The following is a 52125-nucleotide window of genomic DNA, read 5'->3' on the forward strand; positions in this document are numbered from 1 at the left end:
CCTTCGTGACGCTGGCGAAGCAACTCAAGCTGATCCTGGTAGTCCTGCTCGATGGCAAGCATTTCCAAAACACGACGCTTCACTTCGTCGGTGTCGTAGGCATTCAGAAAGGTTGAATCCAGCCCGCGCTGATCGATTGTCAGCTGCTGATCGACGCTGTACTGGAACTCGCGTACGTCTTTGTCGTCCTTGTTCGCCTGCTGCAGTTTCGTCCGTTTATCAAGCTCTTCGGCCAGGCCCTTTAGGCGCTCTTTCTGCTGGTCATTGAGGCCAGCAAGTTTCCCTGACTCGAACTCGAACTGCAGTTTTGTAACCTCAGTAGCATTTTTACGGGCATCGGTTGTGGTGTTGATCAGTTCGATTTGGCGCTTGAGGTCGGTTTCCGTTGAGTCGAAAGAGTCTTGGATTTTCTTCGCAGCGGCGGCCGCGTCCGAAGCCGCTTTCTTGGCCGCTGCAGGATCAACGTTGCTCCCCGTACCAGGCGTTGTTGTCTGGGTTGTTTTGGCCAACTCAGCCGCGGCTTTCTTGGCATTGGCCACGTACTCTTTGAATCGATCTCCAGAGAGAGGGGTTTCTAACTCCTTGCGATTGTCTTCAGCTGCCTCTCTGGCGATTCCGAAGCTCAGCTCGGCGGCCGCAGCCATCTGGTTCGCGTTGGCAGCGAATTCCTTACTGGTGTCACCGAACGAAAGCTGCGACAGCGCTGCGTTTGCGCTGGAGTCCAGCTTTTGGATATAGCCGACCGCAGTCGAGAAAGTGCCCACCAACGTGTTGGCGACAATCTTGAAAACACGCGCGACACCATCTCCAGCGTTGACGACAAACGCAGTGGCCGTGACCATCTTTTCGCCAAGTTCGCCGACCTGCCCTTTGAGGCCACCGGCATCCTTCGCACTCTGGTTCACGTCCTTCGAGAACTGCGCCAGCACCGGGAGGAACTCGGCGGCCAGCATGGTCTTCGCCGAGGTCAGGTATTTGCCCAGGCCAGAGAGCTCGGTGCCGAACTGCTTTGCGGCAGCAATGGTCGATTCATCCATGACCACGCCGGCATCTAGCGCCGCCTGGCCAAGCTCATCAAACGCCTTGCCATTGTTCCGCAACAGAGGAACCAAGGCGGTAGAGTCGTTGGCAATGGCCTCCATGTAGAAGGTCATTTCCTGCTGGTTGACGTTGGCCTTCTCCAGGCTCGTGACGTACAGGGCCAGCGCTTCCTTGCTGTTCAGCTTTTTGAACTGATCGGCCGTCACCCCGACTTTCGGGGCAATATTGGTAAAGAAGTCCTGGAGCTCGCCACCCCCAGTAGAAAGGAAGTCGCCGACCTTGTCGTTAACGTCCTTGAGGATGTCAGACAGCTTGTCCTGCTCAACCCCAACGCTTCGCGCGCCGGCTGCATACTTCTGGAATTCAGTGGTGCCCAGACCAGCCAGCGCTGCCTGGTTGGAAATCTCTTTTGCGACATTGGCAGAAGAGACAACCATTGCGGTGAGCACGGCCGGAATGGCGCCGATGGCTACCCCAACGCCTTTCGCCAGATTGTCGAATGACTTGGCAATTTCGGCATTGCGCTTCTTGGCCTCCTGGCTTGCCTTGTCCAGAGGGCCGGTGAATGCACCAATCTTGGCAATAAGGTCGAGAGTAAGCGTGCCCAGTGATTTCGAGGCCATTCATTTTCTCCGGGCGGTTAAGACGTCAAGCCCACGACTCCATGGCTTGATCCAAGCTGATAGGCGCCTCGACCTCATGGGGCATGAAGTCGTAGATCTTGTAGCCGCCGTCCTTGCTGTGGGTGTTGGCATACAGAGTTGCGAGCAAGGCAGACCCCCGCTCGACTCGCATGCCGACATTCAGTGAGCCGCGCAGCGCGCGGTACTTCGCCCAAGACCTGAACTCATTCAGACTGAGTCGCTCCCGGGCCTCTGCGATTGTTCTTCCGCCGACGCCGGAGAGGACGAGTTCGTGCCAGAGCTCGTCGACATCGGAGAGCTGATCGTCTTTCCCAGGTTGTTGACCTCGGCGATCACCATCATCAATGCGACCGTCAAATTGCCGTCCAGGGCGCCCCGATTGGGATCAGCGTCGCCGGTGATGTCCGCAACGGCAAAGACTGGACGGCCCTCCTCGTCGCAGATACTGGCCGCGATCCGGCCGGCATAGGTCTCAACCTTGCCAGTGGCGGACAACACATCGTTGACTGCCGTTTGGTAACCCAGCGGCCGCACGAACACAGTGGCCACGATCTCTTGGCCGCCCTGCAACCACTTAATTTCACGCTCGACCGGGCGGCCCGTGAACGCACCGATGCTCGACAGAGTTTCGATATTCAGCTTCATGGACATCCTCACACGGTTTTGCGGATCCAGGCGGAGCCGCCCGATCGCTGAATGGTTGCGGAAGTGACGACGACGGTGTTGGCTGCGAAGTCGAACGGGAAGTCGCTGACATAGCCGTCGAACAGGAACCAGGTGCGGGTGGTCGGCAGGCTGAAGTCGTAGTCGCCCAGCGCGGCAGTACCGGCCGCGCCAGTGCCGGCGCCGGCGAAGGTGGCAGTCGGGGCGGTCACATAGCCGGAACCCGGATTGGTGATGACGACGCCAGTGATGACGCCGGCATTCACGGTCACGGTGCCGGTTGCGGTGGTGCCGCCAGCCGGAGGCGCGGAGAAGGTAACGGTCGGGGTGCCGGTGTAGCCAGTGCCGCCATTGCTGACGGTGACGGACGAAACGCCGCGGCCAATGCCAGGCGCTGCGGCGCCATCGGACCAGCCCACCACCCAACTCACATTGTCGATGGTGTCGTCTTCCGACAGCTGATGCAGCCGCACGTGGGAGGCGTTGCGTGGGTCAGCGTTCAGCGTCAGGGTGGCCTGACCCGGAGTACGCAAGCCGCGAAGGTACTTGCGAACCTTGTCACTGAGGCAAGTATCTTCAATCTGGTCAGCAGGGTTGCCGCCCGGGTTGAACGCTGTCGCGCACTGGATCTCGATCACTTCGAGCGCAGAGGGATCGGCAGCAGTTGGCACCAGCGCGTAGATCTGCGTGCCTTGGGTCAAAATCGACATGGCTTTCTCCAAGTGTCGGGCAAAAGAAAGCCCGCACATGGCGGGCTGGGTACATCAGCGCTGGACTATCCAGTCAACGTCGAAGCTGTATCGATACAAACCGGTTTCGGAGTCGCGGGTTTCGCCGTTGTAGCTGGTGATGTGGGCGGTCAGCTCAATCGCGTACTCAATGGCATGGCCCGCTGCTCGAGCGGCCGCCGCGGTCGAGGCGTACACGTCGACCTGCAGGCCGTAAGCCTCGGTGTCAGGACGGCCAGCCAGGTAGTTTTCAGGCGAGCCGTTGATGACCTGCCACACGCAATAGGTGCCGACAGGCTTTTCAGGGGCCAGGCCGAAAAGGTATAGCCGCACAGGGCTCGACCCGAGCAGCGCGGTCACCGCCGGGGCAGCGGCAGCAACTTGAAAGATTGGTGGATACTTCATTTGGCGGCCTTCTTCGCTGCGCGCTTGATGGCCCGATCAATGGCCTTTTCATATTCGGTGATGAATATGTTGGTGGCCTCCGCGATATTGTCTGCGAGAGCTTTGCGCATGAACGGAGTGGCGGCCATCTTGGCGGTACCGAATTCCAGGAGTCGCCAATGAGGTGTTGGCGCGCGTTCCGAAAGGTCGACGCTCTCCCCTTTCTTCGCCAGCACCGCCCCGTGCAGAACGCCAACCCGAAAGCCGAGATCACCGGTGGATTTGAATAGCTTGCCACTCCAGCGCAGCGCGATGTTGTCCGCTATCGATCGGCCGGTCTCGGTGTCGTCTAGGGCCTGAGCTCCCTCCTTCGCTTTATCAGCAATCAGCTGTGCCGCGCGTCGCAGGGCTGAACGGCCACCCTTGCGCTTCATGTCGTACGTCACGGCTTCCAGCTTGCCCAGCAGGGAATCCAGGCCAGTCAAGCTGAATTCAACGGCTTCAACCATCGTTGACCCCTTCGCTTACCGGAAGCGTCACATAATCGCGGCCACTGTCCTTGTCGGCCAGCACGCCTTCGATGTTGTAGATCTTGCCCCGATGCAGGATACGCATTGTTGCGTCGATATCATCTCGGTAACGGATGACGATGCGAGCCGATACCTTGGTCTGGGTTGTCGCCGCTGCTATGAACTCTCGAGCTGACAGTGGCTCGATGGCAGCCCAAGTTTTGGCTACCTCCATCCAGGCAACCATTGTCATCTCGCCGGTTACAGAATCCTGCACGTAATCAGGGCGTTGAATCACGATGGGGTGACGCAGCACACCTGCCTTCATGGCGTCACCTCGTCAGCAGGACCATGCCAATTCCGCGAAGACCAAAGAAGCGACTCGACAGCAAAGGGCAGCTCGGTCGCAATCGTGCCCGTTACAACCGCCTCGCGGCTTGCGTAGGAGTGCCCGAGAAGCAATAGCAGCGCTGCCTTGAAGCTGGCAGGAAAATCCTCAGCCGCCATCAACTTCGGGTTGTCGCAGAACCACAGAGCCCAGGCCAAAGCCGATTCAGCGTACAGCTCGATCAAATCGTCTTCGTCCTGATGATCAACACGCAGATGCTTGCGCATCAGATCAATCGATATCAGATCCGTGACGATTACGGTCATTTTTACTTCCTGGCTTCTTGGAGGTGGTTGTGGTTGGCTCTGGTATTGGAGGGCCTGCAACGGCTTCTGCCAATTCCATTCCGATCAATGCTTTAGCGTATTCGTCTGGCACATTGCGGACCTCGAATTGATCGAAGTTGCCGGCGTGATAGTGAGAGAACTGCCGCAGGGCCCGAATTTTCTTCATCTTCAAACGGGGTAGTTTCCTACCCCGACCCTATGGTTATGGGGCTGGAACTGTGAAGGCGCCCTTGATGATCGCGGTCGGACGGTAATGAGTCACCGCCAGACGCTCTTCGCAAAGGATGGTCAGCATGTTCTTCACGAAGTTGTCGCGATCCTGGTTGCTGATCTCAATGGTCGCGTCCATGCGGTCCCATATCTGGGAAGCCAGGTCGAACCCGCCGACGGTGAAGGTGCCTTGGGCTTGGGCCTTGGTGGCCACTACCGGAAGCCCCCACATGACCTTGGCAGCAAATGCCGCCGGCCCACCGAAGATGTAGCGCCCATCAGCGTCTTTCAGGAGCGCGATGGCGTGCCAGTCGCTCGGGTTGAGAATCAAGCCAGAGGCTTCGAACTCCGACTCACTGGTCTGGAAAATGGCGTGAGCAATCTGATCTGCCCGAGTGTCGCCAGCGGCATTGAGCGCAACATCATAGGCAGTGGCAACACTGTTCAAGCCGATCAGATTGTCGCCGGTACCGTCACCATTGAGGAGCTGCCCTTCTTCCACCAGATCCAGGCCAAATAGCAGACGACCATTCACATAGGACTCCAGCATCGGCGCATCGTCCATGATCTGCCGCGAGGCCTGGATCCAGTGAGCGATGGTTTTGACGTTGGCAGTTTCCTTGGTGAAGGTCAGCTGCGACTCAGGCTTCAGTGCGCCTTCAGCAACGGGAGCAGCGCTGTTGGTGAATACGTTCTCGCGGACGTACTCAATGGCGTTGGAAGTGGTTCGGCCTTGAGCCAAAAGATCTCGGATGGTCAAGCGACGCAGGCCAGGCATCAGAATGCCGGGATTCACCTGCGGCTGAACCAAAGTGCCGGCAGATGCGGCACCGGAGCCCAGTGCTTTGCTGAAGCTCTTCACATCCACCTTGCCGGTGGAAGAGCCATTCCAGCCCTTTTTCAGATCTTCAGCGGCCTGCGCTGCAAAAGATTTCTTGCTTTGCGGGTTGTCGAGGCTGCCGGCCGCAAGCTTCGACTCCAGATCAAACAGACGAGTACCGGCGGTCTTGAGCTCGTCCTGCACGGCTTGCAGATCACCCTGAAGCTTTTTGCTGATTTCGCCAGTGGAGGCGATTTCTTTCTTTTGCGCGTCGAACAGATCGGTCATGTTCTTCTGCGCGTCTTCAATTGCCTTTTGGATTTGGGCCAATTCGGACATTTTTACTTTCCTACAGTTGGGAAGGACTTGAGGCGATCCAAGATCGCGGTGATTTCGCCACCTTCGGACTCGCTCCGAACTGCGGACTTGATGCGGGCGATCAACGCCTGCGCTTCGGACTTGGAGAGGCCAGCGGAATCTCTCAGCCAACTCTCCGCATCGCGGATGCTTTCGATGGTGTCCATGCTTTTGAGCGTGGAGACGGTGGCCTCTTCGTTGGCCGGAAACGTGCACACGCTGATCTCGCTCAAGCGCGCGACATTGCGAAATGAGTAGCCGGTGGCGATGGATGTGATATCGCCTTTCGCGGCACTGAAGCCGACCGACATCCCACCGACCGTGCCGTGAATCATCGCCGCCTTCAGTGCTTCCGACTGAGGATTGCCGGGAGTCAGCTCGCCACGCACGTGCAGCCCTTTGCTGTCCTCGGCCAGATCCAGCCACTTGCCGACGGGGATCTCGTTGCGTCGGTGATTGAAGAACATTGCCACAGCGCGAGATTGGGTCTTGAGCGCTTGGGCAAAGGCGCCTGGCTCGATAATGTCGCCGTCGCCATCAATGACGCCGAACACGCTCGCATAGCCTTCGAAAATGCCTTGCGCGCCGCCGTCGGCGAATTTGATCGAGGCCTGTTCAAAGGCCAGGGTTTTACAGATGCTCGGCATTTCAGCCTCCAGAAAAACTAAACCCCGCTGGGTGCGGGGTTCGTTTGGCCAAGTTGGGTAAGCGGCACGTTCTGCGACTGCCGGGTTGCGACATCGCCGCCGGGCAGCGGCGGCCTGTTATCGAGACGTCTGCCCTCGTTGACGGTCAGAAGGCCAGCGTCGACGTTGGTCTTCAGGTAGTTGGCACGGGCAGTGGAGTCGCCACGCAGCAGGCCTTCAAGATTGTGTTCCGCATGGAACCTGCCCAATTCGCCGGGCTTCAAGAGCCAGCGCTCAATGGCGTATTCCCAGCGATTGAGGTACGGCGACAAGGTGTACTGGAGGAATCCCAGGTTCTGCTGCTCGATGCCGGTGCCCCAGCTGGTCGACTTTTCCACGTCGCCCACCAGGTGCGGCGGCACGCCGAAGAACCGGGCTAGCTCACTGACCTGAAACTTTCGCGCAGCCATGGTTTCAGCATCCTGCGGGCTGACGCCAATGGCTTGCGTGGTAAAACCACCCTCCAGAATCCATAGCCGTTTCTTGACCGGCCCACCGGAGATCTCCTTGAAGTTCTCTTCGACCTGGGCGCGCTGATCTTTATTGAGCACCTTCCCTTCGCCCGTCATCAGCAGCTGGGGAGACTTTGCGCCATTGGCATAGAAGTCGCGTTGCTGATCTTCCATCGCCACCGCGACGCCGGCTGTCTTCGCTGCAAATGCGATGGGTGAAAGGCCGACCAGGCCGTTGAATCCGAAACCCTTGAGGTGAAAGATTTCCGTCGGCTTAAAGTCCGCGTACTCGCTGTCCCGTCGATACCGGTACACCACGCGCTTGTTTTCGAGCCGAACATCCATATTGACGGACATGAGCGGCATCAAGCTGATGACGTCGCCAACACTGTTTCGCTCGATCAGCGCGTAGGCGTTGCCGTAGTAGCAGAGCTGCATGGTCATCGCCTCGCGAAACTCGACAGCGGTCATGTACTGATTCGGGCTGTAGCGCAGAAGTCGGGCCAGCGGATTGGTCATATCGACCTTCATCCGGTCATCGCCCTTGGTTTCAAAAACATCAAGGGGAAGCCCGGCGGTGACCGTTGAAATCAGGCGTACGCAGGCGAAAACGGTCGAGATCTGCAGGGATCGCTCGTCGCTGACGACAGAATCACCTACCACTCCAGAGGCGGAAACAGGGCCAGTTTGCGAGCCCTTATCCGGCGATACCAGACGGCCGCCGACAAAGAAGCTCGCCATGCGCGCCCAGAAGGGACTGCGGGTGCGCAGATCAATGCTGTAGTCGGTGTCTGCCATTACATGCTCATAGGTCTGGAGAGGAAGTCATCGACAGAGCCCTGTACCTCAGCGTTCGCGAGGATCCGGCCTATCGTCATGATCAGCGCTACCGCGCCGTCAATTTTGTTGTCGTCGCCCTGCTTAATCGGGCGAACGACGTCATCGTTGCCAGGCAGGTTCTTGCCGATCACGTTGCCGATACACCAGGTCATGATGGGGTTGCCGTCGTGATGGAACCGGCCGGCCTCAATGGCAGCCTCCAGTTCCTTCATGGGGTCCGACATGTTCGTGTAGTTCTGGGTAATGGTGATTGGGTTGAACCCTTCATCATCTAGGTCGTGACTCAGGCCCGTGGCCCCGTGTGGGTCGATAGGGCTCTCTCGAATCGGCGCTAGGCGATTGGCTTCCTTGGTGTCTTCGAGGATCTCGCGATAATCGATCTCCGCACCATCGGTTACGTCCAGGTGCTTGGAGTTAATCCACGCCTGAAAGCGCTCGGACATCCGCTTGTTGTCGGTGTTGAAAGCGGTGTCATAGGGAACCCAGAATTTCGGGGCAACGCTGTAGTAGTGGTTCTTTCCATCAATGACTCGCCAGAACAGGCGAGCCCTGGAGTTCATGTCGAGCTTCCGCGCCAGATCGAACCCCGCGTTCCATTCCTGACCCTCGAACTGATCCAGGGTCAATGTGGTGTCTTCGCAAGACTTCCATCTCTCCATGTTGAAGAAGCCAGATTTCGCGCTCACCCACAGGTTGAGATGCTTGGTTTTGAACTTGTTGGTAAAGCGCGCCGACCGAATTGCCCGGGCCTGCTGGCTTTCGAGATACTCCTGAAACACCGATATCCCGTGATTGGGGTTGGCCTTGGCCAACATCTTGGGGTCGGTCCAATCATCACCTTCATCGAGCGTCCAGATCCAGCCGAACAATTCCTCGTCCGGCACAGTGCCCTCCAGCATTTCAATAACCTGGCGGCGCTTGTCGTAGCAGGGGCCTTCGATATCATCGCCGGCCGTGGTGATGATGAACATCAGCGGCTGGCGTCGAGCGCCCATGCCGGTGATCATGGTGTCGTACTGAGCTGAAGTGGGATGCTCGTGATATTCGTCGACAATGGCGCAGCTCGGCGATGCGCCGTCACCGGGGTTGCCGATCAGCGGCTCAAAGCGACTGAAGTCCGAAGGGATATTCATGTTCGAGGCGTTGACCTCGATACCCGCGGCCTGAATGAGCATCGGTGACTTGCTCACCATCAACTTTGCGGGGCGGAAAACCTCCCAGGCTTGCTTCTCAGTGGTGGCTCCCGAGTAGACCTCGGCACCGTATTCGCCGTCCGCCACAAACATGCTGATGCCGACGCCACCAGCAACAACGGACTTGCCGTTCTTGCGGGGCACCTCCCAATAGCTTTCGCGAAACCGACGGTGGCCACCCTTCTTCTTGACCCAGCCGAATGTCACGGCAATGCCGAAAAGCTGCCATCCCTCCAGCGTGATCAGCTGCCGCTTGAACGCCCATTCGCCTTTCGTGTGTGGCAGCAGCTGGATCAGCCTCAGCTTCTTCTCGGCCTTGGCCGGGTCGAACTTGTAGCGATACCCGCGCTTGCGGCTGGCTGCCAGGTCGTCGAAATGGCGCTGAATAGCCTGGTGGACATATCGGCAGGCCGGGAATTTTCCACGGAGCACGGACCTTGCCCACGCCATCGCCTTGTCGACGTTGGGGTAAAGGGCCTTGGTCATTTATGAGCTCAGTAGTTGGGCGAATTCGTTGGTGGCTTTTTCCTTGTTACCCCCGATCAACCGGGTTCGGCTTGAAGGATCCAGGCCCAGCAGCGACCCGAAGGTCACCATCTGGCGCATGGTTTCGTTGGCAGCGGTGAGCGCGGGATTCTTCACCGGCCCGCCGGTCGCACCCGCAACGACGATGCCATGCTCGACGATGGATGCCTGGGCCATCCGCCAGTTGTCGTACGCAACACAGAATGCCTCGACGTTGTGCAAGTCGGTCAGTGCCACAACGTTTTCGCGCAACAGCTCGGGCACGATCATCTTCCACATGGCGGCCGCGCGCTCGCTCAGCCAGTCCGGCGGATCGACGTCGGTGATCTTGGAAAACTGCGGCTCGGCGGTGTTCAGTGCCCGCTTTCCGGGGTTGCCGGCGAGCTGTTTCTTGGCCGTCGGCTTGGGTTTGCGACCACGGCCGGCGACCGTGGCGGTGCCTCCCATCGCGCAACTCCTGAATTTTTAATTTCGCGGGTGTGAAAAATCGATTGAGGGCGCGGTCTAGAAGCGAAAAGGCCTGAACTTTCGACCCTCCCCCTCCCCTCAAACGCGAAATCCTCTCATTTGCACCATTTTCGACCCATTTTGGTGCATTTTCGTGGCTTCACCGCCGCGCATTGCCAAACCCACCATCCTCGGCTGCCGTTTTGACCGAATGGCACGGGCCGCACAGGCTCTGCCAGTTGGTGCTGTCCCAGAACAGGCTCATGTCGCCCTTGTGGGGCGTGATGTGATCGACGTCTGTAGCCTGAGTTACCCGGTCACGGGCCGCACAGTGAACGCAGAGCGGATGCTTGCGCAGGTAGCCCTTGCGTGCCTGCTGCCACTTGTAGTTGTAGCCACGGCTTGAACTGCTCTCTCGCGGCTTCTCCCGGTGCACACTGTTGAGCAGGTGCAGGTGGTCGTCGCAGTACCGGGCATTGCGGGTCAGCGCCTTGCAGCCTTGGGCATTGCATGGCTTCTGTGGCCTCAGCGGCATGGCGTGCCATCCATGTACGTGAGCGGCTGAGCTTCTGGATCCTCAGGCTCGCTCTCGGCTAGAGCCTGGATCAGCAGCACCTGGTTGCTCGCGATCTGCTGGAGCAGCTCGGTCTGCTTCACCTGCTCTGCCAACATGCTTTCCAGTAAAGAGTTCGCGTGCTCGTTCATGCGCCACCTGCACCCACTTGATCATTCGTTCACGCCTTGCGGCGCACCCAGCGCAGGCCATCAGCCGGACTGCTTGGTGGTCCCGGGCAGCTTCGGCTGCAGGATCACTCGCGCGATCATCACGACCACACCCAGGACGGCGTAGGCCGCCGGCGGCAGCACCGCCTGCAGCTGGGGCATCAGCTGCTCTGCCACACCAAGGGCCACAACCGCGCCGCCTACCTGGACGCTGCTCATCTTCCAGGCTTCTTTCCAGTTATCGATTAATTGCATGGTCACTCCTGCCGCTTGGGCAATTTGAAGTCGGTGAATCGATCAGCCAGGGAGGCAACCTTCTTCACGCCGAGAGTGCCAATGCAGGCACCCAGCGCAGCCGCAAGGCTCGATGGCAGGTTGAAGTACTCGAGCAGCGGGAAGGCGCCGGCTGTGAACGCTCCGCACAGGCAGGCCTCAAGAAACGCCTGGCGCCGCCCACCTCCACCGTAGATAACTCGAAGAAACGCGATCCAGCAGGACAAGGCGGCGGCACACAAAAGCGGCGAATGCTGACTGAGCCAGGCGAGCGCAATCGCCCAAGTTTCTGGTTTGTCTGGCATCTGGGGCATCTCATATCCTCCCGCGCAGGGAGTCGGGAAAGAAGGCCCGCGCCGGGCTGATTGGGTCGGCTGCAACAGCACTCCCAGCTCGGAGCGATGGGTGTGGTTGAGCCGAAAAACGAAAAAGCCCCGCACATTGGCGAGGCTCATAATCGAAAAGCCCAGCGCTAAGGCTGGGCTCAAGAAGTCTTGAATCTTACGCCCTGGCTTCGCAGCCCGGACGCGAGGTGTCGAGGATCAGATCTCCCTCAACTCGGAATCCGATCATGCCGAACAAAAAAGAGTGGTTCAGCTGGCTCATGACCACATCGGTGAGGCCTACAGCGCACTTATCCTGCTGAATGGCGTGGTCCATCGCTGTTTTCATGTTCGGAATACCGGTAGGGAAAATGATTACCGGATAGTTGTCCTCACCGGTGACACGAGGACCTTTCACGAACTTCGAGGAATTGATGTTGTAGTTCTTGGTGCTGGCGACGGTCATGTCAGCGACACGGACTGTACAGCCCGAAACAACTGCGGCGGTAGCGATTACTGCGAGCAGAGCTTTCTTCATGGATCCCTCCTAAGTGAGGGCCCGGAATATAGCAAAACGCCATCTCATAAACAAAAAACCCGGCACTTAGGCCGGGATTTTTGCGGTCACTCCTCAACACGCGCAGGAATGACAGGATGGGGAAATAATCGGCCATGCGGCCATTTGATGTCAAGCAGCACTTTGCAAAGAAAGCCCCTCGAACTCAAGTAACTGTCCAGCATGGCGCAGCGCCTCACCCACCATCTCCTCCAGGGTGTCATCTATGCCCTTCTTCCAGCGGCGGCGCGTGCGCTCCGGACGCGCTTCGGGGTCCCAGCGGTTGACGTCGTAGAACTCGGCGGGCAACACAATCATGTCGGTGGAGCGCTTACCATCCGCTCCCTTCAGCCGCGGGATGGCCCAGGCTGTCACCGCATTGATAATGAACAGCTTCGGAGCGTGCGAGGCAATCAGCGGATGAAGCCCGGCTACTGCCTGGACCTTGCTGACGCGGTGCGTGCTGTACTTGGCGACCAGGGCATGCCAATGGCGCGGGCTCAATTGACTGTGCAGGCGCGCATACACCCAGCAGTCGGCATCCATGCGGCTGATTTCGCCTTGAGACACTGAACGGCCGAGCGTGGCCAGGTCATGGCCGTCCTCACTGCCGGGCTCGTAAAGTTTCTGCCAGGCCTGCTTGCTGGTGTTGTCGATTGCCTCGGCAGCCAAAGCCGAAACGACTGCGCTCAATACGCTGCTGTAGATCATGTCCTTCCCCTCAATCCCCGGTGTAGTTCGAACCGCCTGCTCCGAGGCGGTTGTTCCGTTCGTAGTGCTGCTCGATGCCGGTGGCCGGCGCCGGGCGCTTCAATGCATCAATTTGCCGCTGTGCTGCCTGCAACATGAGGCTCAGCTGGGTCACCAGTTCACGCTCCTCCAGCGCTTCTCCGGTACCCGCCGCGACCCACCCCGAGGCGTTGCACTGGACACATTCCAACTCGTGAAACACCCCTTTGATGACCGCCTTGCCACGACATGCCGGGCACTGGGCCAGGTTGATCTGCTGCTTGCTGAAGGCGGGGCCGTGACTCTTTTTCACCCTTTCAAATCCTCGCCTATGGTTGTTTCGTCAGTAGTCTTACAGCCCATGTCCTGCGCGGCCTCCAGCCCATTTACCGAATCTTTGTTTCCACCCTCCTCCAACCCGTGAATGACGACAAAACCCTTGCCGTCGAGATGGGCATGCCATTGCTCCAGGGCAATGCGCTTGCGCTCCTCCACGGTGGTGTGGATGTAGGCCTGCACGTTGTGACCCATCGCGTGGTTGATCAGCATCTCGCCAATCAGGAAGTCGATACCCAGGTCAGCCCAGCCGGTGCGGGCCAGCTTGCGCAAGTCATGGCTGGTCCACTCGCCCTGCCCTAGCCGGGTGAACACGGCGCTGGCCTGGCCTTCGCTGAGGGGCTTGCCCTTGTGGGAGCGAAACACCTGATTTCCGTCGTAGCCGTCGGCCTTCTGCGCCTCGCGGTACCGGATTAACAGGGCGCACACCTGATCGGTCAGTGGGAGCGAGTGCTCGACGCGGGTCTTGGTGTGCTCGGCCGGGATGTACCAGGTGCGCTCTGCAATGCTGATGTGCGACCACAGCGCCATGCGGGTCTCGCCGACCCGAGTGCCGTGGCACAGCATCAGCAGCGCCAGCATCGCGTCGGCCGGCGCTTCACGGTGCACCTCGGCGAGCTGGGCCAGCAGGCTGTCGATCTGCACGCCGCGCAGCCTGGCCGCCTTGGCCTTGATCTTGGTCTTCGAGAAGTCGCTGAACTTGATCCCGGCCATGGGGTTGCTCGGGATCATTCCAAGGGTGTACGCCTGACGGCAGGACACCACCAGCAGGCCAAAGATCAGCCGCACGAACTCCAGCGACAAGGTCTCCTGAAGCGGCCACATCAGCTGGGTATCCAAGGTGCCGTGGCGAACCTCCGTCAATGCCAAGCCACCCACGCGCGGGATCAGGTGGCAGGCGATCGCCGACTTGGCCGTGGCCTTGCGCTTGGCCGACAGATTGCGGTCACGGCTCATGCGGTCGGAGTACCAGACCAGCAGCTCGCCCAGCGTGGCCCACGGCGACACCGAGGCGCTGGCCTGGTGATCAGCCGAGAGCCGCTGACGGAGATCGGGCAGCGCGGCGAGCACCGCCTTGGCGGACAGGTCGGGATAGGCACCGATGCGGTTCCACTTCTTGCGCACCACCAAGCTCCAGGTCCCACGCGGACGGGCCTCGGTGAAGCGGAAGTACAGGCCAGGGTGTCGAGGGTCACGCATCAGCACGGCAGCTGGATCATCGGCCCGCCGGCGAATCTCGGCATCAGAAAAGGAAGTGACAACGGTCATGCGGCCACCACTGTCGGCGTGAGTCGCAGGTAGGCGCGGAGCTGCTCCATGGCGTCGAAGTGCCCACGGCACACCACCGCCAGATAGCCCTGCTCGTTGAGTCGGCGCAGGCAAGCCGATTGGCTGGGCGATACCGGCGCCGGCTCGACGGTCGCCTTGAACTCGATGTACAGGCCGAAATACCCGCCACGGGCCATCGGCAGCACCAAGTCAGGAATCCCGGCCTTGACGCCCTGGGCTTTGAGCTTGCTCGCCACGGCCTTCACCCGGTGCCCGCCGTTGGGAACGTGGTAGATCAGGTCGAACACCGCCGGATAGCGCAGTTCGATTTCTTTCATCAGCACGGCCTGCTCCTGGCCTTCGCGATCCTCGCGTTTTGCTCGGGGCTGCTTCTCTCCGAGCGGCTTCACCTTGAATGGTTTCATGCGGCAACAACCCCCTCACTGATCAGAATGGCCTGGGTGCGCATGACACCCTCGGCATGGTGTTGGCGAGCATCGTCGCGGGTGACGACCTTGCTGCGGCCGTCGCAGGCGTCGTGACAGGCGCTGCACGCCCAAGCACCCTGCAGGTCGTGCGGCTTCATGCCGACTCCGCACGTCCCGGCCATGCGGTAATGGGCCAGCACCGTGGTTTCCGGATTGCCGTTGCAAACGCCCGGGATACGCACCTGGCATTCACGGCCGCGAGCCGCTTTGGTCAACTTGGATTGCCTCATGGTTGATCGTCTCCAGCGAGGTCAACAACGGTGAAAGTGGATGGCCACATGCGCACGCCGTGCAGCTCGGCTGAGCGCTTGTCGCGGTAAAGGGACACCGGCGGCTGTGGTGGACCGGGGAGGTCCATCAAGTGGCTGCGGCAGTACAGCGCGTATCGGAATTCCGCCAGGTCAGGCTTGAGCAGCATCGGGTCGGTCATGATTTCGATCCCCGCGCAGCACGCAACGCGGCCAGGGCGCTGCGGCCGACCTCAGGGGTTGAATGGGACGGCACGCTCGATGGCAATGCCTTCGGCATACGGCGCAGCTCAGCGCCCTCCATCACCGCGCGGATGGCCATGGTGTAGTTGCGGTCGAACAGCTTGCGCACGGCATCGGCGGGCAGGCTGCGCAGATTGCCAAACCCCGATTCGGCCGCAGCGTGGTACACGGCCTGATGCGACCATTGCGCGCCATCCAGCATTGCCGGGTGAGCATTGCGGGTCGCCTCCTGCAGCGCAGCATCCAGCGACGGCAGACCGAACATTTCCGGAGTGGGCACGCACAGGTCCAGGAAGTCCTTCAGCGATGGAATCCGCTTGAAGCGAATGCCGATCAGCTTCACGGCATGTTCGAACACAGCCACCGGCACGCGCGCCAGATCAATTCGCAGCCAGGCCTTCTTGGCCATTTTCAGCTTGCCCTCGTCCGCCGCTGGGAAGTCCCAATCGAACTGGTTCACGAAGCACACCTGGAAGGTTGCGAACAGAACGGCCACCCGGCGGCCCAACTCATCCTTCTCAGGTTGGCTCAACGCCGTCGGCGAAACTGGTGTCAGACAGGTTTTGTTCGAGCGTAATGCCGCCTGGACGACGGACAGAACTGGTTTTGGCGCTGGCTGCATTGGCTTGTCCTTGAACGAGGCTGCGGTGAATCCATTCGACGAGGCGGTAGGCCCAGCCGGCTTGGGTGTCGGAGTTGTTGGTTTTGCTGACCTGGTAAGCGATGAACTTGGCCACCCGCTCCGGGGTGACTTCAGTGGTGGCAACGCCGCGGATGAAGGTTTGGGTGCGGATGTCTTTGTCGGCAGGCTGCCAGCCGGCGAACATGTCGAAGCGCTGGCGTTCGTCCTCGGGGATCTGCCCGGCCTCATCGAAGCTCGCGAGCGCCTTTTCCTGCTCTTCGGTTACTTGATGGTTAAGTGACGGATTGGGTGCAATGGCTGCACCCCGTTCTGTCGTAGGTTGCACCCCGTTCGGTTGCTCATTGCACCCCGTTACTGCCTCTTCTGACCTCTCGGCACGGGGTGCAGCTGCTGCACCTCGCTTGATGAGGAGGTCATAGACAACGGGGCGGCGGTCATGACGATCGATGTACACAGCGGCCAAGGCCTGGTTACCGCGAACGATGAGCCCAAGCTTTTCGAGCACGTCCAGTTTTGAGCGCACCGTGCGCTCGGACAGGCCGGTGTCTTCTGTCAGGGTCTTGGCAGAGGGAAACGCTCCACGCCCATCGGTACCGGCGTAGTTGGCCAAGCACAGCAGCACATGGCGTGCGCTCGAATCTTTTCCGAGGTCTCGGCGAGAGAGCGCCCAGGACATCGCTTGAACACTCACAGTGAAGCTCCAATTTTTTCAGCGAGCACAACCAGGCCGCGACGGGTAACCATCACCTGCTCGACGACCTTGAGCTCTTCGGTTTCGTTGTTTTTGAGGCGGACCAGCTTGTGCTCGAGCACTCCGCTCGACAGGCGAGGCTGGAAGGCCGACCAGTTGGCAAACGAGCTGCGGCGGTAGATCCAACGATTGCTGGCCAGCCAGCCGAACAGCTTCAGAGGGGATACACCAAGATGCTTCGCCGCCTCGGTGATGCAGATCGACCCCGATGTATTGGCCAAGCGATTGAGCGCTTCAACCTTCGGGGCCTGCTGCTGGATGACCTGCTGCAGTTGCTGGTTTTGCTCGACCTGCTCGGCCGCCAAGCGCAGAGCCTCGGCAAAATTGGTAGGCACCTGAAGGCGATCAACCACTCGACTTTCCAGTTCGCGCCATCGACGAATCACCTTCATGCGCAGGCCGGCGCTGTAGCCGGTCAGCAGGCAGTCAGTGTGCTCACGGTCAAGCAGGTACTCGGTTTGTTCGCGGTTTTGGCCGTCCAGATAGATGTGCTCAAAACTGAGTACATCTTTTTTGAGCTCGGCCAGCATGGCGATGGTGTCGCGCTTTACGTTGGCGTGACGCTTCCCGGTCAGCTCGGCGATTTCCCGAGACGACATCACCTGACGCGCTAGATTTGGCGCCGATTGAAATCCTGACGCGCTAGGGGTATTGATTGGGGGGGATGCTGTATGCATAATCGTCCCTGTTTTGATTGCTTTGAAGAAACCACCCTGTCCGGTGGTTTTTTTGTGTCTGCGATTCGGGTACTGGATGTATCAACAGCGGTAGCGGCCCACTACTGGCGCAATGCCAGTCAGTGGAGAATGGCCATCAATGCTTCGGGGTCGGCACCACTGGCGTTGCTTTGAGCTTTCCGCCGGTGAGCACCTGGATTTGAAATTGGCGCACCTCAGGGACGTCGTCGCCCCACATTGTGATGGCGCTAGGACTCACGCCCAATGCTTCCGCCAGCTTCCGTTTGCTGCCGAAAAATTCGGCGGCATCTTTGGTTTTCATGCTGCGAGTCCTGTTCTTGATCTCGCGTCAATTTCAGCATTCTGAAATTTAACAGTCAATGAAAACATTCAGCATGCTGCATGCTTAAATTCAGTCCGCTTAACATTGGGTGCATGGAAAGACACGAACGAATTGCTCGAGCCATTGCGCAGAGCGGAAAAAAAAAGGGCCAGATCGCCACCGAGTGCGGTGTTGCGAACTCGGCCGTGACCCAATGGATTTCAGGCGAAAGTAAAAGCCTGAAACCCGAAAACCTGTACGCATTGGCCAAGGCAACCGGCTATCGCGCAGAGTGGCTTGCTATTGGTGAGGGCCCGGAAACTGATGGTGCCGAAAAGAGCAATGTGAGCCCAATGGCTCAGCCCAAAATGTCATACCGCTACCCCGTCATCAGTTGGGTTGCAGCGGGGGCTTGGGCTGAGGCCGTAGAGCCCTTCCCTCCTGGGTTCTCCGATCGCTATGAGCTATCAGAATATGAGGCCAAGGGCCCTGCGTTCTGGCTGGAGGTAAAGGGCGACTCCATGACCTCGCCAATGGGGCAAAGCGTATCCGAGGGAACACTTATCCTGGTGGACACCGAGGCTGATGCTTACCCAGGCAAGCTGGTCATTGCGAAGCTCGCTAGCAGCAATGAGGCGACCTTCAAAAAGCTGGTTGAGGATGGTGGTCGGCGATATTTGAAGCCGCTGAACCCTGCCTACCCTACCGAGGTATGCGCGGAAGACTGCCGTATCGTTGGGGTCGTTGTGCGGGCCCTCATGAAGCTTTAGCCGCCGGCTAGAGTGCCACAGCCGTATCATGGAGAGATTGAATGGCTAAGGCTGGTCAAATGCCGTACGCAGATGCGCTGGCAGCCATAGCTGTCGAAAAGCGATGGTCTGGCGGGCGAAAAATCAAATGGCGTCCTCAGGGCAAAAATGGGTTCCCTGACTCCCATAAAGCGAGGGTCAACCTCTCTATAAACGGCGTGATTCAGGAAGGGTACTTCCTTGATCTATTCCATAAGGAAAGTACGCTGGACGGGGTTCCAGACAAAATTTCATTCGTATTTGTTGTAAGCGGGGCAAGGATCGTTGCGCTGGATGAAAATGGGCCGAGCGTGCACCTAAATGTTGCTGGCAAAGGCATGGAGCATTACCAAAAGCGTGTCGATCACCCTCACATCCACGTCCCAGTCGAGGAAAGCTCGTCTGGCTACGCGGAGCCAATCAGACGGGTGGAGATAGAGAGACTGTGGCGGGTATTCCTTGAGCGTGCCAACATCAAATCAGCGCCGCCATTCAATTTCCCATCAGAAAGCGGCCAAATGGAATTGCTATGAATTGCGCTCAACTTGCCCGGCAGCTTGGTTTCCAATGCAGCCCCATTAAGGAAGGGCTGATGTACATCCAGTCGCCTATCAGCCTTTCGTTTGACGGAATGCTTATTGGTGCTTTCTTGCAGGACATTGGACGTGGATTGGTGCGGATCACCGACAACTCCGACATTCTTTTCACTGCGATGACCCATGGCATAGCGCCCGACTCGCGCAAATCCAAAAAATTCGAAACGATCGCCAAGTCGAGCGGGATAAGCCTTTCTGAAAATGGCGAGCTTCATACGACCTGCCCAGATGATCAGGTGGGCTTCTATGTAGCTCGATTCATAGAGGCGGCGTCCAGGATCGGGGACGCTTGCGATGACATGCTTGTTGTGCACGTGCCCAAATTCGAGCTATCCATCGGTCGAGTATTGAGTAAGCGATTCCAGAAGAGTCTACGAAAAGGGTTTGCTCTTGTAGGGGCCAGTGGACATCAACTCGCCTTCCCTTTCGCTCTGAATGCTGGCACGGATAAGCAGATGGTTATCCAGACGATCTCCTCTGGCAGTCAGGGTAAGCCTAACTGGGGAAGCATATATGGGGCCGTCGGGAAAATGGGCGACCTGAAGAATTCTGGCGATCGAACGAAAAGAACCATTATCTTGCAGGACGGAGACCCGGAGTCCATTCACCAGGCCACGCTGGCACTGGCCGAGACTGCATCAATCATCATTTATTCTGGCGACGAAAACGCCCTAGTATCCGCACTCAGAGCAGCCTAAGAAGAATTCCTCCCTATCTGCCTTGAGCCCGCCACTGCGCGGGCTTTTTCATGCCTGCCTTCCAGGCGATACGCGCCGAAAGGCTACAGATGATCAGCCTTAGACTACCGGCCTATTGCCATTTTCCTACGACACAAATACTGTATATCCATACAGAAACCCCATGGAAGAGCAGTATGTTGGTACAACCAGACCTCACCAGATCGAGCCCTCAGTCCTACGAACAGATTGGCCACCGAATCCGCTCACTGGTGGCGGACCCCAAGGTGCAGCGGGTTATGGCCGTCACCGTCCGGCGGCGCAACGATGAAAACCTGAGCGATTGGCGGCGGCTGATAGATGAAATATCAGAAACGGCAGGCATTCACGTTAACGAACTGGAGGATGGCGCAGTTCGAATAGCTTGGAAGGATTACTGCGAAGCCTGACCGAAGCCCGCTCGATGCGGGCTTTTTTCCGACCAATGAATTAAGCAATCTTAAATATTTTATTCAGCATGCTTGAACTGTCTTTTTCAGTTTGCTTAAATTCGGACACGCCAACAGCAGCACGGCCCCGCTCTTTACACAACCTGACGTGACCACCGCGACGTACCCAGGCCATTACCTGGGTCGGGAAGAGCTAAACCGTCGCCCATGCCAGCTCTGGACACTGGCCGCGCTTCCACATGAAGCACGCGAAGTTGCACAGCCACCCGATGCGACGCCAGTTGCGGCAACGGGCAGTGGTGGGATACCCGGCAGACGTGCAGCGAGATCGAACTAGGGCATTTTTTGCACTAGTTCAGCCAAGCCTACCGTGGCCAGTAACGGAGGATAGGAATGCAGACGCATCGCTGAAGCACCTTCCCGAGAGGGTGCTTTGGGATGGAAAAACGAGGATAGGAAAATGAGCGAAGACATGATTGCAGGAATCGACCCAGCAACTCGCCGCTGTGTATCGATTGGCGAATTCAGCCAAGATTACATCTGCGAGCTTTGGGCTAGAGGGTTGATCCTGGTGCCCGTCTCGAACGAGACAGCACGAAGTTGCTACATGGAAAAACAACCCGATGTTTTCACTCTCAGCAGAACTGATCCAAATTCACCTGGAGCTTACAAGCTGCCAAGTGCTCATGAGCCAACCCTTCAAGGACGAATCGAAGCGGCCTGCCTGGCTTTGGCGTACCAAGGGAATATCGGCCTAACCACAAGAATGGCGCTGATGTATCCCAGCACCGATATCGATGCCGGGAGCTGCGCCAAGTACGGAGCCGTAGTGCTCAGTCGTCTAATGACTGCTGCAGTAGAATCCTTGCATCAGCCTCGGATTGATCAGATTTCGCAAGAATTAGCTGAATACCTGACTTCAAATTACGAATGTCCATGACGCCGTGCCACATGCCGTTGTCCAGCTCAATGATGTCACCGACATCGATCGGTCGCTCTGAACTGAAGGTCTTTGGAGCTCCATCGCCCTCTCCATAGTTGTATTTCAACTTATAAGTGCGCATTGCGCATCGCCCTCCTTTGCAGGCTGTGTTGTGTGAGAGCGCTCAGCCTAGCGCAAAGCCCGTCACCTGGGCAGTGGTGAGCTGGCCGCTGGCCACCCATTCGGAAAGCATCACTGAAGCACCTGGCCCCGCCGGGTGCTTTGGGATGACAACCAAGGAGCAGGACATGTTGATACTCACCCGCCGTCGTACCGAATCCATCCGAATCAACGACGACGTCACCGTGACGGTGCTCGAAGTGAACGGCAACCAGGTTCGCCTGGGCATCGCGGCGCCGAAGGATGTAACGGTACACCGGCAAGAAATTTACAAGCGCATCCAGGAGGAACAAGAGGCGAAGGAAGCAGCAGCCTGATTTCACTGGCTGGCCTTGGTAACAGGGCCAGACGGGAAATCAACAAACACATGGAGCAACGAGTTATGGAACAGACCCTGCAGCAACTCCTGACCGATCGCGTGACAGCATTCGCAATTGGTGATCGACCGGCGACCATCATCGATGAGCATGTCGAAAAGATGTTCAGCGAGGTCATCAAAGATGCCTTCCGTAGCTACGGCGACATGGGAAAGGCCGTGAGCGAGGCGGTAAAGGCAGCGCTTCCATCTAACCTGTCGAGCGTCTTCGAACTGACTCGCTACAACCACCTTATCGCCAAGGCGCTCCAGGACACCTGGGAGAACAGCGGCGTCGAGGCAGATATGGTCAGTCGCGCCAAGGATGCGATCAACAAGGTGCTGATCGAAGATCAAATGCCGGCAGAAATCAGCTTGCGCGCTCTCCTGGAAGCATTCATCGACGAGCACAAAGAGGAAGCAGCTGAGGATGGCTGGTACGCGCCGGATATTCGCTTTCAAACCTCCGAGTACGGCGGCCTGACCGTGTTCTTCGACAAGAAGCCGAAGGAGCGCGAATCACGCAGCTCATACAGCTATAGCAGCCACTCGGAAGAACTCAGTGCCTACAGCTTGAAAAACCGCATCGGCGTCAGTTTTGAGAAAGGCGGCGGTAAGGGACGAAACGAAAACGGCCACGAAATCGGAAAGGTTTTCCACGCCGCAATCGATGGGGACAACGTTGGCAAGAATCTGAGCTTCAGTTCCCCGTGGGAAAAAATGACCGCCGCTCTCTATTTCGGGCAGGCCTATTTGATTGTCGATTGCGACGAAGACGAAGGCTTCAGTTACGGCCTTTACGACTGAACAACCAGCGCCACGGCAGCCTGCCGTTAACTGCCCAATTACCTGGTACTCCCCAGCACCAGGCTGCATTGGCCGTGACGTTTGCCCTCCCCTGGTCCGGGTGCTTCACGGCTCGGGCGAGCGTCACGACCAATGCAGCCAACTCAGTGAGAACACCGCATGGCATCGATGATCAAGAACGGCAGCTGGACTGGCTATCTCGGCCGAGGCCTGGCGCCACGCGAACTGGAATGCACCCTCTTTGTTGCCCAAGGTCTGACCGCCAAGGAAATTGCCCGATTGATCGGCATCGCACCCGGCACCGTCGCCAAGCGACTGACCAGCGCCATGTTCAAGCTGCATGTAAATCGCCAGGCGGCGCTGGTGGCCGAGGCCATGCGCCGCCAGATCATCTCCCCGATGTGCATCCTGCTGGCCAGCCTCATCGCCATGCACGCTGTCATCGACGACACCGACCCGATGCGCCGCGATCGCCGCGCACCGGAGCGCCGCACCGCTCAAGTCCGAATCGTCCGCAAGGCCGAAGCGGTTGAGCTCCACGCATAGGTGCCACTGCCTTCCCAGTGGCCACGCCGGAGGATGCAACCATGTAAACGACAGCTACCGGCACCGCCCAATGCGCGGCCGGTCATGCTCGCATACGGAGGCGTTTGTGAGTTGAGAGCCCGGGTCACCGGGCTTTCTTTTGCCTGCTGTTATTCGCCAGCACCCTGCACCAGGGTCCTGACCAATGCCTTCAGACAAGGAGCAAGACATGCACCCACGAATCCAGGAGCGAGCCGAAGGCCTTCAGGCCCTGCGCGCTCGAGCAGCCCTCGCAACCATCGACTTCTATGCCGCCATCGGCCAGGAGGCCCCCGTGCAACCGATTCGCTATCAGGTCGTGACCAAGGGCGCGCGCGCCTTCCACATCATCGAACTGGCCACCGGAAAGACTCGCGGCTTCCGCTTCAAGTGGACGGACGCAGTCAACTTCGCCCAGTTGCTCGAATCGCGCGCCGACGGCGTGAAGGTCTCTATCGGGGGTCGGCAATGAACTTCCAGCCCCTGCCAGACCCACGCAACCAGGTGCTTCAAGACCTCAACGCCAAGATCGATAGCTTCTTCGCTTCTGGCAAGACCGCCTCCGAGATCCCGGCCGGCGTCAGCGGCGAGGGTTTCGGGCACGGCATGGATCGCCATCACGCCAAGCTGCGCGCCCAGCGGGACAAGGATGCTCCGACACTGAAATACCTGATCGAGCAGGGCTACGGCATCAAGCAAGCCGCCGACGCCATGGGCTGCGATCAGAAGCGCGTCAAGCTCATCGCCAGAGAGAACGGTCTGACCTTCGGCGGGCCGCTTTGAAACGGATTTCCCACCAAGTGCGACAGCGCCGCAAGCAATCCCAATTTCACCTCCCACCCAGCGGGCTGCCGCCCATGGAGACGTTGTCATGCCTACCCCAACCGACACCGCCGAATTCCTTGAAGAACTCAATGGTGGCGCTTTCGCCAGCCAAATTGGTCACGCCCTCTCCGAAGTAGCCGCAGGGGTTGTCGACCATGGCAAGGCCGGGAAACTGGTCATCACCCTGGACTTCAGCCAGATCGGCGAATCCAGCCAGGTGAAGATCAAGCACAAGCTCGATTACAAGGTGCCGACCAAGCGCGGCACCCGCAGCGAAAACACCAGCCTCGATACGCCGATGCACGTTGGCTCCGGCGGCAAGATCACGCTATTCCAGGAAAAGCACGACCAGTTGTTCAGTCGTGACGAAGCCCCAATCAAACCCCGCACTTGAAACCACCCTCCAGCAAGGACCTGAAGAATGTCTCTGACCAAAGAAGCCGTTCAGCTCATCACCGATACCGCGCTCCAGGCTGCTGGCAAGCAGCTTGCCACCAAGACCCCGACAGTGGTTCTGCCGGACGGCTGCCAAGTCGTCACCCTGGAGAAATGGCAGGCAGGCCGCAGCCGATTCCGTGGTATCTACTCCACTCACTCGCTGGCCGACTTCAGCGCCTACGTGGCCGGCCGGGCCATCCCGACTGCCAAAGGGTTCATCGACCAGGACGAGATGACTTGCACCCTGCTGTTCAACCTGGGGGACGATGTGAGCCCAGGCCACGCGGATGATCGCGCTGTACTGAAGCTGAAAGCGTCGGCCGGGTACAAAGCGGCCCAAGCCATTGGCGGTCGGGCGATGTCGCAGAAAGACCTGAGCGACTGGATTGAGGACTGGCATCAGTACCTGAACGCAACCGACGACGCCGGCAACACGATGACCATCGCCAAAGCAATCGCCGCGGTGCGCACCATCACCATCAAGGCCGCCAGCGAATCGGATCACACCGTCAGCGAGACCAGCGCTAGCCGCAGCACCCTGGACCAGATCGAGGCGCGCAGCAAGGAAACACTGCCAACTGCCCTGCTGTTCAACGTGATCCCATTTGAAGGCCTGACCGAACAGCAGATCAACCTGCGGGTTTCTGTCATCACCAGCGGCGCCCAGCCGGTGCTGAAGCTGCGCTGGGTCGGTGAAGAAGTTCAGCGCGAAGATATCGCGCAGGAGTTCAAGACGGTCCTGCAGGACAAGATCGGTAGCAACGCAGCGCTGTCTCTGGGTGCTTTCGATCCGAAGTGATACCAAGGCGGCGATCTTTCTGAACGCCGCCTGACCCGCCCTCACCTATTGCGCTGAATTCGTTGCCTGGAGAGGTGATCAGTGGATTAAGGCAAGGTGATATTGTTACTTGTACTGGTGCTGATGCCACTCTTCAGTTCGAACCTCATCGATAAATTTTTTAAACCCCCACTCAAACTCTTTTGTCATATCTATCGCCTGGGGGTATTTTTGATAAAATGCAAAGTTTGACAGCCTTAATAATACTTGCCCCATAACAGGCAGCACTAACTCATAATTCTCCAAGCATAGCCCTGACGGAATAGATCCACCAATATACAGCTGCCTGTTTTCAGGGGGGAAACATATATAATTCAAATCCCCTGCGAGCCACACATAGTCTACAGCCCACGTTTCTAACTCTAATTGCCCCGGCAAAGTTCTCCGACAAAACACCTCTACTAAACTGTCAAACGATGCATGCCATTCAAGTATCTTTTGGCTGCCTTTTTCAATAAAATCCTTTGCAGGATCACGATTGAAAGGAAAAATAACATCGTACAGTTCATGCCTACGAGAAAATTTTACGCCGAGGTCCGTCTCGATCCCGTCAAGCCACTCGTCAAATGACTCCTGATGCATTTTATGCATCTGCCATCTTATTGATCGGGAGCTATCAAAAGCCTGTCGTTGCGCAACACTTGCAGCCTGCCAAGCGGCAATCGCTGCAACAGCAGTAGCTGAAGAGGAAAGTACTGCAAACCAATCTACAATCTTTAGGCCTTCGCCGCTTTCAGGCGAGGGAAAAATATTAAAAAAAACGCCACCGGCTAAAAAAAGAAGTATGCATATTCCCCAGATCAATTTGTCTTTTCTCACCATTCCCTCCCCCCGAGCTCAGTGATTATGCTGAGCGCTCGGTTACTCGACGAGGTGTCACCATGACCACAACTCGGTGGATGGTCCATGGGAGCCCGAAGATCCACCGGATAATGAAGCGCATCACTTCAAAAATCGGTTCTGCTATTGACTGAAATAAATAGCCCACAAACTCACATCACGCCAGCCTGAAGGCCTGATGCCTGGTCGACGGTACGATCACTCATCTTCATCTAATCGGAACCTGCTCAAGACAGGGGATCCCGGCAGCTTGCTGGTCTCAACCTCAACATGCCTCCCGCCACAGTGCTCGCAATTGAAGACCTGGCCGTCGATGTCCTCGTCAAAGCAAAGCTCTACGGATGTATCTTGCTTGCATTTCTGGCAGTTGAGTTTTTTCGTCATGGCTGTAACCCCTGAGCATTTCACCGCCTGAGCTTAGCCAGCTTTTCCTATGACCACCGAGACACATCCCCATGCCCACAGAAAACCGATCCAGCAACACCGAACAGATGGTCAGCGTGCTCGAGGGCTACATGCTGGTTGAGCGCAATATCTGGACCGAACAGCAGGTTGAAGCTGCCGCTGCCTGCATCACCCGGCTGAAGGTCGTTCCCGGTATGAGTGATCGCGACCTGGCAATGGCGGCAATAGACGCCGCTCAGTGCAAGGCACCTGATGTAACCCTGGCCGACTTCCAGCCAGCCGCCCAGCACCAGGGCGATCCGTTGTGCTGGTCCTACAAGCTCGGCGGCGAACAGCGGTTTTATCCGACAGATCCGCGCAAGGCTGACTTCGGCGGTTATGCGGAACTGATGAGCGACATTGAACCGCTCTACCGCCACCCACCAACCTCCGACGGCTTCAGCGCCGGCGACATGGCCGACCAGGGTGCCAAGGCGTTTGCGGCGCGGGACGGAGAAGTTGAGGAGCTGCGCCGGGCACTGGGCGGCATGCTCTTCGCCTTCGACGATGGAGTCGGCCGGGACTGGTCGCGAGATCTGCTCGACTTCGCTCGCAAGATCGCCCCTGCCGCAGAGTTCAAGGCGGACGACAAATGACCCGCCTCACCTTCTCGCTCCTGCTGCTGGCCACCAGCACGGCCAATGCAGCACTACCCCAGGAAGTCACCGTCTGGCACGACGACGAACGAAACGTCACCTGCTGGTTGTTCTGGGGCTTTAAACGCGGCGGCATCAGCTGCATCCCTGACAGCCATCTCCAGGCCGGAAACGAGCGCCAACTCTCCCCGCACGAACAAGACACCCCTACCCCTGCAATGGCGCCAGTGCGCTGGAATGAAGAGAGGTATTCGCTGTGATCGAGATGGTCAGAGTTCAAGCTGCCGAGCTGACTGGGCCGGCACTGAGTTGGGTCATAGAACAAATCGAAGGTACATTGCCGAAGCCAGCTGGCCAGCTGCAACTGGCATTCTGCGCCGACGCATTCACACCCGAGGCAGTCGAGCGCCTTATCGAGAAGCACGGCGTCTGGATTGATCGCGGAGCGCATGTGTCATGGGTAGCAAGCATCAAGCTTGACCCGTTCGAGCGCGAGGCAGGAGACACCCGAGAGCATGCCGCTTGCCGGGCGATCGTCGCCGACAAACTCGGACGTGTCGTCCAGGTGCCGAAGGAGCTGATGCCATGATCGCCCTCGCCTACATGGCCTACCTGATCTACAGGGGGCCGCGATGACCAAACCGCGAGCACGAACTACGACAGGCGCCAAGGTCACCGTCACCCTGGAGCTTTCCAACCTGGGCAGCTGGGGCCCGGACTGCACCACCGGCCAGGTCCACGACCAAGCCCGTGAAGCAGCGATCGGCCGCCTCAATCGCCTGTTCAAGGACCACATCGACAGCACCAAGATTGTCGGCAAGGTGAAGGTCGAGGCCATCACTACCACGCTCGAGCAACGCTAACCCCCTCCCCTACAACAACTCAAGCCTGCCGGTAGGCGGGCGAGGATCAACTATGTCCGCAAACAAAACTATGTGCATCTATCACGGCAACTGCGCTGACGGCTTCGGAGCCGCATGGGTTATCCGCAAAGCGCTTGGCGAATCGGTCGAGTTCGTAGCCGGCGTCTACGGTCAGGAGCCGCCTGACGTCACCGGCATGGACGTGATTCTGGTCGACTTCAGCTACAAGTACGACGTGCTGGCCAACATGAGCTGGCGGGCGAACAGCATCATCATCCTCGACCACCACAAGTCTGCCGCCGAGGACCTGCAGCGATTCCCGCCATTCCACGCGGGCGTCAAGATTGACGGCCGCTACGCCGACGGCTCCGTCTCGCTGGGATGGGAAAGCGCTCATTCCTTCATGGCTTCGCAGAACGCCCCGGCCATTGCGTGCTGTTTCGACATGGAACGCAGCGGGGCAATGCTGGCCTGGGATCACTTCTTCCCCGGCCAAGAGCCACCGCAGTTGTTGCGTCACATCGAGGACCGGGATCTCTGGCTGTTCAAGTTGGACGGAACACGTGAGATCCAGGCGAACCTGTTCAGCTACCCCTACGACTTCGAAGTGTGGGATCAGTTGATGGCGGCCGACGTAGAGACCCTCCGGTCGGACGGCGCCGCCATTGAGAGGAAGCACCACAAGGATATTGCGGAGCTGGTGGTCGTAACTAAGCGCCGCCTGGTAATCGGTGGGCACGACGTACCAGCCGCCAGCCTGCCATACACCCTAACCAGCGATGCCGGCCACCTGATGGCGCAGGGCGAGCCGTTTGCAGCCTGCTATTGGGATACCCCGACCGGCCGGGTGTTCAGCCTGCGCAGCACAAATGAAGGGATGGATGTTTCTGCGATCGCCAGCCAGTACGGCGGCGGCGGGCACCGAAACGCCGCAGGTTTCCGAGTGCCTTTCGGGCACGAACTCACTCTGTAACCCCTCCCCACCTCTGCCGCCATGCGCGGCACGGAGACATTCATGAAGAAAGAACTGATCAAGATCAGCGAGTTTCAACGCCGCAAATGGGGCGCAAACGGAACACCGCTCTGCTCACAGGCAATCCGCAACTACCTGCGCGACCGTAAGCTGCCGGGGGAGCGCGTTGGAAATATCTGGTACGTTGACTGGGCCGCCTATCAACGCATGACCGGTAACGACTTGGTGAACATGGTATTGAAAGGAGCAGCTTGATGGTCCCCCGCCCCAGGAACAAAGCCAATAAAGGCTTGCCGATCAATCTGTACTTCGATCAGCGCCGGGGCACGTTCCGTTATCGGCGGCCCACGGATGGCAAGTGGTTTCAGTTCGGCGCTGATCGCGGGAAGGCGATTGACGCCGCTCACCAGCTGAACACGACATTCCTCCGGGGCTCCGATCTGGTCGCTCTGGTGCTGGATGAAAAGAGCGTCACACTATCCAGCTTCCTGGCCACCTATGAGCAGGACATCCTTCCGCCCCGGGAACTGGCCAAGGCCACGCTTGACCTCTATACCGTCCGCTTCAAGCAGATGCGGGCCACCCTCGGCGAGCACCCGCTGGAACAGATCACCATCCGCATGATCGCCGAATTCCTTGAGCCGCTGACAGCGCGGTCGAGCAACCAGGCCCGGGCCATTCTGATCGACGTGTTCAACCACGCCGCGGCCAAAGGCCTGTGCCCGGACAACCCGGCGGCCAACACCATCCCCAAAATCGAGAAGAAACAGCGCAAGCGACATACCGTCGAGGGGCTGAAGGCGATCCGGAGCAAGGCTCCGCTCTGGCTACAGAACGCAATAGACCTGGCCCTGATCACCGCCCAGCGGCGTGGCGACATCCTCAACATGCGGTTCGAGGACATCAAGGACGGCTTCCTGTACGTGGTGCAGAGCAAAACCGAAAAGGCTTCTGATGCCGGTTGGCTGAAGATCAAGATCACCGAGCAGCTGAACGCGGCGCTCGCCCGGTGCCGGGACGACATCCTGTCACCATACCTGGTGCACCGCCGGCCGGAGAGAAAGAAAGAACGGGAAGGGAAAGATCACTGGACCAAGGTCGACGAGCGATTCCTGACCAGGGCGTTCAAGGACGCCAGAGACGCAGCCGGTTGCTACAGCGGCTGGAAAGAGGAAGAGATGCCGGGCTTCCATGAGATCCGCGCAATGTCCCTGCACCTGTACAAACGGGCGGGCAAAGATGGCCAGCGCATCGCTGGGCACGCAACGGAAAACATGACCCGAAACTATCAGAAGGATCACGCAGAAGTGGTGTGGTCGGAGGTCGAAGCAGACCTCGATATTGGCGAATTCGCCGGATAGTTTTGCGCCAGTTTTGCGCATGTTTTGCGCGGGCACAAAAAAGCCGATCTCTAGAATCGGCTTAAGTGTCTGATTTTACTCAGGAATAATGGTCGGGACGGAGTGATTCGAACACTCGACCCCTTGCACCCCATGCAAGTGCGCTACCGGGCTGCGCTACGCCCCGACTGGGCTTGAAGCATGTTCTCAATGTTGCCGAGAACGTTGAAGAATTTACCTTAAGCTTTTGAATTTTGGAAGAATTATTTTTCAGAATTTCTTCCAGCCCTGGTCACTTCTTCAGCCCCCCCAGCACATCTTCCAACTCGACAATCATCTGCCGGATCAGTTGCTTGTACTGGGTGGTGTCATCTTTGGCTTCATCACCGGACAGGCGCAAGCGCGCTCCGCCGATGGTAAAGCCTTGATCATAGAGCAAGGCGCGGATTTGCCGGATCATCAGCACGTCCTGGCGCTGATAATACCGGCGGTTCCCGCGTCGCTTGACCGGGTTGAGCTGAGGAAACTCTTGCTCCCAGTAGCGCAGTACGTGCGGTTTTACCGCACAAAGCTCGCTCACTTCGCCAATGGTGAAGTAGCGTTTGCCTGGGATCGGCGGAAGCTCGTCGTTATGACTTGGTTCCAGCATAAGCCTCAACTCGGGCTTTCAACTTCTGCCCTGGACGAAAGGTGACGACACGGCGAGCCGTGATAGGAATTTCTTCCCCCGTTTTCGGGTTGCGGCCAGGCCGCTGGCGCTTGTCGCGCAGGTCGAAATTGCCGAAACCGGACAATTTGACCTGCTCGTTGTCTTCAAGAGCGTGCCTGATTTCCTCGAAAAACAGTTCGACCAACTCCTTGGCCTCCCGTTTGTTCAGGCCCAGCTCTTCATAAAGACGTTCGGCCATTTCAGCTTTCGTCAGAGCCCCCATACGCTACTTCCTTAACGTGGTGTTCAACCTTTGTTCGAGCGAGGTGAGGATAGATTGCGTCGTGGAATTCACCTCATCGTCATTAAGAGTGCGCGATGGATGCTGCCAGGTCAAGCCAACGGCCAGGCTTTTTCTATCAGGATCAATGCCTTTACCCTGATAGACGTCAAACAGCCTGAGATCTGTCAGCCACTCGCCTGCATTTTCACGGATTACCGCAAGAACGTCGCTCGAAGCCACATTACGATCGGCTACTAATGCCAGGTCACGGCGCACTTCAGGGAAACGCGACAGTTCCTGGAATTTCGGCAGGCGACCGACGACAACGTCGCCCAAGACCAACTCGAAAACGAAGACCGGACGATCCAGACCGAGGGTTTTCACCAGCTCCGGGTGCAGCGCGCCGATGTAACCGACTTCGCGACCTTCGCGCTCGATGCGTGCCGTTTGGCCCGGATGCAGCGCTGGGTGCTTGCCCGCGACGAAGGTGAAATCGTCAAGGGAGCCGGCGAAGCCAAGGATCGCTTCAACGTCAGCTTTCAGATCGAAGAAGTCGACGACATCACGACCATGCGCCCAGCCTTCCGGCAAGCGGCTACCGCAGACAACGCCCGCCAGCATCGGCTCTTGCTTCAAGCCTTCGAGCTGACCGATGAAACGCAGGCCGCTTTCGAACAAACGAACACGATCCTGCTGACGGTTAAGGTTGTGTTGCAGCGCCTTGACCAGGCCCGGCCACAGCGACGACCGCATGGCAGCCATGTCGTTGGAGATTGGGTTGGCCAACAGCAGCGGCTCGACGCCCGGGCTGAACAGTTCGAACAGTTTCGGATCGATGAAGCTGTAGCTGATCGCTTCCTGATAACCACGCGCAACCAGCAGGCGACGCAGCGCTGGCAGGTCACCACGGGCTTCGGCCTTGGCTTGCGGAGCCAGGCGCGCTTGCGGATAACGAACCGGCAAGTGGTTGTAGCCGTACAAGCGGGCCAGCTCTTCGATCAGGTCGACTTCCAGGCTGATGTCGAAACGATGGGTCGGCACGCTGACTTGCCACTGCCCTTCCCCATCGTTCGAGGTCTGCAGGCCAAGTGCGTTCAACAGACGCTCGACTTCAGCGCTGTCCATCTCCATGCCCAGCATCTGGGTGATGCGCTCGGCACGCAGGGTGATCGGCGCTACCGCGGGCAGGTGCTGTTCGCTGACGGTTTCGATGACCGGGCCCGCTTCACCGCCGGTGATTTCCAGCAGCAGGCCAGTGGCGCGCTCCATGGCTTCACGGGCCAGCTGTGAATCGACGCCACGCTCATAGCGGTGCGACGCATCGGTGTGCAGACCGTAGGAACGCGCTTTGCCGGCAACCGAAATCGGCTCGAAGAAGGCGCTCTCAAGGAAGATGTCGCGGGTATTGCTGGTGACACCACTGTGCTCGCCACCCATGACGCCGGCAATCGCCAGTGCGCGAGCGTGGTCGGCGATGACCAGCGTGTCGCTGCGCAGGGTCACTTCCTGACCGTCGAGCAGGACCAGTTTCTCGCCCTCCTCGGCCATGCGCACACGGATGCCGCCGTTGATTTCAGCCAGGTCAAAAGCGTGCAGCGGCTGACCGAGTTCGATCATCACGTAGTTGGTGATGTCGACGGCAGCGTCGATGCTGCGTACGTCGGCACGGCGCAGGCGCTCTACCATCCACAGTGGGGTTGGGCGCGACAGGTCGACGTTGCGGATCACCCGACCCAGGTAGCGCGGGCAGGCCGCCGGGGCCAGCACTTCGACCGGGCGGACTTCGTCATTGACGGCTGCCACGGCCGGCACAACGGGACGCGTGACCTCGGCGGCATAGAGCGCGCCCACTTCACGGGCCAGGCCCGCCAGGGACAGGCAATCGCCGCGGTTCGGGGTCAGGTCGACTTCGATGCTGGCGTCATCCAGGTCCAGGTACTCACGGATATCCTGGCCAACCGGCGCATCGGCAGCCAGCTCGAGCAGGCCGTCGTTTTCTTCGCTGATCTGCAGTTCTGCTGCAGAGCACAGCATGCCGCTGGATTCGACACCGCGCAGCTTGGCCTTCTTGATCTTGAAGTCGCCTGGCAGTTCGGCACCGATCATGGCGAACGGGATTTTCAGGCCCGGACGCACGTTCGGCGCACCGCAAACGACCTGGAAAGTTTCACTGCCGTTGCTGACCTGGCAAACGCGCAGCTTGTCGGCATCCGGGTGCGGCTCGGTGCTCAGCACCTCGCCTACCACGATGCCGCTGAACTCGCCGGCAGCTGGCGTGACGCTATCGACTTCCAGGCCGGCCATCGACAGACGAGCCACCAGCTCGTCGCGCAAGACTTGCGGGTTTACCCAACCACGCAGCCACTTTTCACTGAATTTCATCCTGCTCTCCTAAAGATTCGTTACGGGCGTGCGACCTAGCGAAATTGCGCAAGGAACCGCAAGTCGTTGTCGAAGAACAGGCGCAAGTCATTGACGCCGTAACGCAGCATGGCCAGACGCTCAGCGCCCATGCCGAAGGCAAAGCCCTGGAACTCTTCAGGATCGATACCGGACAGGCGCAGCACGTTCGGGTGCACCATGCCGCAGCCCATGACTTCCAGCCAGCCGGTCTGCTTGCAGACGCGGCAGCCTTTGCCACTGCACATCACGCACTGGATATCGACTTCAGCCGAAGGCTCGGTGAATGGGAAAAACGAAGGACGGAAACGCACCGCCAGTTCTTTTTCGAAGAACACCCGCAGGAATTCCTCGATGGTGCCTTTGAGGTCCGCGAAGTTGATATCGCGGTCGATCAGCAGACCCTCGACCTGGTGGAACATCGGCGAGTGAGTCAGGTCCGAGTCACAGCGGTACACACGACCCGGGCAAACGATGCGGATCGGCGGTTGCTGCGACTCCATGGTCCGTACCTGCACCGGCGAGGTGTGGGTACGCAACAGCATGTTGGCATTGAAATAGAAGGTGTCATGCATCGCCCGCGCCGGGTGGTGGCCAGGGATGTTGAGCGCTTCAAAGTTATGGTAATCGTCTTCGACCTCAGGGCCTTCGGCGATGCCGTAGCCAATATGAGTGAAGAATTGTTCGATCCGCTCCAGAGTCCGCGTGATCGGATGCAGGCCGCCAGAGGTCTGGCCACGGCCTGGCAGGGTGACGTCAATGCATTCAGCGGCGAGTTTGGCGCTCAGTTCCGCCTCCTCAAAAGCCGCCTTGCGCGCATTGAGTACCACCGTGACACGCTCCTTGGCGTCGTTGATCAGCGCACCGACTTTTGGTCGCTCATCAGCCGGCAGGTTGCCCAGGGTCTTCATCACCTGAGTCAATTCGCCTTTCTTGCCAAGGAAGTGAACCCGGATCTGCTCCAGGGCATTGATGTCTTCAGCGCGCTCCACGGCCTCAAGGGCTTGGGAGACCAACGCATCCAGGTTTTCCATGTACAGACTCCAGATACAAAATAGGGGAAGAGCTGAAGGCTCTTCCCCTATTTATGACGTTTAACACCGCAGGCCTACGACCTGCGGTGATTGTCGGGGGTACTTAAGCCAGCGAGGCTTTAGCTTTCTCGACAATCGCAGCAAACGCCGCTTTCTCGTTCACTGCCAGATCAGCCAGTACCTTACGGTCGATCTCGATGGACGCTTTTTTCAGACCAGCGATCAAACGGCTGTAAGACAGACCGTTAACACGAGCACCGGCGTTGATACGAGCGATCCACAGAGCGCGGAACTGACGTTTTTTCTGACGACGGTCACGGTAGGCGTATTGGCCTGCCTTGATTACCGCTTGCTTGGCAACACGGAATACGCGGGAGCGTGCGCCGTAGTAGCCTTTAGCCAGTTTCAGAATTTTTTTGTGACGCTTACGAGCGATGACGCCACGCTTTACACGAGCCATGAGTAACTTCCTCTAATCTTTGACCGAAATTAACGAATGCGCAGCATGCGCTCGACTTTTGCAACGTCCGACGGGTGCAGCAGGCTGCTACCACGAAGTTGACGCTTACGCTTGGTCGACATTTTGGTCAGGATGTGGCTCTTGAAAGCGTGCTTGTGCTTGATACCGTTCGCCGTTTTCAGGAAACGTTTCGCTGCACCGCTTTTGGTTTTCATTTTTGGCATGTTCGGATACTCCGCATTCAGTTGATAAACATAACCGCAAGGCCTGCCGTGCCCTGGTGGTTATTTCTTTTTCTTGGGGGCGATGACCATGATCAGTTGGCGTCCTTCCATCTTCGGGTGCTGTTCGACAGAACCGTATTCGAGCAGGTCAGCTTCAACCCGCTTCAACAGTTCCATACCCAGCTCCTGGTGAGCCATCTCACGGCCGCGAAATCTCAAGGAAATCTTGGCCCTGTCCCCATCACTAAGGAAACGTACCAGGTTGCGTAGTTTTACCTGGTAATCCCCTTCCTCCGTCCCTGGACGAAACTTGATTTCTTTAATCTGGACCTGCTTCTGGTTCTTCTTCGCTGCAGCCACCTGCTTCTTCTTTTCGAAGATGTGCTTGCCGTAGTCCATGACACGGCAAACAGGAGGGACTGCGTCGGCAGAAATTTCTACCAGATCCAGTTTCGCTTCTTCAGCGATACGAAGCGCTTCATCAATCGAGACGATGCCAATCTGCTCGCCGTCAGCGCCAATTAACCGAACCTCGCGTGCCGAGATATTCTCGTTGATCGGGGCCTTCGGTGCAGTTCGTTTATCTTGTCTCATATCACGCTTAATAGTAATTACTCCGATTCATGGCGACCACGCCGGGAAACCGCTTGAGCGAGGAATTCAGCGAATTGAGCGACGGGCATGGAGCCCAGGTCAGCGCCTTCACGTGTGCGCACAGCGACGGTTTGCGTCTCAACTTCCCGATCTCCGATAACCAGAAGATAGGGAACCTTGAGCAAAGTATGCTCGCGGATTTTAAAGCCGATCTTTTCATTTCTCAAGTCGGACTTGGCACGGAATCCGCTTTCAGCGAGATTTTTTTCAACCTGCTGAGCAAAATCCGCTTGTTTATCAGTGATATTCATGATGACCGCCTGGGTCGGCGCGAGCCACGCAGGGAATGCACCCTCGTAATGCTCGATCAGAATACCCACGAAACGTTCGAACGATCCGAGGATCGCGCGGTGCAACATGACCGGGTGCTTGCGCCCATTGTCTTCCGAAACGTATTCGGCGCCCAAACGGATTGGCAGGTTGAAGTCGAGTTGCAGGGTACCGCACTGCCAGACCCGGCCCAGGCAATCCTTGAGCGAGAACTCGATCTTCGGACCGTAGAACGCACCCTCACCCGGCTGCAGATCGTAGGCAAGACCGGCGCTGTCGAGCGCAGCGGCCAATGCGGACTCGGCACGATCCCACAGCTCGTCGGAACCTACACGCTTTTCCGGACGAGTGGACAGTTTCAGCTCGATATCCTTGAAGCCGAAGTCGGCGTAGACATCCAGGGTCAGCTTGATAAAGGCTGCCGCCTCAGACTGCATCTGCTCTTCGGTGCAGAAGATGTGAGCGTCGTCCTGAGTGAAGGCACGAACCCGCATGATGCCGTGCAAGGCACCCGACGGCTCGTTACGGTGGCAGGCACCGAATTCAGCCAGACGCAGCGGCAGTTCACGGTAGCTTTTGAGCCCCTGGTTGAACACCTGCACGTGGCATGGGCAGTTCATCGGCTTGATCGCGTAGTCGCGGCTTTCCGATTCGGTGGTGAACATGTTTTCGGCGTAGTTCGCCCAGTGCCCGGACTTTTCCCACAGGCTGCGATCGACCACTTGCGGGGTCTTGATCTCGAGGTAGCCGTGGTCCTTCTGCACTTTGCGCATGTACTGCTCAAGCACCTGGTACAGGGTCCAGCCATTGGGGTGCCAGAACACCATGCCCGGCGCTTCTTCCTGGGTATGGAACAGGCCCAGACGCTTGCCGATCTTGCGGTGATCGCGCTTTTCGGCTTCTTCGATGCGCTGGATGTACGCAGCCAGTTGCTTCTTGTCAGCCCAGGCGGTGCCGTAGACACGCTGCAGCTGCTCGTTTTTCGCATCGCCACGCCAGTAGGCGCCAGACAGCTTGGTCAGCTTGAACGACTTGAGAAAACGGGTGTTCGGCACGTGCGGGCCACGGCACATGTCAACGTATTCTTCGTGAAAGTACAGGCCCATGGACTGTTCATTGGGCATGTCTTCGACAAGGCGCAGCTTGTAGTCTTCACCACGAGCCTTGAACACTTCGATCACTTCGGCGCGCGGGGTGACCTTCTTGATGACGTCGTAGTCGGTGTCGATCAGCTGCTGCATGCGCTGCTCGATGGCCGCCATGTCTTCCGGCGTGAAAGGACGCTCGTAGGCGATGTCGTAGTAGAAACCTTCGTCGATGACCGGGCCAATCACCATTTTTGCCGTCGGGTACAACTGCTTGACCGCATGGCCGACCAGGTGAGCGCAAGAGTGGCGAATGATCTCCAGCCCCTCTTCATCCTTTGGCGTGATGATTTGCAGGGTGGCGTCGCCGTCGATCAGGTCGCAGGCGTCGACCAGCTTGCCATCGACCTTGCCGGCCAGGGTGGCTTTGGCCAGGCCTGCGCCGATGGAGGCTGCAACCTGGGCTACGGATACGGGACCGTCGAAGGAACGCTGACTGCCGTCGGGAAGAGTAATGGTGGGCATGGCGCCTCCTCTCCTAGTGGTGACCCCTACCAAAGGTCACGTGGGTTGGGATGAGCCAGTACGCGATTCGGTGGCATGCCTGCCTCACAGTGGCAGGAGCCGTCAGGCCAACCAGGCCGAACCAGAACTGGATAATACAAATAAGGGTGAGTTCGGGGCAGCGTGGCCAAGGCAGGCCAGCAGGCTGAATCCGAGCCGGGCATGCTAGCACAGATAAGCCGCGCGATAGACGGTCAAGGCGCTGGCTTGGGCATAAAATGTTTCAACGGCCAATCGCGGGTGAACTTGCGCGGTTTTTGTTCGCTCAGACAAGGAGTGAGACCTACGCTTGAATGACCTGAACACAAGGAGTAACCGCTATGCGTTTTCAGCCCATCCTGTGCGTGGCCCTGGCTGCCGCCTTTGCCCTCCCCCTGAGCGCTCATGCCGGAAAATGGCCCGCTGGCACGCGTGAGACATTCCTTCAGGAATGCAATGCCTCCGCAACCAATAACGTTGAACAGAAAAAAGTCACGAGCTACTGCAATTGCGCTGCCGACACCGTTACTTCGAAATTCAATGACAAGGAAATCGCCGAACTCAACAGCACCAACCCTCCTCCGACTGTCTCGCTGCGTGACCGGATGCTCAAGGAAGTGAAGGTGTGCAACCAGTGAATCCTGGCAAAAACGCACGCATTTTTGGCCAGCACTGGTGCCGAAACCGCCGTTTGGGCATTTCAATGCAAAATTTACGGCTTTTTTTTCGCCCCCATGAAAACCCCGCAAACCCAGCAAAACCGGGGGCCTTGCGGCATTACCATGAAAAAAAAGGCCAATCCGACGCGGCTTTCGTCGCACCGGGGGGCTTTTAATCTCGGCAATTCGACTATGATAGCTGCGTGTGCCCAGCTGGCCTGAGCAGCACAGCACCACTGAATAATATGTTTCTTGGAGATACACCCATGTCTAATCGCCAAACCGGCACCGTCAAATGGTTCAACGATGAGAAAGGCTTCGGCTTCATCACTCCTCAAGGTGGCGGTGACGACCTGTTCGTTCACTTCAAAGCTATTGAATCCGACGGTTTCAAAAGCTTGAAAGAAGGCCAGACTGTTTCTTTCGTTGCAGAGAAAGGTCAGAAGGGCATGCAAGCTGCTCAGGTTCGCCCGGAGTAATAACTCCCCGAACTAAAAAAACCCGTCCTGGTGACGGGTTTTTTTGTGCCTGCGGATCAGCCGCAGTTGACGCGAGTGATGACGCCCTTGTCATCGGCATTGAGATTGAGCCGATCGGACCGATACTCCAGCGTGACCATATCGCGCGGCTTCAGAATACGCGCCGTTTGTGAACCGGTGCGCTTGCGCGCCTGCTCCAGCAGATCGGCCGAGGCTTGCTTGCCGACAGCGAAATCCGCGCCACTGGCCTGGCACCGGCCATCCAGACTTGGCACTGCAGGTTCTGGCTCAGCCGTTGATGAGCCGGTCGACGAGCAACCCGCCAGGACAACGGCAGCCACCAGGGCTGCGAATGATGCACGCATACGAAACATGAATTCTCCTTGAAAGACTGTTCAGTGTACTTGCGACAACGGCTGTCGCTTTTCGTTGCAAAACAGGTAGTTTGCCTGAGCAATCTACCGCGAAGGGCGGCTCAATCGTGACTGAATATGTGCGCGCCCCGCTCAGTACATATCGATAAAGTCAGAGGATGGCGTGGGCCAGTTACGCCTCAACGCCTCGAAAATCTGCTGCACCCAGGCATCATCAGCTGCCGCTTGCTCGCCCACGCAGCCCGAACCGGCAGCCCAGGTCTCCAAACGAAAGGCCAGGCCGTCGAGATCGGCACCGCCAACCACGGTTGAAAGATAGGCCAACCCTGCGCGCGTCACCCGCAACTGATTGTGAACCGCACCATTGCCCGCCCTTACCAGTTGGCGAACCGCCTCCAGGGTAAATTGCGCCGGGTCATTCAAATCGATGTGCACAGCAGATTCCTGACAGTGAAAGACGCTTCAGTTTGCCACGCTTGGCCCCTTATGCCTAAGTAGCAGTGCCAATACACCAGCAACATGGTTTACTGCCTGCACTCAGGGATAATGCGACCCAGAGCCAGAACCGGAAAACTCCGCGACACTTCGCCTGACATCGAGACTTTCATGACCAGCTTTAAAATTGACGCCGATATCAAGGTTCGCTGGGACGAAGGACAAAGCTCCTATAGCCCGGGCAATCCCGAAGAACTGGCCCTTATTGCCATAGACCTGCTGGTCAGAGAACTTGGCAATAAAGCTGCGCAACAGTTCATTGGCCAGGTGTTCGAAAAGTACAGCCATCCAACGGCAGCTCACCCCTAGAAGGTTACGCCTGCGATCAGAATAATATTGCTGTAAGGCTGGCATTCCCCTGTACGCACGACCGCACGCGCTCCCCGAGTCAGCCGTTTGAAGGCCTGATGGGTGACAATCTCGCGCACTCCCAGCAGCCCCTTCCCGGCGAGTCGGTCGACCGCTGCCAGCCCGGGCGGCGCTCGCTGCAGCATTTCTTCAGTCAGCCCATATCGCTCGACCAGCATCTCGCTGAGCACCACCTCCAGCGTGTCAGCAAAAGAAGGGATACCTGCCGTCAAGGCCAGATCAATCAGCTCGACGCCGGGCGGCACCGGCAAACCAGCGTCGCCGATGACAACACTGTCACCATGCCCCAGGGAGGCGATCAGGCGCGAAAGCGCAATATTAAGCAACGGCGACTTCTTCATGGCTGAGCGGCCGCCATCACCTCAGCCAGGGTCGGGATCGACGGCTGGGCCCCGGCCCGAGTGACCGACAACGATGCGGCCACCTGGCCAAACTCGATTGCTGCACGCTCGCTCTTGCCGCCAGCCAGTGCAGCGGCAAAGGCACCGACAAAGGTGTCGCCTGCTGCAGTCGTATCAACGGGCTGCACCTTGGGCGCCGCAAAGTGCTCTACTCCCTGGCAACCTGCAGCCAAGGCCCCCTGCCCCCCCCATCGTGACGATCACCTTGCGCACCCCCAACGCCAGCAACCTGCGGGCGGCGACTTCGGCGGTCTCCCGGGAACAGACCGCCACTCCGGTCAGCGCCGCCGCTTCACTCTCATTGGGAATCAGATAGTCGATGTTGGTGTACCAACTCATGGGCAGCGGGCCGGTCGCTGGAGCCGGATTGAGAATGACGGTTTTGCCGAGCCCTCGCGCACGCTGCAAGGCATAACCAACGGTGTCCGACGGCACCTCAAGCTGGCAAATGACCACCCGCGCCTGGCCCATTAACCTGTTGAAGCGCTCAACCCCTTGGGGGGTGAGCTCGCCGTTGCCTCCGGCGACGATGACAATTGCATTCTGGCTCTGGGCATCCACCACGATCAGCGCGACGCCCGTCGACACACCCTCAACGGCCGTCACCCCAGAGCAGTCGATACCTTCGATCTCCAGCGCGCTGCGCAACTGATCGCCATATCCATCCGCGCCCACACACCCGATCATCGCCACCGACGCGCCCGCGCGAGCGGCCGCCACGGCCTGGTTGGCGCCCTTGCCACCAGGCACCGTGGCGAACGAGTCGCCCGCCAGGGTTTCGCCCGGGCGCGGCAAGCGCTCGGCCCGAGTGACCAGATCCATGTTCAGGCTGCCTATAACCAGTACGCTTGCTTGCATTGGGCGTGCACTCTTTTCGCTGTTGTCAGCGGTAATCGGTAAATAAGTCGGAACACCGTGCAGTGGATTCACGCACGACCATGTTGGGGGCCACGATCTTGTGTTCGACGGCGCCTTGATGAGGTTCTCGGATCCGCCGCAGCAGCAGTCCGGCGGCCATTTCGCCCAGCTGGCGAACCGATTGACCGACCGTGGTCAGCGCCGGGTAGACATAACGACTCATCTGAATGTCATCGAATCCCACCACCGACAACTCGCCCGGCACGCTGATGCCACGTTCGGCCGCCGCACGCAACACGCCAATGCCGATCATGTCGTTGGCCGCGAAGATCGCGCTGGGCCGCTCGCCTTCCAGCAATGTCGCAGCCGCCTGGTAGCCACCGGGGCTGGTGAAATCACTGCTTACCACCCAACGCGATTGCAGGGCGATGCCGCCCTCCTCCAGCGCCCGCCGATACCCGGCCAGGCGCATTTGCGCAACACTGGTATCGCTGGGGCCGGTGATGCAGGCGATGGCCCTGTGCCCCAGGTCCACCAGGTGACGGGTGGCCAGATAGGCGCCCAATTCATGGTCGATCCGCACCAGATCCGCATCGACACCCGGAAGATCGCGATCAACCATCACCATGGGCGTGCGCACACACGCCAGGCTGCTGATCAGGTCAGCCCCTTCGCCCACCGACGCCACCACCAGGCCGTCGATGCGTTTTTCAAGCAGTACGCGCAGATAGCTGCGCTGCTTGAGCGGATCGTCGTCGGAGTTGCAGAGAATCACGCAATAGCCATTGCGCTCACAACAATCCTCGATCCCGCGCGCCAACTCGGCGAAATACGGGTTGACGCTATTGGGCACCAGCAGCCCGATGGTCGCGGTACTGCGTGCCTTGAGTGAACGCGCCACGGCACTGGGGACGTAATCGAGTTCGGCGATGGCCGCCTCGACCTTCAAGCGCACGTGCTCGCTGACAGGACGCGTCTTGTTCAACACGTGGGAAACGGTGGTATAGGAAATGCCCGCAAGGGCTGCTACGTCTTTGATAGTTGCCATGGTCAGTTCCGCCGGCGAGCGCGCCGGCTGCGATAAGTGTCGAGTACCACGGCGATGACGATAACGGCTCCCGTGATAATGCGTTTGGTAGGTTCACTGGCGCCGATCTGGGCAAGGCCCGCGGCCAGCACGGAAATGATCAACACCCCGAAAAATGTACTGATGACTGAGCCGCGCCCACCCATCAGGCTGGTACCGCCAATCACCACGGCGGCGATCACCTGCAGCTCAAGGCCGGATCCGGCGTTGGGGTCGGCTGCTTCCAGCCGCGAAATCTGGAACAGAGCCGCCAGCCCGGCAAGCAGCCCCATCAGTGAAAACACCAGCACCTTGTAGGGGCGCGGATCAATACCGGCCAGGCGCACGGCCTCTTCATTGGTACCGATACCGATCAGGTAGCGACCGAACACGGTACGAGTCAACACGACCTGGGCAAGGATGATCACCAGCAAGGCGATCACAAACGCGGGCGAGATGCCGAACGCCAGCGGCTCTGATAGCCAGGCGAAGGCATCGCCGATATACGCGGTGCGCGAGTCGGTCAGCTGATAGGCAGCGCCGCGGGCCATTTCCAGCATGCCCAGCGACACGATAAACGACGGGATGCGCCAGGCGACGGTAATGGCGCCGGTGATACTCCCCACCAGCGCCGCGCAGCCCATGCCCAGCAGCGCCGCCGGCAACACGCTCCAGCCCCAGCCGAGAATCGCCACACTGACCGCCGATGCCGCCAGCGCCAACACCGATCCGACCGACAGGTCGATGCCGCCGATAATCAATACGAAGGTCATGCCCACCGCCAGCACCATCAGATCGGGAATCTGGTTGGCCAAGGTGCTGAAGGTGGCATAAGAAAGGAAATGACTGCTGAGCAAGGAGAACAGCACAATCATCGCCAGCAAGGCGCCGGCCAGGCCGAGGTAAGCGCCCAGGCCAAACCAGGTGTCACTGCGCTTGGCTGACGATGGCGATGCAGCGGATACCGAGGTCGTCTTCATGGGCGGTTTCCGTTGGCTGGCTCATCGAGCAACGCGTCACGTTTCTGATAACCGGCAAAAGCGGCACCCAACAATTGATCCTGGGTCCAATGGTCGCGATCGAAGGTTTCGATCAAGCGCCCGGCGGCCAGCACTGCAATCCGATCGCATATCAGCATCAGTTCGCGGACATCACTGGAAACCACCACCAGCGCCTTGTCCTGGCGCGCCAGCTCGCCAAACAGGCTGTAGATCTCGAATTTGGCACCGACGTCGATGCCCCGGGTGGGCTCGTCGAACAGCAGCACGTCGCAGTTGCGCTCCAGCCAGCGGCCGATCACGACTTTCTGCTGGTTGCCGCCGGACAATTCGCCGACCCCCTGCGCAGGGCTTGAACTGCGAATGCGCAAGGCGTCGATCTGACGCTGAGCCAGCGCACGCTCGGCGCCCACATCGAGCAGGCCTGCACGTGACACCGCAGACAGATTGCCCAGTGCGATGTTGGCGCCGATCGACTGCGACATCAGCAACCCTTCACCCTTGCGGTCTTCGGTGATCAGCGCAACGCCCTGGCGAACCGCATCGGCAGGCGAGCGAATACTCACCGGCCTCAATGGCCGCCCCAGCTCGATAGTGCCGCTGTCGGCCCGGTCAGCGCCGTAGATCAGGCGCAACAGTTCGGTACGGCCAGCCCCGACCAGGCCACAAATACCGAAAATCTCACCGCTTCGCACCTCAAACGAGACATCGCAGACTTTGTCCGCCCGACCAAGGTGCTTGACCGCCAACAGCGGCGCACCGATGCGCCGCTCACCCAAGTCGAAATGTTCGCCGAGCTCACGCCCCACCATCAGGCTGACCAGTTGATCACTGCGGTAACGAGCCATGGGCTCCACGCAAACCAGGCTGCCATCGCGCAACACCGCGACCCGCTCAGCAACCCTGGCCAGCTCCTCAAGGCGGTGCGAGATGTAGATGATCGCCACACCACGGCACTTGAGTCGCTCAATTTGCTCAAAGAGCTTTTCAACCTCGCGTGCCGTCAGCATCGCGGTGGGCTCATCGAGGATCAGCAACCGGCAATCACCGATCAGGTTGCGGGCAATCTCGACCATCTGCTGATGACCGATGCCCAAGTCACCCACCAGCGTATCCGGGTCAATCGCCTCCAGCCCTACCCGCGCCATGGCCTCAAGCGCCTGGCGACGCAATTGCTTGCGATTGAGCCAACCACCGCGGCTGGGTAATTGATCGAGGAACAGGTTTTCAGCAACCGTCAGGGTCGCCAACAGGTTCAGCTCCTGCATGACCATGCGCACGCCCAGCGCTTCAGCAGCTCGGCGACTGGTCGGGGAATAGGGTCGGGCATCGAACTGCATCTGACCAGCACTGGGCAGTTCGAGCCCGGCGATGATCTTTGACAGCGTACTTTTACCGGCACCGTTTTCACCGGTCAGGGCCAGGACTTCGCCAGGGTAGAGGCTCAGCTCGATATTGCTCAGCACCGGCTGGGCATAGGTTTTGCCGATACCGCCGATACTCAGCACAGGGGCCGCAGCTGACATAAGGGACTCTCCTCGCGCCTGCCGCTCGGACAGGCAGGCGCGACCGCGATTAGTGTGGCTGGGTTACCCGTTCAACCGGCGTCTGAATCACATTCTCGGCATTGGCCTGAATCGGCTCACCCTTGATGATTTTCAGCGCGGTCACGATGCCAAACACCGCCTGGCGCGCGGCGAACTGATCGGCCGTCGCCAGCACACGCCCGTCCTTCAGCATCGGCTTGATGGCATTGATGTTGTCGTAACCGACCACCTGGACCTGCCCGGCCTTGCCTGCCGCGCGCACCGCCGACACCGCACCGAGCGCCATGCTGTCATTGCCCGCCAACAACGCCTTGATGCCGGGGTATTCATTGAGCATCGCGGCAGCTACGGCGTTGCCTTTGTCGATTTCCCAGTTACCCGATTGCACCGAGACAATCTTCATCTGTGCCTTTTCCATCGCATCCTTGAAACCCAGGGTGCGTTGCTGCGCGTTGGTGGTGGTCGATACCCCTTCGATGATCCCGACCTCATCCCCGGCCTTGAGCTTGCTGGCCAAATAATCTCCGACCTTGCTGGCCCCCAGGCGATTATCCGGCCCCACGAAAGGCACGCTCAGGTTTTTGCTTTTAAGCACGGCGGGGTCGAGCTGATTGTCGATATTGACCACTTTAATGCCTGCATCCATGGCTTTTTTGATCACGGGCACCAAGGCCCTGGAATCAGCCGGCGCAATCACCAGCGCATCGACCTTGGTGACGATCATTTGCTCGACGATACGAATCTGGCTCGCCGTGTCCGACTCATCTTTGATGCCGTTGGAAACCAGATCAAAATCAGCGGCGTGGTCTTTCTGATAGGCCTTGGCGCCGTCTTCCATCGTCAGGAAGAACTCGTTGGCCAGCGATTTCATGACCAAGGCGACTTTGGGCTTGCTTGATGATTCAGCGAATGCCGACGTGAGGGGTATGGCAGAGCAAATGCTCGCCATTACGCCGACAGCCAATAAGCGTCCGACGAAGGGCAGCTTCATGGGAACCACTCCATTTTTATCTTTCTTTTGAGCAACGCTCGCACACCATCGCCGAATTTTCGACAAAAAATACGCTTGCAAACGTTTGCATTGGGCAACTATGAGAAGACGGTCATCGCTTGTCAACTGCAACGACCAGGACGCGCCACTTTAGTGTTACTGCAGGCTAAAAGATGTAGGAATTTTATCCTCAGATTGTCGGAAAACCGAACACAACGTGACCGATTGTTCGGTTTATCGGAAATAAACACACCTTTCACGCTGATGAAAAAACAGATTAGTCCAGCAAATACCGGGGGTTAGCTAAAAATCCATGAACTGGTACGAATAGTGCTCGAGCGCTGTAAGCACCACAGCCATTTCAACTAATAAGAGTGAACAACATGAAAGCTGCGCTCCACTCCTTTGCACCGGCCGCCCTGGCCTTGTTCTTTCTGGTGCCCACCACGGTGTCCGCCAAGGACGCCGAAACCCAACAGAAACTCGCCAACGTGGTGATCCTCGCAACCGGCGGCACCATCGCCGGCGCTGGCGCCAGCGCCGCCAACAGTGCGACCTATCAGGCCGCCAAGGTGGGAGTCGATCGCCTGATTGCAGGCGTTCCGGAACTTGCCAGCCTGGCCAATGTGCGCGGCGAGCAAGTCATGCAGATCGCCTCTGAAAGCATCACCAACGAAAACCTGCTGCAGCTGGGCAAGCGCGTCGCCGAACTGGCCGATAGCAACGACGTGGACGGCATCGTGATTACCCACGGCACCGATACCCTGGAAGAGACCGCTTACTTCCTCAACCTGGTCGAGAAAACCGACAAGCCTATCGTTGTGGTCGGCTCCATGCGCCCCGGCACCGCCATGTCGGCCGATGGCATGCTCAACCTGTACAACGCAGTGGCCGTCGCCAGCAGCAAGGAGTCCCGCGGCAAGGGCGTGCTGATCACGATGAACGATGAGATCCAGTCCGGTCGTGATGTCAGCAAAACGGTCAACATCAAGACCGAGGCCTTCAAGAGCGCCTGGGGCCCACTGGGCATGGTCGTGGAAGGCAAGTCCTACTGGTTCCGTCTGCCCGCCAAGCGCCATACCCAGGACTCGGAATTCGACATCAAAACCATCAGCAGCCTGCCGGCCGTTGATATCGCCTACGGCTACGGCAACGTCAGCGACACTGCCTACAAGGCGCTCGCACAAAATGGCGCCAAGGCGATCATTCATGCCGGTACTGGCAACGGCTCGGTATCCTCACGCGTCGTCCCGGCCCTGCAGGACCTGCGCAAGAATGGCGTACAGATCATTCGCTCTTCCCACGTGAATGCAGGCGGCTTCGTACTGCGTAACGCTGAACAGCCGGATGACAAGAATGACTGGGTCGTTGCCCATGACCTGAACCCGCAGAAAGCCCGCATCCTGGCCATGGTCGCCCTGACCAAGACCCAAGACAGCAAAGAGCTGCAGCGGATTTTCTGGGAATACTGATCCACCCCTTCAGGAGCGACGACCGTCGCTCCTACCCCTCCTGCAATGCCTCCCGATAGTTCCCACGCCAGCCTTCTCCCCCTCTCGCAAAATAAACTTCCGATTACTTACACCAAACGCTCTAAACCGCTGTCAGACGCATTCTTCAATCGAGACATCTTGCGAAATGGACTACAGTCAAATACTGTATGTTCATACAGCAAAAACAAGGAATGCTTCATGGCAACCAGCTCCTCCCCTACCGCAGGCGTCAGCAGCTACGAACAACTCGGAATGCGCATCCAGAAAATCATCAACTCACCCACGGCGCAGAAATCCCGCGCTGCGCTGATTTTCAAGCTGGAACACGAATCAGCCGCCGACTGGGAAACCTTGCTCGAAGAAATTGCCGAGAACGACAACGTCACCCTCGCCCACCGCGACGATGGCGGCGTGCAATTGTTCTGGGTCGTGCCGAAGGAAGATTGAGGGGATGAGTGTTCGTTTTATTGCAGGCGCCTGCCTGCTGCTGTCTCTTGCTGCTCACGCCGATGCACCGCGTACCTTCAAAGAAGCCAAGAAAGTTGCCTGGCGCCTGTATGCGCCGCAATCCACGGAGTTTTACTGCGGCTGTAAATACAACGGTAACCGGATTGACCTGGCCGCCTGTGGCTACGTGCCGCGCAAAAATGCCAACCGCGCGGCACGCATTGAATGGGAGCATATCGTCCCTGCATGGCACATAGGCCATCAGCGCCAGTGCTGGCAGGACGGTGGGCGCAAGAACTGCTCCCACAACGACGAGATTTACCAGCGCGCCGAAGCCGACCTGCACAACCTGGTGCCGAGCATCGGCGAGGTCAACGGCGACCGCAGCAACTACAGCTTTGGCTGGCTGCCGGAGCAGCGCGGGCAGTACGGTTCGTGCCTGACCCAAGTGGACTTCAAGGCGAAAAAAGTCATGCCGCGCCCCTCGATCCGAGGCATGATCGCGCGCACTTACTTTTACATGAGCAAGACCTACAACCTGAAACTGTCCAAGCAGGACCGACAGCTCTATGAAGCCTGGAACAAGACCTACCCGGTCCAGGCCTGGGAACGGCAACGCAATCAAAGCGTCGCCTGTGTGATGGGGCACGGCAATGAGTTCGTCGGCCCGGTCAATCTCAAGGCCTGCAGCTAAGGCAAGCTCAGGCCCTTACGAGATCGCCAGGAGGTAATCCGCTGCCTGGCGATACTTGGCCTGGCGCGCCAAGTCATCAGGCCCCGGCATGGCAATTCGCGAGAGATCGCTGTTGTCGGCCAGGTCAGCCAACTTCACGACCCTGGCAAGCGGGTCATCAGCCAGCCGCTCAACGAACGCCTCATAGCTTTCGCCGGGCCGCTTGCTCAGGGCCTGCAGCGCCGCCAACACCTTGAGGGGAAAGCCTTCGCGAGCCAGGTCAGCCAGCGTCAGCGGCGTGTCTTCAAGCACGTCATGCAGCACTGCGACGATGCGCTCATCGACGGTTTCAACCCGCATCATCACCCGCAGCGGGTGAAGAATATAGGCAGCACCCGCCTTGTCCCGCTGCCCCTCATGCGCCCGGATTGCAATCACAATCGCGCGCTCTAGCGTAGACATGCTCAATCTCCCTATGGCAACGCCCACGACCCTGCAAATCGCCCCATTTCAGCAAGATACCAAAGCGACATTACCAGCATAGCTTCGTCTACCGAGCGTGTAGCGCTGCAAGGCTCTGCAATGGGCCGATCAGGGCGTCGGCCGGTGCTTGACCACAAACGACTCGATACCCTGCTCGGCCATCAGGCGCGCTTTCTTTTCGTCTGCCTCGGCCTTGGTGGCGAAAGGACCCAGCAATACGACCGTGACACCGTCGCGCCGTGCGACGTTGGGCACAAAACCTTTTTCGATCAACCGCGCCGTCATGTCGCTCAATGCGCCCATGTTGCTGCCGGCGGCAATCTGTACATCGAAGCCGTCCGCTGAGGTGGCATCGGCGTGCAGCTCTTCATCGACGGCCGCAGCCCCGCAAAGAGCGCTGACCTGAGGGTCGTTGCCATCGCGCTCGATGATCGCAAGAAAGCCGCTGTCTTTCTTGATCACCACATAGCGCTGGTAAGGCGTGTACTCCCCGGCAGCATCCTTGCCGCGGATCTTGCCGCAAACAGTACCGTCATCGGTCACCCGCACATTGGTGAACTTGGCCGTCAGCGGGTTTGCCAGCTGCTCGGCGACCACCTTGTGGGCAAGCTCCACATCGCTCTTTCCGCAACCAGCCAGCGCCAGCGCCGCCACTACCCATGCCAATTTGCGCACGCGTCTACCTCCAATTGATAAGGAGCGGATTTTATCACCCTGTAACCACCACTGCCGCTCACCCCACGACTGCTTGTGTCATCAACTGTTACAGGAGGCCGAGCTTTATTCAGGCATAAACAAAAAGGGCGACCCGTATGGGTCGCCCTTTTTGTGACCGCTCATGGAGCGGATTTTGTTTGGTAGGCACAATTGGACTCGAACCAACGACCCCCACCATGTCAAGGTGGTGCTCTAACCAACTGAGCTATGTGCCTGCTGTGGGGCGCATTCTACGAAATAAATTCAGCCATGGAAAGAGCCAGAGCGTAAATAAATCAAATATTTATCGCACTCTGGCAAGCACCGGTCGCCTCGGATTTTTCGCCCCAAATCAAAAAGGGCGACCCTTTCGGATCGCCCTTTTCTATACCGCTCAGCAGAGAACGGATTTTGTTTGGTAGGCACAATTGGACTCGAACCAACGACCCCCACCATGTCAAGGTGGTGCTCTAACCAACTGAGCTATGTGCCTGCTGTGAGGCGGCATTCTACGGAATCCAGCGGGGGTGTCAACCTCTTTTTTTCAGCTAAGCCTATGAATAGTCGAAATATTTTCATAAACGCCTTGCTCAGCTCAAAACGCCTTGCTGGCCGCCGGATTTGATCTCAGGTAGGATCCGCACAGTCGTAAAGAATAATTAACAGAGGTTGCAGGATGGCGAACACACCCTACCCCCAGTCGTATTACGCCGCATCTGCCAATCCCACCCCCGAGCGGCCGGCGTTGCAGGACGAGGTGCAGACCGACGTGTGCGTGATCGGCGCGGGCTACACCGGGCTGTCCAGCGCACTGTTCCTGCTTGAGCACGGCTTCAAGGTGACTGTTCTGGAAGCCGCCAGGGTCGGCTTTGGCGCGTCAGGGCGCAACGGCGGCCAGATCGTCAACAGTTATAGCCGCGACATTGATGTGATCGAACGCAGCGTCGGCCCGCGCCAGGCGCAGCTGCTCGGGCAAATGGCCTTTGAGGGCGGGCGAATCATCCGCGAGCGGGTTGCCACCTACGGCATTCAATGTGACCTGAAGGATGGCGGCGTCTTCGCCGCGATCACCGATAAACAGATGGGCCACCTGGAGGCGCAAAAACGCCTGTGGGAGCGCTACGGTCACACCCAGCTGGAAATGATGGACAAGCGCCGCATCCGTGAAGTGGTGGCTTGCGAGCAGTACGTGGGCGGCATGCTCGACATGAGCGGCGGTCACATCCACCCACTCAACCTGGCGCTGGGCGAAGCCGCAGCGGTTGAGTCGCTGGGCGGTAAAATTTATGAACAGTCACCGGCCGTACGCATCGAGCGCGGCGCCAACCCGGTCATTCATACCCCGCAAGGCAAGGTCCGGGCGAACTTCGTGATCGTCGCCGGCAACGCCTACCTTGGCAATCTGGTCCCGGAACTGGCCGCCAAGTCGATGCCCTGCGGCACCCAGGTGATTACCACCGAACCGCTGGATGATGAACTGGCACGCACCCTGCTCCCCCAGGACTACTGTGTCGAAGACTGTAACTACCTGCTGGACTACTACCGTCTTTCGGCCGACAAGCGCCTGATCTTCGGCGGCGGCGTGGTCTACGGTGCGCGTGACCCGGCCAATATTGAAGCGATCATCCGGCCGAAAATGCTCAAGGCCTTCCCGCAACTGAAGAACGTGAAGATCGACTACGCCTGGACCGGCAACTTCTTGCTGACCCTGTCCCGCCTCCCGCAGGTCGGCCGGATCGGCGACAACCTCTATTACTCCCAGGGCTGCAGCGGCCATGGGGTTACCTACACGCACCTGGCGGGCAAGGTCCTGGCCGAATCGCTGCGCGGCCAGGCCGAACGCTTCGATGCCTTTGCCGAACTGCCGCACTATCCATTCCCGGGCGGCCAGCTGTTGCGCACGCCACTGACGGCCATGGGTGCCTGGTACTACAGCCTGCGCGATCGCTTGGGCTTCTGAGCCCGGTTACTGCGCGCCGATCGCCTTGGTCGCCCGCGCCGCCGCTTGTTCCTGGCCCGCCTGGGCCAGGTCATTGGCCGCTTTCAGCCAGCGCTGGCGATCCACCTGGGCGGGCAACTGTTCGGGCCGCTGCACCAAGACTGCCCAACTGCCCTCGCTTTTCCAGGCTGAAGCGAAGCTGTCGAAATCGATCGGCATGCGCCGGCTATTCCCGGAGCGCAACAACACCCGCTGCTTGAAACGGTCATAGCCGACCAGCAAGGCATAACGCGGCTCACCCCACA

74 protein-coding genes, 3 tRNA genes and 1 pseudogene (2 of these 78 running past the window's edge) are annotated in these 52125 nt (G+C 58.7%); 26 read left to right on the top strand and 52 right to left on the bottom strand.

What is annotated here, in order from left to right; translation table 11 throughout:
• The 29 genes from GUY40_RS11150 to GUY40_RS11290 all read right to left on the bottom strand — a co-directional run.
• Positions 1-1664, bottom strand: the 5' portion of a protein-coding gene (locus GUY40_RS11150) for a phage tail tape measure C-terminal domain-containing protein (RefSeq protein WP_166569003.1). The gene continues 790 nt to the left of window position 1, outside the view; 1664 of the gene's 2454 nt are visible here — the first part of the coding sequence; its start codon is at positions 1662-1664; its stop codon lies beyond the left edge, outside the window.
• 25 nt (positions 1665-1689) lie between these two features.
• Positions 1690-1812, bottom strand: a complete 123-nt coding sequence (locus GUY40_RS28260; RefSeq protein WP_256675707.1) for a hypothetical protein — start codon at positions 1810-1812, stop codon at positions 1690-1692.
• Positions 1813-1892: 80 nt separating this feature from the next.
• Positions 1893-2330 carry a phage tail assembly chaperone family protein, TAC gene (locus tag GUY40_RS11160; RefSeq protein WP_166569004.1) on the bottom strand — a complete coding sequence of 146 codons (438 nt, stop codon included), beginning with the start codon at positions 2328-2330 and terminating at the stop codon, positions 1893-1895.
• Positions 2331-2338: 8 nt separating this feature from the next.
• On the bottom strand, positions 2339-3058 hold the full coding sequence (locus tag GUY40_RS28775) for a phage tail tube protein (RefSeq protein ID WP_166569005.1): 720 nt from the start codon (positions 3056-3058) through the stop codon (positions 2339-2341).
• 54 nt (positions 3059-3112) lie between these two features.
• On the bottom strand, positions 3113-3481 hold the full coding sequence (locus GUY40_RS11170; RefSeq protein WP_166569006.1) for a DUF3168 domain-containing protein: 369 nt from the start codon (positions 3479-3481) through the stop codon (positions 3113-3115).
• Positions 3478-3969, bottom strand: coding sequence for an HK97-gp10 family putative phage morphogenesis protein (locus GUY40_RS11175; protein ID WP_166569007.1), 492 nt, complete (start codon positions 3967-3969; stop codon positions 3478-3480). Before GUY40_RS11175 ends, GUY40_RS11170 begins: the two co-directional genes overlap by 4 nt.
• The gene (locus tag GUY40_RS11180) at positions 3962-4297 is read right to left on the bottom strand and encodes a phage head closure protein (protein WP_166569008.1); all 336 of its coding nucleotides are present in this window, start codon (positions 4295-4297) and stop codon (positions 3962-3964) included. The genes GUY40_RS11175 and GUY40_RS11180 overlap by 8 nt, the downstream gene beginning before the upstream one ends.
• Entirely contained in the window at positions 4294-4623 is a 330-nt protein-coding gene (locus GUY40_RS11185; RefSeq protein WP_166569009.1) for a head-tail connector protein, read from the bottom strand. The genes GUY40_RS11180 and GUY40_RS11185 overlap by 4 nt, the downstream gene beginning before the upstream one ends.
• On the bottom strand, positions 4589-4816 hold the full coding sequence (locus tag GUY40_RS11190; RefSeq protein ID WP_166569010.1) for a hypothetical protein: 228 nt from the start codon (positions 4814-4816) through the stop codon (positions 4589-4591). Before GUY40_RS11190 ends, GUY40_RS11185 begins: the two co-directional genes overlap by 35 nt.
• A 30-nt stretch (positions 4817-4846) precedes the next feature.
• Positions 4847-6013 (bottom strand): phage major capsid protein, encoded by a 1167-nt coding sequence (locus GUY40_RS11195; protein WP_166569011.1) that lies wholly within the window; start codon positions 6011-6013, stop codon positions 4847-4849.
• 2 nt (positions 6014-6015) lie between these two features.
• Positions 6016-6678: an HK97 family phage prohead protease gene (locus GUY40_RS11200; protein WP_166569012.1), complete on the bottom strand. Its 663-nt coding sequence runs from the start codon at positions 6676-6678 to the stop codon at positions 6016-6018.
• A 17-nt stretch (positions 6679-6695) separates the two neighbouring features.
• Positions 6696-7967: a phage portal protein gene (locus GUY40_RS11205; protein WP_166569013.1), complete on the bottom strand. Its 1272-nt coding sequence runs from the start codon at positions 7965-7967 to the stop codon at positions 6696-6698.
• Complete coding sequence (locus tag GUY40_RS11210) at positions 7967-9688, bottom strand: terminase large subunit (protein WP_166569014.1); 1722 nt, start codon at positions 9686-9688, stop codon at positions 7967-7969. The genes GUY40_RS11205 and GUY40_RS11210 overlap by 1 nt, the downstream gene beginning before the upstream one ends.
• Positions 9689-10174: a phage terminase small subunit P27 family gene (locus GUY40_RS11215; protein ID WP_166569015.1), complete on the bottom strand. Its 486-nt coding sequence runs from the start codon at positions 10172-10174 to the stop codon at positions 9689-9691. It abuts the gene before it with no gap.
• A gap of 160 nt (positions 10175-10334) precedes the next feature.
• Complete coding sequence (locus tag GUY40_RS11220) at positions 10335-10709, bottom strand: HNH endonuclease (protein ID WP_166569016.1); 375 nt, start codon at positions 10707-10709, stop codon at positions 10335-10337.
• Positions 10700-10879 carry a hypothetical protein gene (locus GUY40_RS11225; RefSeq protein ID WP_166569017.1) on the bottom strand — a complete coding sequence of 60 codons (180 nt, stop codon included), beginning with the start codon at positions 10877-10879 and terminating at the stop codon, positions 10700-10702. Before GUY40_RS11225 ends, GUY40_RS11220 begins: the two co-directional genes overlap by 10 nt.
• Positions 10880-10939: 60 nt before the next feature.
• The gene (locus tag GUY40_RS11230; protein ID WP_166569018.1) at positions 10940-11152 is read right to left on the bottom strand and encodes a hypothetical protein; all 213 of its coding nucleotides are present in this window, start codon (positions 11150-11152) and stop codon (positions 10940-10942) included.
• Positions 11153-11154: 2 nt separating this feature from the next.
• Positions 11155-11484 carry a phage holin, lambda family gene (locus tag GUY40_RS11235; RefSeq protein ID WP_166569019.1) on the bottom strand — a complete coding sequence of 110 codons (330 nt, stop codon included), beginning with the start codon at positions 11482-11484 and terminating at the stop codon, positions 11155-11157.
• Positions 11485-11671: 187 nt separating this feature from the next.
• Complete coding sequence (locus tag GUY40_RS11240) at positions 11672-12031, bottom strand: hypothetical protein (RefSeq protein WP_166569020.1); 360 nt, start codon at positions 12029-12031, stop codon at positions 11672-11674.
• Between the two features lie 150 nt (positions 12032-12181).
• Positions 12182-12760, bottom strand: a complete 579-nt coding sequence (locus GUY40_RS11245) for a hypothetical protein (protein WP_166569021.1) — start codon at positions 12758-12760, stop codon at positions 12182-12184.
• Between the two features lie 10 nt (positions 12761-12770).
• A complete protein-coding gene (locus GUY40_RS11250) occupies positions 12771-13091 on the bottom strand; it encodes a hypothetical protein (protein WP_166569022.1) in 321 nt (106 codons plus the stop codon).
• Positions 13088-14383: a site-specific integrase gene (locus tag GUY40_RS11255; protein ID WP_166569023.1), complete on the bottom strand. Its 1296-nt coding sequence runs from the start codon at positions 14381-14383 to the stop codon at positions 13088-13090. Before GUY40_RS11255 ends, GUY40_RS11250 begins: the two co-directional genes overlap by 4 nt.
• Complete coding sequence (locus tag GUY40_RS11260) at positions 14380-14808, bottom strand: VRR-NUC domain-containing protein (protein WP_166569024.1); 429 nt, start codon at positions 14806-14808, stop codon at positions 14380-14382. Before GUY40_RS11260 ends, GUY40_RS11255 begins: the two co-directional genes overlap by 4 nt.
• The gene (locus tag GUY40_RS11265; RefSeq protein ID WP_166569025.1) at positions 14805-15101 is read right to left on the bottom strand and encodes a DUF1364 domain-containing protein; all 297 of its coding nucleotides are present in this window, start codon (positions 15099-15101) and stop codon (positions 14805-14807) included. The genes GUY40_RS11260 and GUY40_RS11265 overlap by 4 nt, the downstream gene beginning before the upstream one ends.
• Positions 15098-15301 carry a hypothetical protein gene (locus GUY40_RS11270; RefSeq protein ID WP_256675708.1) on the bottom strand — a complete coding sequence of 68 codons (204 nt, stop codon included), beginning with the start codon at positions 15299-15301 and terminating at the stop codon, positions 15098-15100. Before GUY40_RS11270 ends, GUY40_RS11265 begins: the two co-directional genes overlap by 4 nt.
• Positions 15298-15822 carry a Replication protein P gene (locus tag GUY40_RS11275; protein ID WP_166569026.1) on the bottom strand — a complete coding sequence of 175 codons (525 nt, stop codon included), beginning with the start codon at positions 15820-15822 and terminating at the stop codon, positions 15298-15300. The genes GUY40_RS11270 and GUY40_RS11275 overlap by 4 nt, the downstream gene beginning before the upstream one ends.
• Before the next feature lie 58 nt (positions 15823-15880).
• Positions 15881-16696 (bottom strand): helix-turn-helix domain-containing protein, encoded by an 816-nt coding sequence (locus GUY40_RS11280; protein ID WP_371924782.1) that lies wholly within the window; start codon positions 16694-16696, stop codon positions 15881-15883.
• Positions 16693-17355 carry a phage regulatory protein/antirepressor Ant gene (locus GUY40_RS11285; protein WP_166569027.1) on the bottom strand — a complete coding sequence of 221 codons (663 nt, stop codon included), beginning with the start codon at positions 17353-17355 and terminating at the stop codon, positions 16693-16695. Before GUY40_RS11285 ends, GUY40_RS11280 begins: the two co-directional genes overlap by 4 nt.
• A 214-nt stretch (positions 17356-17569) precedes the next feature.
• Positions 17570-17755 (bottom strand): Cro/CI family transcriptional regulator, encoded by a 186-nt coding sequence (locus tag GUY40_RS11290; RefSeq protein WP_166569028.1) that lies wholly within the window; start codon positions 17753-17755, stop codon positions 17570-17572.
• A 113-nt stretch (positions 17756-17868) separates the two neighbouring features.
• On the opposite strand from GUY40_RS11290, the gene GUY40_RS11295 reads away from it, so the two are divergent.
• From GUY40_RS11295 to GUY40_RS11350, 12 genes are all read left to right on the top strand, one after another.
• Positions 17869-18525, top strand: a complete 657-nt coding sequence (locus GUY40_RS11295; RefSeq protein ID WP_166569029.1) for a LexA family transcriptional regulator — start codon at positions 17869-17871, stop codon at positions 18523-18525.
• A 41-nt stretch (positions 18526-18566) separates the two neighbouring features.
• Positions 18567-19076 carry a hypothetical protein gene (locus GUY40_RS11300; protein WP_166569030.1) on the top strand — a complete coding sequence of 170 codons (510 nt, stop codon included), beginning with the start codon at positions 18567-18569 and terminating at the stop codon, positions 19074-19076.
• 59 nt (positions 19077-19135) lie between these two features.
• Entirely contained in the window at positions 19136-19837 is a 702-nt protein-coding gene (locus GUY40_RS11305; RefSeq protein ID WP_166569031.1) for a DUF1828 domain-containing protein, read from the top strand.
• A 176-nt stretch (positions 19838-20013) separates the two neighbouring features.
• Positions 20014-20265 (top strand): DUF1654 domain-containing protein, encoded by a 252-nt coding sequence (locus GUY40_RS11310; protein WP_166569032.1) that lies wholly within the window; start codon positions 20014-20016, stop codon positions 20263-20265.
• Between the two features lie 460 nt (positions 20266-20725).
• Entirely contained in the window at positions 20726-21205 is a 480-nt protein-coding gene (locus GUY40_RS11315) for a hypothetical protein (protein ID WP_166569033.1), read from the top strand.
• Positions 21206-21495: 290 nt separating this feature from the next.
• Entirely contained in the window at positions 21496-21684 is a 189-nt protein-coding gene (gene csrA, locus GUY40_RS11320) for a carbon storage regulator CsrA (protein WP_166569034.1), read from the top strand.
• 65 nt (positions 21685-21749) lie between these two features.
• Positions 21750-22529 carry a hypothetical protein gene (locus GUY40_RS11325; RefSeq protein WP_256675709.1) on the top strand — a complete coding sequence of 260 codons (780 nt, stop codon included), beginning with the start codon at positions 21750-21752 and terminating at the stop codon, positions 22527-22529.
• Between the two features lie 159 nt (positions 22530-22688).
• Positions 22689-23075 (top strand): response regulator transcription factor, encoded by a 387-nt coding sequence (locus tag GUY40_RS11330; protein WP_166569036.1) that lies wholly within the window; start codon positions 22689-22691, stop codon positions 23073-23075.
• Between the two features lie 208 nt (positions 23076-23283).
• Positions 23284-23565 (top strand): hypothetical protein, encoded by a 282-nt coding sequence (locus GUY40_RS11335; protein WP_166569037.1) that lies wholly within the window; start codon positions 23284-23286, stop codon positions 23563-23565.
• Positions 23562-23876: a hypothetical protein gene (locus GUY40_RS11340; RefSeq protein WP_166569038.1), complete on the top strand. Its 315-nt coding sequence runs from the start codon at positions 23562-23564 to the stop codon at positions 23874-23876. Before GUY40_RS11335 ends, GUY40_RS11340 begins: the two co-directional genes overlap by 4 nt.
• An 88-nt stretch (positions 23877-23964) precedes the next feature.
• On the top strand, positions 23965-24312 hold the full coding sequence (locus GUY40_RS11345; RefSeq protein WP_166569039.1) for a hypothetical protein: 348 nt from the start codon (positions 23965-23967) through the stop codon (positions 24310-24312).
• Positions 24313-24339: 27 nt separating this feature from the next.
• Positions 24340-25155 carry a YfdQ family protein gene (locus GUY40_RS11350; protein ID WP_166569040.1) on the top strand — a complete coding sequence of 272 codons (816 nt, stop codon included), beginning with the start codon at positions 24340-24342 and terminating at the stop codon, positions 25153-25155.
• Between the two features lie 105 nt (positions 25156-25260).
• Here the strand turns inward: GUY40_RS11350 and GUY40_RS11355 are convergent, their stop codons facing one another.
• Complete coding sequence (locus GUY40_RS11355) at positions 25261-26013, bottom strand: hypothetical protein (RefSeq protein ID WP_166569041.1); 753 nt, start codon at positions 26011-26013, stop codon at positions 25261-25263.
• Between the two features lie 476 nt (positions 26014-26489).
• Here GUY40_RS11355 and GUY40_RS28275 point away from each other — a divergent pair, with 476 nt between their 5' ends.
• Genes GUY40_RS28275 through GUY40_RS11390 form a run of 7 tightly spaced genes read left to right on the top strand, consistent with a single transcriptional unit; the run spans position 26490 to position 30271 of the window.
• Positions 26490-27074 (top strand): hypothetical protein, encoded by a 585-nt coding sequence (locus GUY40_RS28275; RefSeq protein WP_256675710.1) that lies wholly within the window; start codon positions 26490-26492, stop codon positions 27072-27074.
• On the top strand, positions 27071-27334 hold the full coding sequence (locus GUY40_RS11365; RefSeq protein WP_166569042.1) for a hypothetical protein: 264 nt from the start codon (positions 27071-27073) through the stop codon (positions 27332-27334). The genes GUY40_RS28275 and GUY40_RS11365 overlap by 4 nt, the downstream gene beginning before the upstream one ends.
• 5 nt (positions 27335-27339) lie before the next feature.
• Positions 27340-27663 (top strand): hypothetical protein, encoded by a 324-nt coding sequence (locus GUY40_RS11370; RefSeq protein ID WP_178117777.1) that lies wholly within the window; start codon positions 27340-27342, stop codon positions 27661-27663.
• Positions 27664-27706: 43 nt separating this feature from the next.
• Positions 27707-27937, top strand: a complete 231-nt coding sequence (locus GUY40_RS11375; protein ID WP_166569044.1) for a hypothetical protein — start codon at positions 27707-27709, stop codon at positions 27935-27937.
• Between the two features lie 52 nt (positions 27938-27989).
• Entirely contained in the window at positions 27990-28910 is a 921-nt protein-coding gene (locus GUY40_RS11380) for a phosphohydrolase (protein ID WP_256675711.1), read from the top strand.
• 42 nt (positions 28911-28952) lie between these two features.
• Positions 28953-29165 (top strand): hypothetical protein, encoded by a 213-nt coding sequence (locus GUY40_RS11385; RefSeq protein ID WP_166569045.1) that lies wholly within the window; start codon positions 28953-28955, stop codon positions 29163-29165.
• A complete protein-coding gene (locus GUY40_RS11390; protein WP_166569046.1) occupies positions 29165-30271 on the top strand; it encodes a tyrosine-type recombinase/integrase in 1107 nt (368 codons plus the stop codon). The genes GUY40_RS11385 and GUY40_RS11390 overlap by 1 nt, the downstream gene beginning before the upstream one ends.
• Positions 30272-30360: 89 nt before the next feature.
• Here GUY40_RS11390 and GUY40_RS11395 read toward each other — a convergent pair.
• The 9 genes from GUY40_RS11395 to thrS all read right to left on the bottom strand — a co-directional run bounded on the left by GUY40_RS11395 (position 30361) and on the right by thrS (position 37834).
• Positions 30361-30437: transfer RNA gene (locus GUY40_RS11395), tRNA-Pro, on the bottom strand.
• A gap of 105 nt (positions 30438-30542) precedes the next feature.
• Entirely contained in the window at positions 30543-30899 is a 357-nt protein-coding gene (locus tag GUY40_RS11400; protein ID WP_166569047.1) for a MerR family transcriptional regulator, read from the bottom strand.
• Positions 30880-31182 (bottom strand): integration host factor subunit alpha, encoded by a 303-nt coding sequence (ihfA, locus tag GUY40_RS11405; RefSeq protein WP_002553164.1) that lies wholly within the window; start codon positions 31180-31182, stop codon positions 30880-30882. Before ihfA ends, GUY40_RS11400 begins: the two co-directional genes overlap by 20 nt.
• A 3-nt stretch (positions 31183-31185) precedes the next feature.
• A complete protein-coding gene (gene pheT / locus GUY40_RS11410) occupies positions 31186-33564 on the bottom strand; it encodes a phenylalanine--tRNA ligase subunit beta (protein WP_166569048.1) in 2379 nt (792 codons plus the stop codon).
• Positions 33565-33599: 35 nt separating this feature from the next.
• The gene (gene pheS / locus GUY40_RS11415) at positions 33600-34616 is read right to left on the bottom strand and encodes a phenylalanine--tRNA ligase subunit alpha (protein ID WP_166569049.1); all 1017 of its coding nucleotides are present in this window, start codon (positions 34614-34616) and stop codon (positions 33600-33602) included.
• 103 nt (positions 34617-34719) lie between these two features.
• Positions 34720-35076, bottom strand: a complete 357-nt coding sequence (rplT, locus tag GUY40_RS11420; protein ID WP_166569050.1) for a 50S ribosomal protein L20 — start codon at positions 35074-35076, stop codon at positions 34720-34722.
• 29 nt (positions 35077-35105) lie between these two features.
• Positions 35106-35300: a 50S ribosomal protein L35 gene (gene rpmI, locus GUY40_RS11425; RefSeq protein WP_130265274.1), complete on the bottom strand. Its 195-nt coding sequence runs from the start codon at positions 35298-35300 to the stop codon at positions 35106-35108.
• Between the two features lie 60 nt (positions 35301-35360).
• Entirely contained in the window at positions 35361-35912 is a 552-nt protein-coding gene (gene infC, locus GUY40_RS11430) for a translation initiation factor IF-3 (protein WP_371924787.1), read from the bottom strand.
• Complete coding sequence (gene thrS / locus GUY40_RS11435) at positions 35912-37834, bottom strand: threonine--tRNA ligase (protein ID WP_166569052.1); 1923 nt, start codon at positions 37832-37834, stop codon at positions 35912-35914. Before thrS ends, infC begins: the two co-directional genes overlap by 1 nt.
• A 359-nt stretch (positions 37835-38193) precedes the next feature.
• Between thrS and GUY40_RS11440 the strand changes: the two genes are divergently transcribed.
• Together GUY40_RS11440 and GUY40_RS11445 are read left to right on the top strand one after the other, a co-directional pair.
• The gene (locus tag GUY40_RS11440) at positions 38194-38490 is read left to right on the top strand and encodes a hypothetical protein (RefSeq protein WP_166569053.1); all 297 of its coding nucleotides are present in this window, start codon (positions 38194-38196) and stop codon (positions 38488-38490) included.
• Between the two features lie 287 nt (positions 38491-38777).
• The gene (locus GUY40_RS11445) at positions 38778-38990 is read left to right on the top strand and encodes a cold-shock protein (RefSeq protein ID WP_003179963.1); all 213 of its coding nucleotides are present in this window, start codon (positions 38778-38780) and stop codon (positions 38988-38990) included.
• Positions 38991-39046: 56 nt separating this feature from the next.
• Here the strand turns inward: GUY40_RS11445 and GUY40_RS11450 are convergent, their stop codons facing one another.
• Both GUY40_RS11450 and GUY40_RS11455 read right to left on the bottom strand, forming a co-directional pair.
• Positions 39047-39364, bottom strand: a complete 318-nt coding sequence (locus tag GUY40_RS11450) for an I78 family peptidase inhibitor (protein ID WP_166569054.1) — start codon at positions 39362-39364, stop codon at positions 39047-39049.
• Positions 39365-39496: 132 nt separating this feature from the next.
• Positions 39497-39799, bottom strand: coding sequence for a hypothetical protein (locus tag GUY40_RS11455; protein ID WP_166569055.1), 303 nt, complete (start codon positions 39797-39799; stop codon positions 39497-39499).
• A gap of 171 nt (positions 39800-39970) precedes the next feature.
• Here GUY40_RS11455 and GUY40_RS11460 point away from each other — a divergent pair, with 171 nt between their 5' ends.
• Complete coding sequence (locus GUY40_RS11460) at positions 39971-40168, top strand: hypothetical protein (RefSeq protein WP_166569056.1); 198 nt, start codon at positions 39971-39973, stop codon at positions 40166-40168.
• Here GUY40_RS11460 and rbsD read toward each other — a convergent pair.
• The 6 genes and pseudogenes from rbsD to GUY40_RS11490 form a co-directional block, all read right to left on the bottom strand.
• Entirely contained in the window at positions 40165-40569 is a 405-nt protein-coding gene (rbsD, locus tag GUY40_RS11465; protein WP_166569057.1) for a D-ribose pyranase, read from the bottom strand. The genes GUY40_RS11460 and rbsD overlap by 4 nt on opposite strands.
• Positions 40566-41487 (bottom strand): annotated as a pseudogene (gene rbsK, locus GUY40_RS11470) (ribokinase). The gene rbsD and the pseudogene rbsK overlap by 4 nt, the downstream one beginning before the upstream one ends.
• A 25-nt stretch (positions 41488-41512) precedes the next feature.
• Positions 41513-42535, bottom strand: a complete 1023-nt coding sequence (locus GUY40_RS11475; protein ID WP_166569058.1) for a LacI family DNA-binding transcriptional regulator — start codon at positions 42533-42535, stop codon at positions 41513-41515.
• Between the two features lie 2 nt (positions 42536-42537).
• Entirely contained in the window at positions 42538-43533 is a 996-nt protein-coding gene (locus tag GUY40_RS11480) for an ABC transporter permease (RefSeq protein ID WP_166569059.1), read from the bottom strand.
• The gene (locus tag GUY40_RS11485; RefSeq protein ID WP_166569060.1) at positions 43530-45077 is read right to left on the bottom strand and encodes a sugar ABC transporter ATP-binding protein; all 1548 of its coding nucleotides are present in this window, start codon (positions 45075-45077) and stop codon (positions 43530-43532) included. Before GUY40_RS11485 ends, GUY40_RS11480 begins: the two co-directional genes overlap by 4 nt.
• A gap of 49 nt (positions 45078-45126) precedes the next feature.
• A complete protein-coding gene (locus tag GUY40_RS11490) occupies positions 45127-46089 on the bottom strand; it encodes a sugar ABC transporter substrate-binding protein (protein WP_166569061.1) in 963 nt (320 codons plus the stop codon).
• Positions 46090-46472: 383 nt separating this feature from the next.
• Between GUY40_RS11490 and GUY40_RS11495 the strand changes: the two genes are divergently transcribed.
• From GUY40_RS11495 to GUY40_RS11505, 3 genes are all read left to right on the top strand, one after another.
• Positions 46473-47561: an asparaginase gene (locus GUY40_RS11495; RefSeq protein WP_166569062.1), complete on the top strand. Its 1089-nt coding sequence runs from the start codon at positions 46473-46475 to the stop codon at positions 47559-47561.
• A gap of 219 nt (positions 47562-47780) precedes the next feature.
• Positions 47781-48029, top strand: coding sequence for a DUF1654 domain-containing protein (locus tag GUY40_RS11500; protein WP_166569063.1), 249 nt, complete (start codon positions 47781-47783; stop codon positions 48027-48029).
• A 4-nt stretch (positions 48030-48033) separates the two neighbouring features.
• Complete coding sequence (locus tag GUY40_RS11505) at positions 48034-48723, top strand: endonuclease (RefSeq protein ID WP_166569064.1); 690 nt, start codon at positions 48034-48036, stop codon at positions 48721-48723.
• Positions 48724-48738: 15 nt separating this feature from the next.
• Here the strand turns inward: GUY40_RS11505 and GUY40_RS11510 are convergent, their stop codons facing one another.
• The 4 genes from GUY40_RS11510 to GUY40_RS11525 form a co-directional block, all read right to left on the bottom strand.
• Entirely contained in the window at positions 48739-49164 is a 426-nt protein-coding gene (locus GUY40_RS11510; protein WP_166569065.1) for a GTP pyrophosphokinase, read from the bottom strand.
• Positions 49165-49293: 129 nt separating this feature from the next.
• Positions 49294-49860, bottom strand: coding sequence for an SPOR domain-containing protein (locus GUY40_RS11515; protein ID WP_166569066.1), 567 nt, complete (start codon positions 49858-49860; stop codon positions 49294-49296).
• A 180-nt stretch (positions 49861-50040) separates the two neighbouring features.
• Positions 50041-50117, bottom strand: a tRNA-Val gene (locus tag GUY40_RS11520).
• Between the two features lie 180 nt (positions 50118-50297).
• Positions 50298-50374 (bottom strand) — tRNA-Val (locus GUY40_RS11525).
• Positions 50375-50557: 183 nt separating this feature from the next.
• Between GUY40_RS11525 and GUY40_RS11530 the strand changes: the two genes are divergently transcribed.
• Entirely contained in the window at positions 50558-51841 is a 1284-nt protein-coding gene (locus GUY40_RS11530; protein ID WP_166569067.1) for an FAD-binding oxidoreductase, read from the top strand.
• Positions 51842-51847: 6 nt separating this feature from the next.
• Here GUY40_RS11530 and GUY40_RS11535 read toward each other — a convergent pair whose 3' ends face one another.
• Positions 51848-52125: the end of a peptidase C39 family protein gene (locus tag GUY40_RS11535; RefSeq protein WP_166569068.1), read on the bottom strand. The gene runs 397 nt beyond the window's last position; only the last 278 of its 675 coding nucleotides appear in the window; the start codon falls outside the window, past its right edge; it ends in the stop codon at positions 51848-51850.

Source organism: Pseudomonas sp. R5(2019) (genome assembly GCF_009905435.1).
Classification (GTDB): domain Bacteria; phylum Pseudomonadota; class Gammaproteobacteria; order Pseudomonadales; family Pseudomonadaceae; genus Aquipseudomonas.

Bases quoted from the DNA above. Each gene is read 5' to 3' on its own strand.
- GUY40_RS11160 (WP_166569004.1), bottom strand. From the start codon at position 2,330: ATGAAGCTGAATATCGAAACTCTGTCGAGCATCGGTGCGTTCACGGGC.
- GUY40_RS28775 (WP_166569005.1), bottom strand. From the start codon at position 3,058: ATGTCGATTTTGACCCAAGGCACGCAGATCTACGCGCTGGTGCCAACT.
- GUY40_RS11170 (WP_166569006.1), bottom strand. From the start codon at position 3,481: ATGAAGTATCCACCAATCTTTCAAGTTGCTGCCGCTGCCCCGGCGGTG.
- GUY40_RS11175 (WP_166569007.1), bottom strand. From the start codon at position 3,969: ATGGTTGAAGCCGTTGAATTCAGCTTGACTGGCCTGGATTCCCTGCTG.
- GUY40_RS11180 (WP_166569008.1), bottom strand. From the start codon at position 4,297: ATGAAGGCAGGTGTGCTGCGTCACCCCATCGTGATTCAACGCCCTGAT.
- GUY40_RS11185 (WP_166569009.1), bottom strand. From the start codon at position 4,623: ATGACCGTAATCGTCACGGATCTGATATCGATTGATCTGATGCGCAAG.
- GUY40_RS11195 (WP_166569011.1), bottom strand. From the start codon at position 6,013: ATGTCCGAATTGGCCCAAATCCAAAAGGCAATTGAAGACGCGCAGAAG.
- GUY40_RS11200 (WP_166569012.1), bottom strand. From the start codon at position 6,678: ATGCCGAGCATCTGTAAAACCCTGGCCTTTGAACAGGCCTCGATCAAA.
- GUY40_RS11205 (WP_166569013.1), bottom strand. From the start codon at position 7,967: ATGGCAGACACCGACTACAGCATTGATCTGCGCACCCGCAGTCCCTTC.
- GUY40_RS11210 (WP_166569014.1), bottom strand. From the start codon at position 9,688: ATGACCAAGGCCCTTTACCCCAACGTCGACAAGGCGATGGCGTGGGCA.
- GUY40_RS11215 (WP_166569015.1), bottom strand. From the start codon at position 10,174: ATGGGAGGCACCGCCACGGTCGCCGGCCGTGGTCGCAAACCCAAGCCG.
- GUY40_RS11220 (WP_166569016.1), bottom strand. From the start codon at position 10,709: ATGCCGCTGAGGCCACAGAAGCCATGCAATGCCCAAGGCTGCAAGGCG.
- GUY40_RS11225 (WP_166569017.1), bottom strand. From the start codon at position 10,879: ATGAACGAGCACGCGAACTCTTTACTGGAAAGCATGTTGGCAGAGCAG.
- GUY40_RS11230 (WP_166569018.1), bottom strand. From the start codon at position 11,152: ATGCAATTAATCGATAACTGGAAAGAAGCCTGGAAGATGAGCAGCGTC.
- GUY40_RS11235 (WP_166569019.1), bottom strand. From the start codon at position 11,484: ATGCCCCAGATGCCAGACAAACCAGAAACTTGGGCGATTGCGCTCGCC.
- GUY40_RS11240 (WP_166569020.1), bottom strand. From the start codon at position 12,031: ATGAAGAAAGCTCTGCTCGCAGTAATCGCTACCGCCGCAGTTGTTTCG.
- GUY40_RS11245 (WP_166569021.1), bottom strand. From the start codon at position 12,760: ATGATCTACAGCAGCGTATTGAGCGCAGTCGTTTCGGCTTTGGCTGCC.
- GUY40_RS11255 (WP_166569023.1), bottom strand. From the start codon at position 14,383: ATGACCGTTGTCACTTCCTTTTCTGATGCCGAGATTCGCCGGCGGGCC.
- GUY40_RS11260 (WP_166569024.1), bottom strand. From the start codon at position 14,808: ATGAAACCATTCAAGGTGAAGCCGCTCGGAGAGAAGCAGCCCCGAGCA.
- GUY40_RS11265 (WP_166569025.1), bottom strand. From the start codon at position 15,101: ATGAGGCAATCCAAGTTGACCAAAGCGGCTCGCGGCCGTGAATGCCAG.
- GUY40_RS11270 (WP_256675708.1), bottom strand. From the start codon at position 15,301: ATGACCGACCCGATGCTGCTCAAGCCTGACCTGGCGGAATTCCGATAC.
- GUY40_RS11285 (WP_166569027.1), bottom strand. From the start codon at position 17,355: ATGTCGTCTCGGGAAATCGCCGAGCTGACCGGGAAGCGTCACGCCAAC.
- GUY40_RS11290 (WP_166569028.1), bottom strand. From the start codon at position 17,755: ATGAAAACCAAAGATGCCGCCGAATTTTTCGGCAGCAAACGGAAGCTG.
- GUY40_RS11295 (WP_166569029.1), top strand. From the start codon at position 17,869: ATGGAAAGACACGAACGAATTGCTCGAGCCATTGCGCAGAGCGGAAAA.
- GUY40_RS11300 (WP_166569030.1), top strand. From the start codon at position 18,567: ATGGCTAAGGCTGGTCAAATGCCGTACGCAGATGCGCTGGCAGCCATA.
- GUY40_RS11305 (WP_166569031.1), top strand. From the start codon at position 19,136: ATGTACATCCAGTCGCCTATCAGCCTTTCGTTTGACGGAATGCTTATT.
- GUY40_RS11310 (WP_166569032.1), top strand. From the start codon at position 20,014: ATGTTGGTACAACCAGACCTCACCAGATCGAGCCCTCAGTCCTACGAA.
- GUY40_RS11315 (WP_166569033.1), top strand. From the start codon at position 20,726: ATGAGCGAAGACATGATTGCAGGAATCGACCCAGCAACTCGCCGCTGT.
- csrA (WP_166569034.1), top strand. From the start codon at position 21,496: ATGTTGATACTCACCCGCCGTCGTACCGAATCCATCCGAATCAACGAC.
- GUY40_RS11325 (WP_256675709.1), top strand. From the start codon at position 21,750: ATGGAACAGACCCTGCAGCAACTCCTGACCGATCGCGTGACAGCATTC.
- GUY40_RS11330 (WP_166569036.1), top strand. From the start codon at position 22,689: ATGGCATCGATGATCAAGAACGGCAGCTGGACTGGCTATCTCGGCCGA.
- GUY40_RS11335 (WP_166569037.1), top strand. From the start codon at position 23,284: ATGCACCCACGAATCCAGGAGCGAGCCGAAGGCCTTCAGGCCCTGCGC.
- GUY40_RS11340 (WP_166569038.1), top strand. From the start codon at position 23,562: ATGAACTTCCAGCCCCTGCCAGACCCACGCAACCAGGTGCTTCAAGAC.
- GUY40_RS11345 (WP_166569039.1), top strand. From the start codon at position 23,965: ATGCCTACCCCAACCGACACCGCCGAATTCCTTGAAGAACTCAATGGT.
- GUY40_RS11350 (WP_166569040.1), top strand. From the start codon at position 24,340: ATGTCTCTGACCAAAGAAGCCGTTCAGCTCATCACCGATACCGCGCTC.
- GUY40_RS28275 (WP_256675710.1), top strand. From the start codon at position 26,490: ATGCCCACAGAAAACCGATCCAGCAACACCGAACAGATGGTCAGCGTG.
- GUY40_RS11365 (WP_166569042.1), top strand. From the start codon at position 27,071: ATGACCCGCCTCACCTTCTCGCTCCTGCTGCTGGCCACCAGCACGGCC.
- GUY40_RS11370 (WP_178117777.1), top strand. From the start codon at position 27,340: ATGGTCAGAGTTCAAGCTGCCGAGCTGACTGGGCCGGCACTGAGTTGG.
- GUY40_RS11375 (WP_166569044.1), top strand. From the start codon at position 27,707: ATGACCAAACCGCGAGCACGAACTACGACAGGCGCCAAGGTCACCGTC.
- GUY40_RS11380 (WP_256675711.1), top strand. From the start codon at position 27,990: ATGTCCGCAAACAAAACTATGTGCATCTATCACGGCAACTGCGCTGAC.
- GUY40_RS11385 (WP_166569045.1), top strand. From the start codon at position 28,953: ATGAAGAAAGAACTGATCAAGATCAGCGAGTTTCAACGCCGCAAATGG.
- GUY40_RS11390 (WP_166569046.1), top strand. From the start codon at position 29,165: ATGGTCCCCCGCCCCAGGAACAAAGCCAATAAAGGCTTGCCGATCAAT.
- GUY40_RS11400 (WP_166569047.1), bottom strand. From the start codon at position 30,899: ATGCTGGAACCAAGTCATAACGACGAGCTTCCGCCGATCCCAGGCAAA.
- ihfA (WP_002553164.1), bottom strand. From the start codon at position 31,182: ATGGGGGCTCTGACGAAAGCTGAAATGGCCGAACGTCTTTATGAAGAG.
- pheT (WP_166569048.1), bottom strand. From the start codon at position 33,564: ATGAAATTCAGTGAAAAGTGGCTGCGTGGTTGGGTAAACCCGCAAGTC.
- pheS (WP_166569049.1), bottom strand. From the start codon at position 34,616: ATGGAAAACCTGGATGCGTTGGTCTCCCAAGCCCTTGAGGCCGTGGAG.
- rplT (WP_166569050.1), bottom strand. From the start codon at position 35,076: ATGGCTCGTGTAAAGCGTGGCGTCATCGCTCGTAAGCGTCACAAAAAA.
- rpmI (WP_130265274.1), bottom strand. From the start codon at position 35,300: ATGCCAAAAATGAAAACCAAAAGCGGTGCAGCGAAACGTTTCCTGAAA.
- thrS (WP_166569052.1), bottom strand. From the start codon at position 37,834: ATGCCCACCATTACTCTTCCCGACGGCAGTCAGCGTTCCTTCGACGGT.
- GUY40_RS11440 (WP_166569053.1), top strand. From the start codon at position 38,194: ATGCGTTTTCAGCCCATCCTGTGCGTGGCCCTGGCTGCCGCCTTTGCC.
- GUY40_RS11445 (WP_003179963.1), top strand. From the start codon at position 38,778: ATGTCTAATCGCCAAACCGGCACCGTCAAATGGTTCAACGATGAGAAA.
- GUY40_RS11450 (WP_166569054.1), bottom strand. From the start codon at position 39,364: ATGTTTCGTATGCGTGCATCATTCGCAGCCCTGGTGGCTGCCGTTGTC.
- GUY40_RS11460 (WP_166569056.1), top strand. From the start codon at position 39,971: ATGACCAGCTTTAAAATTGACGCCGATATCAAGGTTCGCTGGGACGAA.
- rbsD (WP_166569057.1), bottom strand. From the start codon at position 40,569: ATGAAGAAGTCGCCGTTGCTTAATATTGCGCTTTCGCGCCTGATCGCC.
- GUY40_RS11475 (WP_166569058.1), bottom strand. From the start codon at position 42,535: ATGGCAACTATCAAAGACGTAGCAGCCCTTGCGGGCATTTCCTATACC.
- GUY40_RS11480 (WP_166569059.1), bottom strand. From the start codon at position 43,533: ATGAAGACGACCTCGGTATCCGCTGCATCGCCATCGTCAGCCAAGCGC.
- GUY40_RS11485 (WP_166569060.1), bottom strand. From the start codon at position 45,077: ATGTCAGCTGCGGCCCCTGTGCTGAGTATCGGCGGTATCGGCAAAACC.
- GUY40_RS11490 (WP_166569061.1), bottom strand. From the start codon at position 46,089: ATGAAGCTGCCCTTCGTCGGACGCTTATTGGCTGTCGGCGTAATGGCG.
- GUY40_RS11495 (WP_166569062.1), top strand. From the start codon at position 46,473: ATGAAAGCTGCGCTCCACTCCTTTGCACCGGCCGCCCTGGCCTTGTTC.
- GUY40_RS11500 (WP_166569063.1), top strand. From the start codon at position 47,781: ATGGCAACCAGCTCCTCCCCTACCGCAGGCGTCAGCAGCTACGAACAA.
- GUY40_RS11505 (WP_166569064.1), top strand. From the start codon at position 48,034: ATGAGTGTTCGTTTTATTGCAGGCGCCTGCCTGCTGCTGTCTCTTGCT.
- GUY40_RS11510 (WP_166569065.1), bottom strand. From the start codon at position 49,164: ATGTCTACGCTAGAGCGCGCGATTGTGATTGCAATCCGGGCGCATGAG.
- GUY40_RS11530 (WP_166569067.1), top strand. From the start codon at position 50,558: ATGGCGAACACACCCTACCCCCAGTCGTATTACGCCGCATCTGCCAAT.